The organism is Nostoc sp. ChiQUE02 (assembly GCF_034531305.2).
Classification (GTDB): Bacteria; Cyanobacteriota; Cyanobacteriia; order Cyanobacteriales; family Nostocaceae; genus Nostoc.
The window spans coordinates 57,672-115,342 of record NZ_JAVRBN020000019.1; the positions used below are offsets into that span (position 1 = coordinate 57,672).

At 42.5% G+C, this 57,671-nt stretch carries 43 protein-coding genes and 2 pseudogenes (1 of these 45 only partly in view); 23 read left to right on the forward strand and 22 right to left on the reverse strand.

Going from position 1 to position 57,671, the window contains the following annotated elements; translation table 11 throughout:
- Together RM347_RS20050 and RM347_RS20055 are read right to left on the reverse strand one after the other, a co-directional pair.
- A protein-coding gene (locus RM347_RS20050; protein WP_416211874.1) for a caspase, EACC1-associated type crosses the window boundary here: on the reverse strand, positions 1 to 1,960 show its 5' portion. 1,085 nt of this gene lie to the left of the window's left edge; 1,960 of the gene's 3,045 nt are visible here — the first part of the coding sequence; the start codon lies at positions 1,958 to 1,960; the stop codon falls past the left edge of the window.
- 281 nt (positions 1,961 to 2,241) lie between these two features.
- The gene (locus RM347_RS20055) at positions 2,242 to 2,379 is read right to left on the reverse strand and encodes a hypothetical protein (RefSeq protein ID WP_428850585.1); all 138 of its coding nucleotides are present in this window, start codon (positions 2,377 to 2,379) and stop codon (positions 2,242 to 2,244) included.
- 98 nt (positions 2,380 to 2,477) lie between these two features.
- Between RM347_RS20055 and purN the strand changes: the two genes are divergently transcribed.
- Entirely contained in the window at positions 2,478 to 3,149 is a 672-nt protein-coding gene (purN, locus tag RM347_RS20060; protein ID WP_322716940.1) for a phosphoribosylglycinamide formyltransferase, read from the forward strand.
- Positions 3,150 to 3,276: 127 nt separating this feature from the next.
- On the opposite strand, the gene RM347_RS20065 is transcribed toward purN, so the two are convergent.
- From RM347_RS20065 to RM347_RS20080, 4 genes are all read right to left on the reverse strand, one after another.
- A complete protein-coding gene (locus tag RM347_RS20065) occupies positions 3,277 to 5,859 on the reverse strand; it encodes a GAF domain-containing protein (RefSeq protein WP_322716941.1) in 2,583 nt (860 codons plus the stop codon).
- Positions 5,860 to 6,493: 634 nt separating this feature from the next.
- Positions 6,494 to 6,646, reverse strand: coding sequence for a hypothetical protein (locus RM347_RS20070; protein WP_322716942.1), 153 nt, complete (start codon positions 6,644 to 6,646; stop codon positions 6,494 to 6,496).
- A gap of 101 nt (positions 6,647 to 6,747) precedes the next feature.
- The gene (locus RM347_RS20075; RefSeq protein WP_322716943.1) at positions 6,748 to 7,536 is read right to left on the reverse strand and encodes an intradiol ring-cleavage dioxygenase; all 789 of its coding nucleotides are present in this window, start codon (positions 7,534 to 7,536) and stop codon (positions 6,748 to 6,750) included.
- Between the two features lie 262 nt (positions 7,537 to 7,798).
- Positions 7,799 to 8,185: a hypothetical protein gene (locus tag RM347_RS20080; RefSeq protein WP_322716944.1), complete on the reverse strand. Its 387-nt coding sequence runs from the start codon at positions 8,183 to 8,185 to the stop codon at positions 7,799 to 7,801.
- Between the two features lie 149 nt (positions 8,186 to 8,334).
- Here RM347_RS20080 and RM347_RS20085 point away from each other — a divergent pair, with 149 nt between their 5' ends.
- Together RM347_RS20085 and RM347_RS20090 are read left to right on the forward strand one after the other, a co-directional pair.
- Positions 8,335 to 9,018, forward strand: a complete 684-nt coding sequence (locus tag RM347_RS20085) for a response regulator transcription factor (protein ID WP_322716996.1) — start codon at positions 8,335 to 8,337, stop codon at positions 9,016 to 9,018.
- A complete protein-coding gene (locus RM347_RS20090) occupies positions 9,015 to 10,616 on the forward strand; it encodes an ATP-binding protein (protein ID WP_322716945.1) in 1,602 nt (533 codons plus the stop codon). The genes RM347_RS20085 and RM347_RS20090 overlap by 4 nt, the downstream gene beginning before the upstream one ends.
- Here the strand turns inward: RM347_RS20090 and priA are convergent.
- The gene (gene priA / locus RM347_RS20095; RefSeq protein ID WP_322716946.1) at positions 10,581 to 13,130 is read right to left on the reverse strand and encodes a primosomal protein N'; all 2,550 of its coding nucleotides are present in this window, start codon (positions 13,128 to 13,130) and stop codon (positions 10,581 to 10,583) included. The two genes, RM347_RS20090 and priA, sit on opposite strands and share 36 nt — an antisense overlap.
- 797 nt (positions 13,131 to 13,927) lie before the next feature.
- Here priA and RM347_RS20100 point away from each other — a divergent pair.
- From RM347_RS20100 to RM347_RS20115, 4 genes are all read left to right on the forward strand, one after another.
- A complete protein-coding gene (locus RM347_RS20100) occupies positions 13,928 to 15,100 on the forward strand; it encodes an RpoD/SigA family RNA polymerase sigma factor (protein WP_322716947.1) in 1,173 nt (390 codons plus the stop codon).
- A 162-nt stretch (positions 15,101 to 15,262) separates the two neighbouring features.
- Positions 15,263 to 15,757 (forward strand): GNAT family N-acetyltransferase, encoded by a 495-nt coding sequence (locus RM347_RS20105; protein WP_322716948.1) that lies wholly within the window; start codon positions 15,263 to 15,265, stop codon positions 15,755 to 15,757.
- Between the two features lie 307 nt (positions 15,758 to 16,064).
- Positions 16,065 to 16,400 (forward strand): cytochrome c6 PetJ, encoded by a 336-nt coding sequence (petJ, locus tag RM347_RS20110; RefSeq protein ID WP_322716949.1) that lies wholly within the window; start codon positions 16,065 to 16,067, stop codon positions 16,398 to 16,400.
- 176 nt (positions 16,401 to 16,576) lie between these two features.
- Positions 16,577 to 17,506 (forward strand): tetratricopeptide repeat protein, encoded by a 930-nt coding sequence (locus RM347_RS20115; protein WP_322716950.1) that lies wholly within the window; start codon positions 16,577 to 16,579, stop codon positions 17,504 to 17,506.
- Positions 17,507 to 17,517: 11 nt separating this feature from the next.
- Here RM347_RS20115 and RM347_RS20120 read toward each other — a convergent pair whose 3' ends face one another.
- The 4 genes and pseudogenes from RM347_RS20120 to RM347_RS20135 form a co-directional block, all read right to left on the reverse strand.
- The gene (locus RM347_RS20120) at positions 17,518 to 18,144 is read right to left on the reverse strand and encodes a Uma2 family endonuclease (RefSeq protein ID WP_322716951.1); all 627 of its coding nucleotides are present in this window, start codon (positions 18,142 to 18,144) and stop codon (positions 17,518 to 17,520) included.
- Positions 18,145 to 18,580: 436 nt separating this feature from the next.
- On the reverse strand, positions 18,581 to 20,707 hold the full coding sequence (glgX, locus tag RM347_RS20125; RefSeq protein ID WP_322716952.1) for a glycogen debranching protein GlgX: 2,127 nt from the start codon (positions 20,705 to 20,707) through the stop codon (positions 18,581 to 18,583).
- 361 nt (positions 20,708 to 21,068) lie between these two features.
- A pseudogene (locus tag RM347_RS20130) lies at positions 21,069 to 21,763 on the reverse strand (IS4 family transposase); the annotation flags it as partial.
- A 128-nt stretch (positions 21,764 to 21,891) separates the two neighbouring features.
- Positions 21,892 to 22,368: pseudogene (locus RM347_RS20135) on the reverse strand (IS4 family transposase); the annotation flags it as partial.
- 389 nt (positions 22,369 to 22,757) lie between these two features.
- Here RM347_RS20135 and RM347_RS20140 point away from each other — a divergent pair.
- Positions 22,758 to 24,851 (forward strand): TonB-dependent receptor plug domain-containing protein, encoded by a 2,094-nt coding sequence (locus tag RM347_RS20140; protein WP_322716953.1) that lies wholly within the window; start codon positions 22,758 to 22,760, stop codon positions 24,849 to 24,851.
- A gap of 202 nt (positions 24,852 to 25,053) precedes the next feature.
- Complete coding sequence (locus RM347_RS20145) at positions 25,054 to 25,350, forward strand: hypothetical protein (RefSeq protein ID WP_322716954.1); 297 nt, start codon at positions 25,054 to 25,056, stop codon at positions 25,348 to 25,350.
- Between the two features lie 317 nt (positions 25,351 to 25,667).
- On the opposite strand, the gene RM347_RS20150 is transcribed toward RM347_RS20145, so the two are convergent.
- The 5 genes from RM347_RS20150 to RM347_RS20170 all read right to left on the reverse strand — a co-directional run bounded on the left by RM347_RS20150 (position 25,668) and on the right by RM347_RS20170 (position 30,175).
- A complete protein-coding gene (locus RM347_RS20150; protein WP_322716955.1) occupies positions 25,668 to 25,868 on the reverse strand; it encodes a GNAT family N-acetyltransferase in 201 nt (66 codons plus the stop codon).
- 238 nt (positions 25,869 to 26,106) lie between these two features.
- Positions 26,107 to 26,667 carry an adenylyl-sulfate kinase gene (gene cysC, locus RM347_RS20155; protein WP_322716956.1) on the reverse strand — a complete coding sequence of 187 codons (561 nt, stop codon included), beginning with the start codon at positions 26,665 to 26,667 and terminating at the stop codon, positions 26,107 to 26,109.
- 65 nt (positions 26,668 to 26,732) lie between these two features.
- Entirely contained in the window at positions 26,733 to 27,635 is a 903-nt protein-coding gene (locus RM347_RS20160; RefSeq protein ID WP_322716957.1) for a sulfotransferase family protein, read from the reverse strand.
- 115 nt (positions 27,636 to 27,750) lie between these two features.
- Positions 27,751 to 29,544: a calcium-binding protein gene (locus RM347_RS20165; protein WP_322716958.1), complete on the reverse strand. Its 1,794-nt coding sequence runs from the start codon at positions 29,542 to 29,544 to the stop codon at positions 27,751 to 27,753.
- A 73-nt stretch (positions 29,545 to 29,617) separates the two neighbouring features.
- Positions 29,618 to 30,175 carry a hypothetical protein gene (locus RM347_RS20170; protein ID WP_322716959.1) on the reverse strand — a complete coding sequence of 186 codons (558 nt, stop codon included), beginning with the start codon at positions 30,173 to 30,175 and terminating at the stop codon, positions 29,618 to 29,620.
- Between the two features lie 677 nt (positions 30,176 to 30,852).
- Between RM347_RS20170 and RM347_RS20175 the strand changes: the two genes are divergently transcribed.
- Positions 30,853 to 31,242: a hypothetical protein gene (locus tag RM347_RS20175; protein WP_322716960.1), complete on the forward strand. Its 390-nt coding sequence runs from the start codon at positions 30,853 to 30,855 to the stop codon at positions 31,240 to 31,242.
- Between the two features lie 114 nt (positions 31,243 to 31,356).
- Here the strand turns inward: RM347_RS20175 and ptsP are convergent, their stop codons facing one another.
- Together ptsP and RM347_RS20185 are read right to left on the reverse strand one after the other, a co-directional pair.
- Positions 31,357 to 33,873 (reverse strand): phosphoenolpyruvate--protein phosphotransferase, encoded by a 2,517-nt coding sequence (ptsP, locus tag RM347_RS20180; protein WP_322716961.1) that lies wholly within the window; start codon positions 33,871 to 33,873, stop codon positions 31,357 to 31,359.
- A 62-nt stretch (positions 33,874 to 33,935) separates the two neighbouring features.
- Complete coding sequence (locus RM347_RS20185) at positions 33,936 to 35,132, reverse strand: hypothetical protein (protein WP_322716962.1); 1,197 nt, start codon at positions 35,130 to 35,132, stop codon at positions 33,936 to 33,938.
- A gap of 501 nt (positions 35,133 to 35,633) precedes the next feature.
- Here RM347_RS20185 and RM347_RS20190 point away from each other — a divergent pair.
- The 5 genes from RM347_RS20190 (at position 35,634) to RM347_RS20210 (ending at position 42,863) form a co-directional block, all read left to right on the forward strand.
- The gene (locus RM347_RS20190) at positions 35,634 to 36,395 is read left to right on the forward strand and encodes a PPC domain-containing protein (protein WP_322716963.1); all 762 of its coding nucleotides are present in this window, start codon (positions 35,634 to 35,636) and stop codon (positions 36,393 to 36,395) included.
- 205 nt (positions 36,396 to 36,600) lie between these two features.
- The gene (locus RM347_RS20195; RefSeq protein ID WP_322716964.1) at positions 36,601 to 37,341 is read left to right on the forward strand and encodes a PPC domain-containing protein; all 741 of its coding nucleotides are present in this window, start codon (positions 36,601 to 36,603) and stop codon (positions 37,339 to 37,341) included.
- An 813-nt stretch (positions 37,342 to 38,154) separates the two neighbouring features.
- Positions 38,155 to 38,916 (forward strand): PPC domain-containing protein, encoded by a 762-nt coding sequence (locus tag RM347_RS20200; RefSeq protein WP_322716965.1) that lies wholly within the window; start codon positions 38,155 to 38,157, stop codon positions 38,914 to 38,916.
- Between the two features lie 156 nt (positions 38,917 to 39,072).
- Positions 39,073 to 39,894 (forward strand): peptidylprolyl isomerase, encoded by an 822-nt coding sequence (locus tag RM347_RS20205; protein ID WP_322716966.1) that lies wholly within the window; start codon positions 39,073 to 39,075, stop codon positions 39,892 to 39,894.
- A 26-nt stretch (positions 39,895 to 39,920) separates the two neighbouring features.
- Positions 39,921 to 42,863 (forward strand): peptidase domain-containing ABC transporter, encoded by a 2,943-nt coding sequence (locus tag RM347_RS20210; protein WP_322716967.1) that lies wholly within the window; start codon positions 39,921 to 39,923, stop codon positions 42,861 to 42,863.
- Positions 42,864 to 42,891: 28 nt separating this feature from the next.
- Here RM347_RS20210 and RM347_RS20215 read toward each other — a convergent pair whose 3' ends face one another.
- On the reverse strand, positions 42,892 to 43,233 hold the full coding sequence (locus tag RM347_RS20215; protein ID WP_322716968.1) for a hypothetical protein: 342 nt from the start codon (positions 43,231 to 43,233) through the stop codon (positions 42,892 to 42,894).
- Positions 43,234 to 43,289: 56 nt separating this feature from the next.
- Here RM347_RS20215 and RM347_RS20220 point away from each other — a divergent pair, with 56 nt between their 5' ends.
- The 3 genes from RM347_RS20220 (at position 43,290) to RM347_RS20230 (ending at position 48,099) form a co-directional block, all read left to right on the forward strand.
- On the forward strand, positions 43,290 to 44,792 hold the full coding sequence (locus RM347_RS20220) for an HlyD family efflux transporter periplasmic adaptor subunit (RefSeq protein WP_322716969.1): 1,503 nt from the start codon (positions 43,290 to 43,292) through the stop codon (positions 44,790 to 44,792).
- 284 nt (positions 44,793 to 45,076) lie between these two features.
- Positions 45,077 to 46,519 carry an AAA-like domain-containing protein gene (locus tag RM347_RS20225; protein WP_322716970.1) on the forward strand — a complete coding sequence of 481 codons (1,443 nt, stop codon included), beginning with the start codon at positions 45,077 to 45,079 and terminating at the stop codon, positions 46,517 to 46,519.
- 5 nt (positions 46,520 to 46,524) lie between these two features.
- Positions 46,525 to 48,099, forward strand: a complete 1,575-nt coding sequence (locus RM347_RS20230; protein WP_322716971.1) for an AAA-like domain-containing protein — start codon at positions 46,525 to 46,527, stop codon at positions 48,097 to 48,099.
- A gap of 203 nt (positions 48,100 to 48,302) precedes the next feature.
- Here the strand turns inward: RM347_RS20230 and RM347_RS20235 are convergent, their stop codons facing one another.
- Positions 48,303 to 48,926 (reverse strand): 4Fe-4S single cluster domain-containing protein, encoded by a 624-nt coding sequence (locus tag RM347_RS20235; RefSeq protein ID WP_322716972.1) that lies wholly within the window; start codon positions 48,924 to 48,926, stop codon positions 48,303 to 48,305.
- Positions 48,927 to 49,119: 193 nt separating this feature from the next.
- Between RM347_RS20235 and RM347_RS20240 the strand changes: the two genes are divergently transcribed.
- From RM347_RS20240 to RM347_RS20250, 3 genes are all read left to right on the forward strand, one after another.
- Complete coding sequence (locus tag RM347_RS20240) at positions 49,120 to 50,313, forward strand: NAD(P)/FAD-dependent oxidoreductase (RefSeq protein WP_322716973.1); 1,194 nt, start codon at positions 49,120 to 49,122, stop codon at positions 50,311 to 50,313.
- Between the two features lie 208 nt (positions 50,314 to 50,521).
- A complete protein-coding gene (locus tag RM347_RS20245; protein WP_322716974.1) occupies positions 50,522 to 51,166 on the forward strand; it encodes an HAD-IA family hydrolase in 645 nt (214 codons plus the stop codon).
- A 165-nt stretch (positions 51,167 to 51,331) separates the two neighbouring features.
- A complete protein-coding gene (locus tag RM347_RS20250) occupies positions 51,332 to 52,069 on the forward strand; it encodes an SDR family oxidoreductase (RefSeq protein WP_322639641.1) in 738 nt (245 codons plus the stop codon).
- A 234-nt stretch (positions 52,070 to 52,303) separates the two neighbouring features.
- On the opposite strand, the gene RM347_RS20255 is transcribed toward RM347_RS20250, so the two are convergent.
- The gene (locus tag RM347_RS20255) at positions 52,304 to 52,735 is read right to left on the reverse strand and encodes a hypothetical protein (RefSeq protein WP_322716975.1); all 432 of its coding nucleotides are present in this window, start codon (positions 52,733 to 52,735) and stop codon (positions 52,304 to 52,306) included.
- Between the two features lie 941 nt (positions 52,736 to 53,676).
- On the opposite strand from RM347_RS20255, the gene RM347_RS20260 reads away from it, so the two are divergent.
- A complete protein-coding gene (locus tag RM347_RS20260; protein ID WP_322716976.1) occupies positions 53,677 to 53,781 on the forward strand; it encodes an element excision factor XisI family protein in 105 nt (34 codons plus the stop codon).
- Between the two features lie 88 nt (positions 53,782 to 53,869).
- Positions 53,870 to 54,016 carry a hypothetical protein gene (locus RM347_RS20265; protein ID WP_322716977.1) on the forward strand — a complete coding sequence of 49 codons (147 nt, stop codon included), beginning with the start codon at positions 53,870 to 53,872 and terminating at the stop codon, positions 54,014 to 54,016.
- Between the two features lie 296 nt (positions 54,017 to 54,312).
- Here RM347_RS20265 and RM347_RS20270 read toward each other — a convergent pair whose 3' ends face one another.
- Positions 54,313 to 57,453, reverse strand: coding sequence for a COR domain-containing protein (locus tag RM347_RS20270; RefSeq protein WP_322716978.1), 3,141 nt, complete (start codon positions 57,451 to 57,453; stop codon positions 54,313 to 54,315).
- Between the last annotated feature and the right edge of the window lie 218 nt (positions 57,454 to 57,671).

Here is a 57,671-nt window from a genome sequence, read left to right on the forward strand (position 1 = left end):
GTTGCTGTTTTCGGTTTTCTGCTTCTGAAGATTGTTGAATAATAATTGCTTCAAGTGAAGCTATTTCCGCATCATTTAGTTCTAAAATTCGTTGAAAGCGCTTAAGTTCTTCACGAGTAACATCACTGAGAGGATATTCAAACTGCATCGACTCTCTAAATACCTGCTCATACTGCTGAAGTTTTTGCTGATGTTCTTCGATCGCAGCAATAATTGGATTTTCAATTGCAGTCACATCCTCAGCAGTCAGATTCAATGCTTGATGACGTTGCGTTAGTTGAGAACGTTTGAAAGCACTGAGCGGATATTCTTGCTGAATAGCTTCTGTAAATTCTTGCTCGTATTGCCGCAAGTTTCCTTGATGGGTTTCAATCTCCGCATTAATCCGCCTCTCGATCGCTCCAACATCCCCTTCACTCAACCCCAACGTCTGCCAGGTTTGCTGCAACTGCTTTTGCATCAACTCATCTGGATAATGCTTACGTTGCGTTGCCTTCACAAACGCCTGCTCGTACTGCTGGAGTTTTTGATGATAGCCTTCAATCTGCGTTGTGATTTGCGCTTCGATTGGGGCAATATCTACATCCGTCAGTCCCAAGCGCTGCTGCTGTTGGCGTAAGTCATTGCGGGTTGCTTCACTGAGAGGATATTCCTGCTGCGTGGTAGTAAAAAACAGCCGTTGGTAGTCCTGGAGTTTTTGGTGATATACCTCCACCTCAGCCGTAATCTGAGATTCGATCGCCGCAGTATCTTCATTTGCCAGCTCTAATTGCTGCTGGGTTTGCCGTAAGCGATCGCGGCTTGCTGCACTCAGGGGAAACTCCTGTCGCAGTGCCGTTGTAAACGCTTGCTGATATGTTTGCAGGTTTTGCTGATGCGTCTTAAATCGTACAGTCACTTGTGCCTCAATCGGCATCGTGTCCTCATTCCGCAGCCCCAAAATTTGCTGGAGATTTTGCAGATCGTGGCGATCGCTATCGGTAATTGTCTCGTCTCGCTCCAGTAGGTCGGTGAATACCTGCTGATACTGCTGGAGTTTGTCGCGGAACTCATTGCGGTACGGTTCCAACACCTCATCTTCGACCGCCTTCGCCTCAGTTGTCTCCAATCCCAAGCGAGTCCTTAGTACATCCAATGTCCGACGACCAACAAAGGAAATTTCGCCTCGATGAATAAATCGTGCTACCTCTTTACGGTATCGCTGTCTGGGATCGCCCGGAGCCACCTTTGCCAGTCGAATTTTAAAGCCTTCTCGAATTGCATAAATTTCCGGCTTCATCGCCGGTTGAAGTTCTCGCACCTTCTGACTGGCGTATTCATGGAGTTCATCGATGGAGATGAACTCATCCTGATCGCGATCGGCTTCTCCCGACTTGATACCTTCAATCAAAAAGCGAGTGTAAATCGATAAATCTTGCCCCTCTTGCTCAAAGGAATATTGAGTCGAAGTAGAAGAAGTCAATACTGCTCGTCCTTCACCGCCTAACTGCTCCCGGATGTCAATCGTGCCGTCATCTTTGGCAGACATACCCTCAGCAAACGCGCCACTAAAGCAGCTATCTAGGATCACCACCTGCCGACGGGAGCGGCTTTCGCTCATGCGATCGTGAATAAAATTGGCAGACACCGACGTTGAGCGAATCAATTCACCCTGCTGCGTCTTACTAGTGTTGCGAGTTGCCAGATACAGCCTACCGCGATCGTCTTTGATGCCGTGTCCCGAAAAGTACAGCAACAGCAAATCATCTTTGTACCGTCCAGAGAATAGCGTTTCGATCGCCATTTCTACAACTTGTCGTTCAGGATTTTTTAGCAGGGTAATATCTGACGCGGCAAACCCGCCCATCTCTGGATGCAGCAGTACACCATACACTGCTTCCACATCTCTAACTGCACTGGGCAACGGGTTCAGCCCTGGCTCATACTCACTGACCCCAATCAGCAACGCTACCTTCGCCATTTAATTTACCTATGCTGCGATCAAATCCTATGCGGCTTTAATCTCTGTATTGTTTCCTTTATACCAAGTTTTAGAATATTATCTCTATCAACCGGACTAGATTATAAGCTAAATTTTTAGAGCAAAATTTAATCAAGCGTAGGCGTAGTCCGTCGTAGACATCGCAACATGGAAAGAGACACTGCTAAATTAAAGTATAAATCTTACCTATTTATGTAAGAAAAATCTAGGCAACTACTGTATCAGTATCCAACCGCGACTTAGTAGAGCATTTCATTAATTCATAGCAAATTAAATTTGGCAATACCCTGCAATGTTAATGTATCGGCTGACAATACCAATGCATCGGGAAACAATGCTAATACATCGGTTGACAATGCCAATGCATCGGGTAACAATGCCAATGCATCAAGTAACAATATTAATGCGTCCCTTTGCATTAAACAAGCTACGCTTTTACACAAAATTGTACGTATTATATATTTTTGGCATCTATAATTTTCCCTTTTAGCTGTTTATGACCCTCCGCCCTGATTCTACCCTGAGCTTGGTTTCTCCCAGTATTAGCGATGTTCGCCAACAAGTCGCCCCTTTAAAACTAGGAATTATGGCTTCTGGGAATGGCAGTAATTTTGATGTCGTTGCTCAAGCTATCCAAGATGGGCAGCTAAATGCCCAAATTCAAGTTTTAATTTACAATAACCCCTCGGCGAAAGCAGCCGTAAGAGCAGCTAATAGAGGTGTAGAAGCTGTTTTATTGAATCACCGCAACTATAAAAGCAGAGAAGAGTTTGATGAGAAAATTGTGCAGACATTACGACACTACGATGTGGAATGGGTGATTTTGGCAGGTTGGATGCGATTGTTAACATCAGTTTTCATTGATGCCTTTCCTGACAAAATAATTAATATCCATCCTAGTTTGTTACCTAGTTTCAAGGGAATCCATGCTGTAGAACAAGCCTTAGCATCTGGGGTAAAAATCACTGGTTGTACAGCGCATATAGCTTGTTTAGAAATGGACAGTGGCCCTATATTGATGCAAGCCGCAGTACCCGTATTGCCGGATGATACAGCAGAAACACTCCATGCCAGGATTCAAATTCAGGAACATCGAATTTTACCATTAGCGATCGCTCTGGCAGCTTCTTCGTCAAAAACTACACTAAGCCCAATACACTTGGATTAAAAGAGGACAAGGAGCAGGGGGCAGGGAGAAAAGGGGAAAAAGAACTTGCATCAAGCCTTTCACTTTCCCCCTGCTCCCTGCTCCCTGCCCCCTTGCTTCTTCCTGCTCCCTTGCCTCTTCCACAAAGCTATTCACGAGAGTCAGCTTCAGCAGCTTGATACGCTTGTAGGAGCCTAGCATGATCGAGAGTAAATCCTACTTGCATCGCTATCTGGGCAAATAAATCAATCTCAGGCTGTTCCCAATCACGGGGCCCAGAACACTGATGTGCAATTAACAAACCAAATAGCTGGTCATCTTTGATAATGGGTGCTACTAAGTTTGCTTTCACACCAAAGGATTCGAGCAAGCTAATGTGACAATCAGCCAAACCGGACTCGTAAATGTTGTTTGTTGCAACAACGCGGCCAGACTGGTACTTTTCTACATAGCCTTCAGTGAAACAGGGGTCGTAGATTTTAGAGCGCAAAACTTTGGGATAACCTGGAACCACTGATTCAGCAATTATAATTCCGAACCAATTAGCGTAAAAGCTATAAACCAGCACTCGGTCAATACTCAGTCCTTTGCGAACCTCTTCTACAGCGGTTTTGATTACATCCTCTTCGTTGAGCGATTGGCGAATGCTGTGGGTAATATCCACCAATAACTTACTCCGCATACTTTCAGCTTCGATTCGTTGCAGGAGTCTTGCATGGTCGAGAGCAAATCCCACTTGCATTGCTATCTGGCCAAATAAATCAATCTCAGACTGTTTCCAATCACGGGGTCTGGAGCACTGATGGGCAATTAATAAACCAAATAACTGTTCATCCTTAAGAATGGGGGCTACTAAATTTGCTTTGACAGCAAAGGATTCGAGTAAGCTGATGTGACAATCAGCCAAACCGGCTTCATAAATGTTATTTATTGCTAGAACGCGACCAGACTGATACTCTTCTACATAACCTTGGCCAAAACATGGGTCTTGGATTTCAGCTCGCAAAACTTTTGGGTAGGTGAGAACAACTGATTCGGCAATTATAGTTCCAGACCAATTAGCATTAAAGCTATAAACCATGACTCGGTCAGTACTCAGTACTTTACGAACCTCTTCTACAGTCGTTTTGAGGACATCCTCTTCGTTGAGCGATTGGCGAATGCTGCCGATAGTATCCGCTAGGAACTGACTTTGCACACCTTCAGCCTCAACTCGTTGCAGGAGCCTTGCATGGTCGAGAGCAAATCCCACTTGCACCGCTATCTGGGCGAATAAATCAATTTCAGGCTGTTGCCAATCACGGGATCTGGAGCATTGATGTGCAATTAACAAGCCAAACAGCTTCTCATCTTTGAGAATGGGGGCGACCAAATTTGCTTTGACAGCAAATGATTCGAGCAGGCTAATGTGACAATCAGCTAAACCAGCTTGGTAAATGTTGTTTGTGGCTACAACGCGACCAGACTGATACTTTTCTACATAACCTTGACCGAAACATAGGTCTTGGATTTCAGACCGCAAAACTTTGGGATAACCTGGAACGACTGATTCGGCAATTATAATTCCAGACCAATTAGCATTAAAGCTATAAACCAGCACTCGGTCAGTACTCAGTGTTTTGCGAACCTCTTCCACAGTGGTTTTCAAGACATCCTCTTCGTTGAGCGATTGGCGAATGCTGCGGGTAATTTCGATAAATACCTGAGCTTTATCTGCCTTGGTATCTACCTGTTCTAGAAGCTTGGCGTAGTCAAGGGCAAATCCTACTTGCATGGCTATCTGAGCGAACAAATCAATCTCAGACTGCTGCCAAACGCGAATTCTAGAACACTGATGTGCAATCAATAAACCGAATAGCTGTTTACCTTCGAGAATAGGTGCGACTAAATTAGATTTGACAGCAAATTGCTCCAGCAACTCAATATCACTATCACTGAGATCGGCTTTATGGATATTATCAATAGCACGGATAGAACCATTCTGGTATTTTTTTATATACTCTGCCTCGAACCCAGGCTCAGAGACTGTAACCCCTAATATTTTGGGCAAACCAGGCGCTACTGCTTCGGTGATAAAGGTTCCATTACAGTCGGAGTTGAAGCAAAAGACGGTTACGCGATCAATGCTTAAAGCTTTACGAATTTCTTCTGAGGTAGTTTTGAGAACATCTTCTTCATTGAATGATTCTCGAACCCATCGGGTAATTTTAATTAATAATTGGGAGTAATCAGCTTCGGTTTCTTTCTCCTTTACCAAAACTGAAAGCAGTTCTGTGAATAAGTTTATGTTTCTCTCTAACATCACTAATTCATCTTCATTAGCGATGAAAACTTGAGTAAACTCACTGTCTGGACGTAGCTTGTTTTTGATAAGATTAGAAGTTGCAGCAGCCTTGCTGACTCGACTAATAGCTCGATTCGTTACAAAAACAGCGATCGCACCTGCCAAAATTGCTATTACCCCCATACCTGTTAACAAGAGTGACAGTTGTCTCTGTAGAACAAGTTCAGTTGCTGTTGAACTTTTTACACTCTCTTGTCTGGCTTGCGGAATTTGTTTAGTAATTATATTAGCAATATTGTAGTAAGTAATTGTGCCAATTGCAACCACAGGAAGGACACTGATGCTTAGTGCCCAAACTATTGCTTTAGTCTTTAAACTCCATTTTTGTTGCCACAGTCTTTGTTGACGATTTCGTCTTGCTTGGTTTTGAGAAAAAGACTGACTCATAAATGAAACCTGGATTGTTGCAATTGAGAATCAAGTAAATAACCTCACAAACAAATTCTACACAAAAGTTATTAAATAAGGGCTGGCTTTCAGGAGTATCTTGAGGCACTTACCTTCTACGTCATACTCGATAACGCTTTTGTTACTTTTGACCTCAAAAAATTGGCTCTAATTAACGGGCTTGTTAGCAATCAAATGGCGCGCTTTGTTTGAATGTTTCATTTTCTCATCAGGAATTGCGATTTTCTGACAAGACAGCCAAACATTTTTTCTTTTTTAACGAGAGTTCTACAGACTTCTGACAGTTAGCCTTCCCCGTAAGAAGTAAGTTTGCTTATTTCGGAGATATATTAACGTGAGTTCAACAAACTTCTCCCTGCTTTGAACTAAAGTTTAAGTTTCTCTCCGATTTGGAAAGGGACGGTTTTGCGTAGTAAAACCTCTTAGAGGTCTTTTGATTGAGCTAATTAGACAGACACGACACTATATGAGTAGTCAAACTTATCTTATATTAACCTAACTATGCCTTCTAGCAGAAGGGCTGTGCGCTGAAGGCAAACGTTAGGCTGTTTGGGTTCTTAATAGAGACGTTACTTTAAGTTAGTTGACAAAATTTTGCATAATCGCGCACATCCTAACTTCCTGTTGCTGCTGATTTCTTTCCATTTCTGTCGCTGTTAACAGTGGCAACGAATCGTGGTTGCTCTTCACTGGGAGTTGGCGACTCGCCTCGTAATTCCTTGCGGCGCTGCGTCTTAGGAACTCCTCCCACCATACGGACAATCAACAGTTTTAGCTGCTTGCGGAGGTAGCATACAGATTTTGCTGTGGCGTGATGGGCTTGCAGTAACGATGTGGTAAAGCGATCGCACCTGAGTTAAGTTACGATTATTGCATACTTGAAACTTGAAGCCCAATATCAAAAGTTGCTGCGTAGCCAAGGCTTGTTTTAGTAAGCTTGAGCAACATTTGTTCGCCACCATCTTGAAAAATTCCGTCTCCAGCGTTCTTCAACTGGCGTTGTCCCTTGCTGGCGTATGGTGTTTGGGTGTGTACTCGATCTGTAATCGAGTCATCAAAGTATAGCTGCGACGTAAACTCATAACTCTGTGCTGATGACGTATCTGTGCGAACCTTAAAGTGGACATGGACAGTTCTGCCTTGATACCAACCAGGATAAATAGTTGTGAATTGGACAGTTCCATTCGCATCCGTGACTTGATAGCCGCGCAGGAACTTTTTGCCGACGGTACTAAAACCTGGATCTGTCACGTCTGAATAAACGCCTAGTGCATCACAGTGCCAAATATCCACGATCGCACCTGCGCGTAGTGTACAACCAGTATTGCCAATTTGCGAAACCCGCAGCGTTAGTTGCAGTGGTACACCATCTTTCACTGAACCGTCCGCGGGATCGGAGCGGATATCAGAGCGGTTGAGCTTTTCGTCCACGAAATAGGGCCCTTCGGTCTGCTCTGGAGTCACGACACACGCAGGTGATGTACCAGAGTTGGCTAAAGATGATGCTGGGATGGCTACACTCGATTGCGCCTGTGTGGATCTGGATTTTCTTGGTATGCATCCAACTACAATTATTGCAGTTCCGGCTGCCCTAAATAGAGCAAGTGCTTTTCTTCGACTCAAAATGCGACTTATTTGACAATCCTCTTTTTTCATGCTGTATTTCCCAGGTTTTTGTCATTCTCAAAGTCCTCCAATTTATCGGAGGATTTAGGAGGATCTAAAGTTTTGGATACTCTCAGCTACAACTTTTCAAACATCCTCTGAGGAAGAGGTTTTGTAGTAAAGACTTTATTACTTAGAAAATAAGGATTAAAGTCTTTACTACGAACTTGCTTATCTCTCAATTTCAACCTGACAGACTATTACTACGATTAATGGATAATTTAATTTTTTCCTTAATCTAAATAATGTTCAGCTATTTTGGTGCATTAGGGCGATCAACACCAGGAGGATGAGGTGGAACACCTAGTGCGTCGATCAACTGTTGTTCAGTTACACCCAGCTTTGCCGCCGCGGCTGCAAAATCAGGTCGAGGTGGACGCTGATTGCGATCGCCTGGATTTGGAGGATTAGCAGGGACTCCTAACGCTGCCTTTAACTGTGCTTCTGTAACTCCTAACTTGGCCGCTGCGGCTGCAAAATCAGGTCTGGGTGGACGAGGCTGTTCGTTTGATGGTTGGTTGGGCGGTTGTTGCGCCTGTGCAATTTGATTAGCGGCATTTGCTTGATTGAGTGAAATAAAACCAAACGTGCCAACCAAAACAGGAATTGCTGCTACCGCTAACACTCGACGAATATTCATAAAAATCAACCTTCAAAAGGTAGGGTGTTCATATTTCTAATTGAGCCACTTCAAAATTACAGCTTGCTTATTTTCTAAATTACAGTTTTGTAATTTGAACAAAAAATAATGAATTTAAAATAGAAGAATATATTAATTAATAAATGCTTGTGAACGTTCTATTTGTCGAAGATGAAGCGAAAATTGCTAACTTTGTCCGGGCAGGACTGAAGGAGCAGGGATTTGTCGTAGACTACTGTGATAATGGTGATGAAGGATATCTGCGGGCATTAGACAACGAATATGATGCGATCGTACTCGACATTATGGTGCCGGGAAAGGATGGACTATCGATTTTAAAACTTTTGCGGCGGCAAGGTCGGAATGCTCCGGTGATTTTGTTGACGGCTCGGAATGAACTAGACGATCGCTTGGAAGGGTTGAATTTGGGAGCAGATGATTATATCGCTAAACCGTTTTTTGTGGAAGAGTTAGCGGCTCGAATTCATGCCGTTGTGCGCCGGAGTGTAAGCGAACGCCAAAATCTGCTTTGCGTTAGGCCAATCAAACTCGATCGCATCACCAGGGAAGTCACTTGCGATCGCCAGGCAATAGAACTCACCAGCCGCGAGTTTAATCTTCTAGAATATCTCATGCGCTCTCCCGGACGGGTCTTTACTCGTACCCAAATCTTAGAACACGTTTGGGGCTACGACTTTAACCCCAACACCAACGTTGTGGATGTTTGTATCCAGCGAATTCGTAAAAAGATTGATCCCCTTGATGAAGTAGTCTGGATTGAAAGCATTCGAGGGGTTGGATACCGATTTCGCAAGCCAGATTCTAGCTCATGAAACTCCCTTCGTTTCGACTCCGGATTGCCCTGTTGTCTGCGGCTTTAGCTGGTAGCGCGTTAGTCGGATTTGGTGCAGTTTCCTGGTTTCAGATTTACAATGCTAAGATTAGCCGCCTGGATGCAGAACTATTAAATCACTTAATGCGGGCAACTCGTTCACCCGATCGCGAACGATGGCAGTTTTATGCAGACTCATTACCTTATGCCTTCGGCGGCGGCACAAATATAAAAACCCCCATTGCTTTGCTGGTACTTGACGCAAACGGCAACACACTTTACGAATCTAACTCTCTACCTGCCGATCTCAAGGTGAATGGTCTGCTGGTTCAACGTCTTCAGTCAACACCTCTACCACCTCCTCCTCCGAAAGAACCACCACCTTTACCTGACTTTTCACGGGATCTCGAAAACCTCTCCCCTAAGAGGGGAGAGGCTTTGAATTCTCCCCCTTCCCGCGTCGGGAAGGGGGCTGGAGGGTTAGGTTTCGTGTTAGATTTTCCAGATAACGTGAAAAGTCGTCCACCCCTGATTCGTCCACGCTCACCTCAATTTGTCACTGAGCAGACGGCAATAACAGCTTGGCGAATTGGAGCAACTAGATTTCCCAATGTTCAGGTTGCCATTGCCGTTAGCTTGCAAGCCGTGGATCAAGAAATGGCTATCATTCGCAATATCTTCCTGGTTTCCATTCCAGGAGCGCTTCTACTGGTTGCGGTGGGAGCATGGTTAGTTTCTGGTGGTGCTTTGCGTCCCATCCGGCAATTAACGGGTGTTATTCAACAGGTGACTGTCAAAGGGCTAGATCAGCGGATTCCGATTGGGACAACTGATGTTGAATTTGTCGAACTGATTCAGGTGTTTAACCTGATGCTGGAACGCTTGGAACGGAGTTTTACCCAAGCTTCCCGCTTTAGTGGTGATGCCGCTCATGAACTGAAAACCCCGCTGACTATTTTGCAAGGCGAACTGGAAAGAACACTGCAACAGGTTGATCCCGGAAGTGAAGTGCAACAGCGCTTAAGTAATCTGTTGGATGAGGTACGCCGCCTGAGTGGAATTATGCGAAAACTTTTGCTGCTATCTCTTGCAGATGCGGGAAAAATGAGCTTGTACCTGGTTGAGGTAGATATGTCTGAGTTGCTCATGGAGATGCTAGAAGATGTGGAAATGCTAGCTCCCCAGTTGACTGTGCAAACTGACTTCACTGATGGGTTGCGGGTACTGGGCGATCGCGATTTGCTGATTCAAGTTTTGCAAAATCTGTTCAGTAATGCCATCAAATACAATCTCGCCAACGGCTGGATAAAAATTCACGCTCATCAAACTCCCACAACTCTCCACATTACTATTGCCAATGCATCAAAAGATATTCCATTAAGCGACCGCAATCGCATTTTTGACCGCTTTTATCGCGGCGATCCTGCTCGAACCCGCAAGGTAGAAGGAATTGGATTAGGACTCAGCCTAGCCCGTGAAATTGCCCGTGCACATCATGGCGATCTCACCCTTGACTCAACACCTTCTGGTCAAACAGCATTTACCCTCACCTTACCAATGAAGTTACATAATATTGATGGGGTCTACATCAATAGTTAAGCTAACAGACGAAGGACAAAGCGATCGCACTTCTTGCCAATCTGGCAACTGTGGTAATGCATCGGGGTCAAATTTAATCAATATTTGCCAGCGATAACGATTAGCTACCCGTAAAATACTCGCTGGTGCTGGGCCTAATATCTCGAATTCTTCTTCTGTACTCAAGGCTGTGGCAATAATTTGCGCCGTATTTTGCACTTGAATAGGGTCGAGACTACTTAAGCGCAACAAAATTAACCGCCCATAAGGGGGATAATTGAGTGCTTGGCGTTGTTCTAACTCAGCTTCAGAGAAAGACTGATAATCGTGCGATCGCACTGCTGCAATTACCTGATGCTCTGTAGTATAAGTCTGCACAATCACCCTACCCGGATCTTCACCTCTACCAGCACGTCCAGCGACTTGAGTCAAGGTTTGAAATGCCCGTTCACTGGCACGATAATCTGATAAATTTAGCAATCCATCGGCAGCGACAACGCCCACAAGTGTCACCTGTGGTAAATCCAAACCTTTGGTAAGCATTTGCGTCCCCACTAATAAATCCGCTTCGCCGTTGGCAAACTTGGTAAGTAGAGTCCGGTGTGAGCCTTTGTTACGGGTGGTATCGCTATCAAAACGAATCAAGCGCAACTCTGGAAACTGTCGCGCTAATTCCTGCGTGACACGTTGAGTACCGCTACCGAAAAATTTTAGGTAAGGGGAACTACAATCAGGGCAGAATTTAGGATGCGATCGCGCATAATTACAGTAATGACACCGCAATAATTCCGGCGCTTTTTCTTCGGTGTGGTGATACGCCAACGACACATCACAGTGCGGACATTCCAGCACATATCCACAACTGCGGCAAGATACAAAAGTACTGTGTCCCCGGCGATGGATAAATAAAATTCCCTGCTGTTTTCTTTCTTGCAACTCTTGCAAAGCTGCTTGCAGCGATCTACTAAATATAGAACGATTTCCCTGCTGCAACTCTTGCCGCATATCAACTATTTCCACCGGCGGTAAAGGGCGAGAGTTGATGCGTTCAGGCAAACTTAAATAATATGCCCCCTGCTCCCTGCCCCCTGCCCCCTGCCCCCTGCCTCCTACCTCCTGCCTCCTCACGCTTACCCAACTCTCCAACGAAGGCGTAGCAGAACCCAACACCAAGGGACAATTTTCTAATTCTGCTCGCCACTGGGCAACGGTGCGGGCGTGGTAGGTGGGTATGGGAGAATCTTGTTTAAAGCTGCTGTCGTGTTCTTCATCTAAAATAATTAAACCCAAGTTGGGCAAAGGGGCGAAAACGGCGCTGCGAGTACCAATCACAACTTGGGGTTCTCCAGCAAGCATTTGTCGCCAAGTGTCGTAACGTTCACCGTCGGAGAGGGCGCTGTGATAGACGCTAACTTTATTGCCAAAACGGGCGCGAAAACGATCAGTTAGCTGGGGTGTGAGTCCAATTTCTGGGACTAAGACGAGGGCGGATTTTCCTTGGTTGAGGAGGGGTGCGATCGCTTGCAAATATACTTCGGTTTTTCCTGAACCTGTCACCCCATGCAACAAAACTTGAGTGAATCCATCTAGCCTCCGGATTGTTTCTAAAGCGCTAGCTTGGGCAGTAGTTAAGGATTTAGCGCTATCACCTACTAAAGCTGGCCCCTGTTCTGTTCGCAATACTTCCCGTTCTTCAACAACGATGTAACCCTTTTGTGCCAACGTCTTGAGAATAGAGGAACTAGCATTGCAAATTTGCAACAATTCATTTTGCCACAACTCCCCACCATGTCGCCGCAGCACTTCCAAAATTTCTCGTTGGCGAGTAGTTAAGTCGTCGTCGATTGTACCTATGAGCGTGACTGCTTTTTGCAACTTTGGTCGAGTTAGTCGTGGCGGTTCTAAGTAACTTTCTACTAAACCAAATCGTAATAACTCCCGAATTCCCCGATAAGCAGATTTGACTTTTTGTTGAAGGTAGACAAAACTATAGTCCCCCGCTGGCTGCCCTTGCAAAAGTTCCCAAACTTGCCGCGCAGTTGGAGTCAAAAAAGCCAAAGGATCGGCAGATGCCAGTAAATAACCACTCCCCCCTGCCCCTCTGCCTCCAACCAAGCGAATACGCCGCTGCGATCGCCCCAGCAATCCTGGTGGCAGCGCAACCCGGATTACTTGAATTAGGGGCGTATAGTAATATGCAGCTACTCGATTGAGTAATTCCCAATAAGCACTTGGGAAAAACCCAACGCTAACTATATCTTCTACTTCCCGAATTTTTTCTGGTGGTAAATCGACATTTGGTTGTACCAGTAACCGAATAGCGATCGCTCCTAATTGTTGTGCTCCAAATGGCACGCTCAATATATCCCCTGGTTTTATTTCTAACTGGGCTGGCAATCGATAGATAAATAGTCCTGTACTTCCTGGACAGTCTACCAGGACTTCAACCCACCGATTAAGAGTTGTACCTGACTGGTATGATTCACTAGCTTGGGCCACCACTAAAGGAGATAAATTTACGTCATTAATATACATACTTTCTGACTTTATAGTTAGATATTTTCCTCACATTGCTGGTCAAAATTAACCTAGCTAACTCAACTTTAATTTTTTGCTTTCTTAAATTTAAATGGTATTTCTCAATACTGTTATCCTTCATAATACTTGATAAGTTTCCTCTTATGTAATCTACTAGACAAATTCGTATCAACTATACATGCAATAAATATTTGGTACCCACTAACCAAATAAAAATATGTCGGCTCTTGCTGCAATAGTTACTCCATCTACTAAATAGGGAGTAGCCTTTTTCCGCCTATCGATAGATATTCAACCCTTTCTGCTTATGAGATGCTTTTATACAAATAAGAACATCCCGAAATTAAGCTGCCATTATAGTAATTTGTATTGTCTGGGTAACTATAAATCGGGAATGCATAACCCCAGCACCAGGTTTTCGATTTATCCAGTAACTTCCAACGCCGAAGACATTAAAAATATTTAGAAAAATATATGAAAGTTTAAGAAATTTGGATGGTTAACTGAGAATTTTATATTTGTTAAGGTTGAGAAAGTTTGAAGGGGGTTTGACATATTTGATAATTCGGAAAAAAATGAAGAATATATCTGTTGGGAGCCTGAGAACAAAGTTTTGTTGGGTGCTAAGTCCAGTTTCGTTATAGGTTGTATAGAACCGTAACCTATATGTGCTAGGTAGATGCCAATTTATTTCTGTGGAGAAATAAGCATCAGCCTGTGTTTCGCTATATAAAGGGGTGCATCATCCATTAGGGAAAACTACCAAGCCTCAAACGAGTAGCTGTAACTAAATTATGTACCAAACAAAGCAACAATCCCTAAAGGAAACTATGAATATTGTTGAATTGGGAAAAATGGAAATACTGGAGAATGCTGCTGATATCGAAGAACCATCACTTGATAGTTTAAATGCAGTAGCAGAAGAAGAATCTCCAATTGTAGTAGAAAATTTGGAATCAGATGAACGCGACGGAGATGAAATGGCCGCGGCTCGTCCTTCGGGATACAATAAAACCGAACATGATGATGCTGTTGGCGCGTTTTTTAAGGAAATGGCGCGTTATCCACTCCTAAAACCTGATGAAGAAGTAGAGTTAGCGCGGCGAGTCAGATTTCTAGAGGAAGTCAGAGAAATACAAGCTGCCTTAGAGTTAAAACTGGGACAAGAAGCCAGTAAAGTAGAAGTGGCTTCTGAGCTTGAAATGACGGAAAAGCAACTAGAAAGTCGCTTGTATCAAGGTAGAGTAGCGAAACGCAAAATGATTCGCTCGAACCTGAGATTGGTAGTATCTATTGCCAAGCGATATCTGAATCGGGGAGTGCCTTTTCTGGATTTAATTCAGGAAGGAGCAATGGGTTTAAATCGCGCTACAGAAAAGTTTGATCCCGATAAAGGATATAAGTTTTCTACTTACGCCTATTGGTGGATTAGACAAGCAATTACTAGAGCTATAGCTAACGATGCGCGGACAATTCGCCTACCTATTCATATTGTTGAAAAGCTTAACAAGCTAAAAAAAGCACAACGAGAACTCAAGCAAAAACTCTGTCGCAATCCGACTGAAGGTGAAATGGCAGAAGCTTTGGAAATTAGTGTGCAACAACTACGCCAGTTACAACAGTTACGCCGTCAAGCACTTTCTCTCAACCACCGTGTCGGTAAAGAAGAAGACACGGAATTGATGGATTTGCTAGAAGATGAAGATAACCTGTCTCCAGAAGCAAAAATGAATGAAAACATGATGCGTCAGGAGATTTGGGAAGTCTTGGGTGACGTTTTAACTCCACGGGAGAAAGATGTGATTTCTCTGCGCTATGGTTTGACAACCAGCGAACCCTGTACCTTAGAAGAAGTTGGCAATATGTTCAATCTTTCTCGTGAGCGAGTGCGTCAAATTCAAAGCAAAGCTATGCGGAAATTGCGGCGTCCTCACATAGCCAAACGCTTAAAAGGTTGGTTGATTTAATTACATTGATCAAGATAGAGATGGAATACCCGATCTAATTAACTTTGTAATTTGCAAAAACTGGGCGTTTTGTACCTTTTTTCGGCTTTTGTTTAGTCATTGCTCAAAAAAATTGCACAGTTGCCTATAGACTATGGACTATGAACTATAGACTATAGACTAATGACTTTGTGTAGCAATTTGATTGTGCGTTTTGCTGAACCAGCCGATTACAGCGTACTGTTTAAATTAATTGAGGGGCTTGCAGAGTATGAAAAATTATCTCACGCTATCACTGGTAATGCTCTGGCACTTAAGGAGCATTTATTTGGTTCACGGAGGTATGTAGAGGCAATATTAGCAGAATCTGCGGATCAAGCTGTTGGTTTTGCCCTATTTTTTCATAATTATTCAACATTTCTGACTAAGCCAGGAATTTATCTGGAAGATTTATTTGTTTTACCAGAATATCGCAGGCAAGGTATTGGTAAGGCTCTCCTTACTAAAGTAGCCCAGATAGCTGTAGAACGTGATTGTGGGCGGTTAGAGTGGAGTGTCTTGGATTGGAACGAGTCAGCCCAAGCATTTTACCGTAGTATGGGAGCATCTATATTAGATGATTGGCGGATTTGTCGCGTTACAGAAGATGCGCTTACTCAGTTAGGATCTGTCAAATAAAAACAAAGGATGAAGTATAAAGGATGAAGCGGGATAATTTTTATCTTTTATATTTCATTCTTAAAATAAATTTTTATTCTCATCATAGACATAGATTTTAAGCAGCTTGTCGCTAGACATCACTCTGTACTAACAACCTTAAATTTACAGTTATTTTCATGTAAATAGCTGTAAAATATCGAATATTCAAAATCCAAAAACTTGAAAGCGAAGTTTGACAGCTTGTCGTTTGACTATAGCAGCGCCTCAACTCACAATTATAGAGGATATTGCAGCGAATAAGCCGTTATTGCAGAGAGAACACGAAATGAAAAAAATGATTACAGTGATGCTGTTAGGCATAGCAATCTTCACTTTTGCCTTCAGTAGTCCAGCCTTGGCAGCAGATGCTGTTAGTGGAGCTAAAGTATTTAGTGCCAATTGTGCCTCTTGTCACGCAGGAGGTAAAAATCTGGTTCAAGCTCCGAAGAACCTGAAGAAGGACGCTTTAGAAAAGTATGGTATGTACTCAGCGGAAGCGATTATTGCCCAAGTTACAAAGGGTAAAAATGCCATGCCTGCCTTCGGCAGTCGTTTGAAACCTAACCAGATTGAAGATGTAGCTGCTTATGTGCTTTCCCAAGCAGATAAGGACTGGAAGTAGGCTAAAATCTAACTTCAAAAATTAACAACTTGCGGGGCTTTTTGTCCCGCTAATTTTGTTGCTTCTAAAATTGTCAGACAGGATGCTTATACCAATTTTGGATTTTGGATTAAGAGTCTTTACAAAAAGACTGTTTCCAGAACATCAAACAATACTACCTATCCTAATTTGGTATTATGAGTGATTTATGGCGATTATTTGTCAGTCTAATTATTGCTTTAACTTTCGTTTTTTTGACTCCATCCGCACATTCATTACCCATATCTATCACGCACACGCAAATTACAGCGAGTGATTTTTTGGGATTGGGTGTAGATAAAATGCGCCGAGGGAATTACCAGGAAGCAATAGAGAATTTCAACCAGGCGATTGAACTTGAGAAAGATTTTGCTGTCGCTTATAGCGATCGCTGTCTCGCTTATCTCCAATTACAAGATTACCATCAAGCTGTTACAGATTGTACGCAAGCCATAAATTTTGCACCGGATAACTTTGAGGCTTATCTGAATCGGGGTTTGGCACTCTACAGACAAGGGGATTATCCTGCTGCCATTGTCGATCATAATCGAGCCGTTACACTTAAACCCTATGATTTTCGAGCTTACTACAACCGAGGGCTAGCCCGTGCTGGCGAGGGGAAAGACTCGGAGGCAATTCTTGACTTTAATTTAGCCCTAACTCAAATTCCTCAAAGAAGCAGCTTACTGCTTGCAGATATCTATAATGACCGAGGTTTAGCGCATTTAGTCTTGCAAGATACCCAAGCAGCTATGCTCGACTTTAATCTAGCAATTCGTCTCAATGCTAACGATTATAGAGCCTACTTTAACCGAGCTTGTGCTTGCGGACGAAACGGAGATGACTTTGGTGCAGTGCGCGATTTTTCCCAAGTCATCAGACTTAACCCCAGTAATGCCCAGGCTTATGTTAATCGGGGAGTAGCTCACTATCGCTTAGGATATCATTTAGCTGCGATCGCTGATTTACAAAAAGCATCTGAGTACTATGGACAGCAAGGAAAAAAAGTTGCTTACGAAAAAACTCTAGATTTACTGAAAAATCTGCGAGAACAAATTTCGTCTGTAACGGAAATCGCCCTTTTCTAACAGTGTAATAACTATACAGGGTATCCACCAGCTTGAAAAATCTCTTCGGCGGTTAAATTTAATTCGGGGAAAAGAGGTGAGATAATGCGATCGCTACCTCGAAACTGACTTACTTGATATTCTCCCTCAATTAAAGTGTAGAGCGAGACAGTTGGTTGTTTGGGGTTGCCAATAAATCGCCTACCGCCTAAAGCAGCGTAGTCTACAATCCAATATTCTGGTATACCTACAGCTTCATAGTCAGCAGCTTTTTTTAAATAATCATCACGCCAATTGCTACTTACTACCTCAACTACTAAGGGTATTGATTCCGCTTGGCTTACAGTAGATTCTTTTTTCCACAGAGGTTCGTTTACTAAATTGGGGCGATTTAATATCAGCACATCTGGTGAGTAAGCCGATTCATTTTCAGGCGGTTTGACTAATGCTGTTTTGGGTATGAAGTAAGGGAGATTTAAACGAATACACTCTCTAGTAATTTCAAAGGCTAAAAATCCAACTACCTCTTCATGATCGCCTGTAGGTTGCGGCATCTCTACAATTACTCCATCATGCAATTCATAACGTTTTCCTGTGTTGTCAGGATATTTAGCAACGAATTCATCGAATGTAACTACTTTGCGTAAGGTTTGAATCATAAATTATTGTCTTCTATTGTGTTTGTGAAGCATTCATTTTTCTCTATGCTAACGTAATTCGTAATTACTACATATAGCGCTTCTCAGTTAAATTCAATACAAACTTAACCTCAGCCCCTTCGCTGCAAAGGAAAGGGAGTAAGCTTCAAAGCCTCTCTCCTAAAAGTATTATATGTAGGTTGGGTTGAGGAACGAAACCCAACATTAATCGGAGTGTTGGGTTTCGTTCCTCAACCCAACCTACAAATTTTTTTGCAACTAATCTTATTGTTGCAATTCCAGTTTTGTTAAAGGAGCCAAATAATCAATTATTTAAAGACATCAGTGATTTTTTGATTTAAATTCTTTATATTGCTGAAATCTTTGAAATATTTTAGCAACTTTATAGAAAAATATATTTTTCTATAAAGTTGAGTATCTTTTTCTTCTTGTACTGCTAGCTAATAAGGCGTAACACCATCAAAGAGCGATCTGTAACTGGTACAGTTTGAGAACCTGAAACTAATTTTCCTCGGTCTAAAAAGCGAGGTTCATTAGTGTCAATTACTATCTCCCATACCTTTTCTTTAAATTCATGGGGCAAAGCAAAGTCAATTAACTCATAGTGAGCGTTAAAAAATAACAGAAAACTTTCATCAATAATCCGCTCTCCACGATCGCCTGGAGTAGCAATTCCCTGCCCATTCAAAAAAATCTCCATTACTTTGGCATAACTAACTAGCCACTGCTTCTCAGTCATTTCACTGCCATCAGAATTAAACCAAGCAATATCATTAATGCCTAAACCGTGGATGGGGCGACCTTGAAACCACTTACGCCGTCGGAATACTGGATGCTGATGGCGAAAATTAATTAGTTCGCGTGTAAAGTCTAGTAAATCCGAGTTCGCTTTATGCAAATCCCAATGCCGCCAAGAAATTTCATTGTCTTGGCAGTAAACATTATTATTTCCCTTTTGACTACAGCCAATTTCATCCCCTTCTAATAGCATTGGGACACCTTGAGATAGCATTAGGGTTGCTAAAAAGTTTCGTCGTTGCCGTTCGCGCAAACGCATTACTTCTGGATCGTCGGTTTCACCTTCTGCACCACAATTCCAGGATCTATTATGGCTTTCACCATCTCTATTATCTTCCCCGTTTGCGTGGTTATGCTTTTCGTTGTAGCTGACCAAATCATTTAACGTGAAACCATCATGAGCAGTTATGAAATTAATACTTGCATTTGGGTTGCGCCCGTTTGTTTGATATAAGTCAGGGCTACCGGTAAAACAATAAGCAAATTGTCCTAAACTATCATCTACACCACGCCAAAAATCTCGTACTGTATCCCGATATCTTCCATTCCACTCAGACCAACGCAGTGGAAAGTTTCCGACTTGATAGCCGCCTTCTCCTAAGTCCCAAGGTTCAGCAATGAGCTTCACATCTGCCAAGATTGGGTCTTGATGAATAATATCAAAGAAAGCTGATAGGTTATCTACTTCATATAATTCCCGTGCCAGCGCCGAGGCCAAATCAAAGCGGAAGCCATCTACATGCATTTCTGTTACCCAATAGCGCAGGCTATCCATGATTAACTTCAGAACTTGAGCATGACGCACATTCAGAGAGTTACCACAGCCTGTAAAGTCCATGTAGTAGCGAGGATCGTCCTTTACCAAACGGTAATATACAGAATTATCAATACCTCGCAAAGATAGCGTTGGCCCGAAATGATTTCCTTCGCCAGTGTGGTTGTAAACCACATCTAAGATCACTTCAATTCCGGCAAAATGTAGTGCCTTGACCATTTGCTTGAATTCAGTGACTTGTTGTCCCACAGTTCCACTAGCACTGTAACTAGAATAGGGGGCAAAATAGTTGATGGAATCGTAGCCCCAGTAATTGCTTAATCCTTTATCTTCTAAATGTCCCGGATGAGATAGAAAATGATGTACTGGCATCAACTCAACTGCTGTAATTCCTAATTGCTGTAAGTGTTGAATTGCAGCTGGATGCGCCAACCCGGCATAAGTGCCACGCAACTCTTCTGGAATAGCTGGATGTAGTTTAGTAAAACCTTTGACGTGAGTTTCATAAATAACAGTTGTATGCCAAGGTGTATAAAGTAGTTTATCGCCTTCCCAATCAAAAGATTGATCGACAACAACACACTTGGGCATTATTTTGGCATCATCTAATTCAGAAAAAGCTAAGTCTTTTTCCTCAGCATTTAGAGAGTAGCCAAAGACAGATGGATCGTTACTAAACTCACCGTCAATGGCCTTGGCGTAGGGGTCAATCAATAATTTGTTGGGATTAAATCGATGACCTGCTTCCGGTGCCCACATCCCATGCACTCTAAATCCATACTTTTGACCTGGGCCCACTCCTGGTAAGTAACCATGCCAAACAAAATTGTTTTTTTCTGTCAAAGGTATACGAATTTCTTCGCCATCATTATCAAATAAACAAAGCTCTACCCCTGTTGCATTTTCCGAAAATAAAGCAAAGTTTGTCCCTTTCCCATCCCAAGTTGCGCCTAAAGGATATACGTTCCCTGGCCATAAAGCTACATACATAAGTTAATCTTGAATAATTAGTTTTTCGGTAAATAATTGACTTTGATTTTTTTGAATAATTAGTTAAGATTTGAAGTTACTAATAATTCGTTAAAATCATCAATATTACAATTTAACCTCTTAATAATGTTATCTGCTCTATCATTAGTAATAGAAATCTCTATTCCTTTAGTTTGAAAAATTTAACGCAGAGGGCAACGATATCTATAGTAGGATGCACTAACGCTACAAAGCAAGGGTTTTAAACCCTCACTGTTGCCTCAGCTTTCCACAGCGTAAGGCTCTTTACATGGCTTTAAATCATTCGGGGTCGAATTTTCTCCTGCCTCTTAGCCTTGTTCAAATGCGATCGCTCTGGAGTTTAACACATCTGAAGGGGCGACATGAAGCCTATAAAGCTGACTGTATAAGCTTCATAGCTCTCATCCCTTGTAAATAATTCTCTAGTTTATGGCGACTTAATCGCATTAAATCTTGAACTAAACTCCAACAATAACCAATGAAATTAACCCAGTTATGTGCATAAAGACCGATATAAAAGTTACTATGCCTTCTGTGATAACGTCCATATTCTTTGGGACGTGCCACATATTTTGCGATTCCTTTACTCTGAATGTTCTGACCTTGTAATGTAGCAATAGTATAAGCTAATGAGATGATTAAGACTAAAGCAATAAACCGCTTACCTTCCAAATTTGTCTCCTCTAAATTGTAGCCACCGCTTTTAAAATCTCTAAACATCTCTTCTATATCAAAGCGTTTTTGATATGCCTGAATAGCTGTTGTTTTACTATTCATGTTAGTTAAAATAAACCATCCTTCTTTTGCTTTGTGTTGACGGTAATTCTTTTTCCATTTGCAAGCCACATTAAATCCCTTCACTTGTTTAGTTTTTGTTACCGTCGCCTCTGACACAAAAAAAGATGTTCCTGGTTTTAAACCCAAATCTTTTATTTCACACCACAAATGATCTTTCAACTCAATAAAATCATTTTTCTTGAGTCTTAAACAAAACTCAAACCCTTGGTCATCAAGCCATTTAGCCAAGCTCACTGAGGGAGATCCAATAAATAAATCAGCCCAGCCGTATCAATAATATTTTTGGCAAAACCGAGAGATTTAGGCGCTTTCGCCCTCAAGGCGAAAGCGACGGCTGGGCTGATTTATTCTTGGCAAGTGCCTGAACAAAACTCCCTATCTCCTAATACCACCGTTTTATAGTTGTTAAATAAGGGGATAATCTTTGATAATGCCTTAGTTTGTTCTTCTAAGTTACTACTACCTAATTTCGCTAAAAGCTTCAAGTATATCGGAATAGCTCTTTTTTGATAAATTACACTAATCATTAGTAGATTTTTTCTTTTCCAATTAGTTCTATCAATTGCTAAATATATTCGCTGATTTCCGAGGAAAGTTTGAGCTAACCATTGTTCAATTATGGGAAACCACAATTCTTCTATATTCAATATTGGTAATGATAGAAACCTTTGTAACTTCTTCCGTCTTGAATGGGATTGAATGAATAATGGTAGAGACTCTGATATTTTCTCTAGTTTCACATCTTTGATATTTTGTACTACGTTAATCACCAGCGTCAGAAATATTAATTCGGACTGTGAAAGTAAACTTTGTAGATGCTTCTGGTATAATTCAGGTAACATTTTCAACAGATAGGTCTTATTGACAATACTGACCTATCTTTTTTTACCATAATTCGCTCAACTTAATACAGTACAAAGGCTTTCGGGTGCTTGTCCCCCCTTCAGTTAACACATAGTGAATTCAATACGGTTCGGTTAAGGTTTTTTGATGAAAATTTTAGATCACAAAGATGCTATAAATCATCACAAAGACGCGATAAATCGCCGTCTCTACAATATAGAGACGGCGATTCATCGCGTCTCTTGCCTTAACCGAACAGTATTGATAGTGAATTGACCAACAGTCTCATCTGAACTGGGGAAATATGACAGCGTGTCTTTTGACACGATTTTACTATTACAGCAACAATGCTACGTAGTGACTGTTTTTACTTGGTGTGAAAGAGAACGTGAAAAAGGATTTTTTGTTGCTAACAGTTGCTTTACCGAGTTTACTGATAGCGTTTCCTGCCTATGCTGCTGAGAGTGAAATTAAGCAGAGAAATACTGATAAATCAACCGAAGTCATTTCAGATATTCCGAGTTTGAGTGAAATCGAGCTACCTGTCACTAATGCCGAATTATTAACTCAACAATCTGCACCGAGTGAGGATAATCCAGAAACTCAGCCAGAAACAGAGCAAACTCCGAGCGATGATGCAGATATCTCCATAGAAGCGATCGCAGAACCAGACAACCTACCTCAATCTACCCCAACTTACGTAATTGATAAAGAAGAAATTCAAAAGCAGGGCGCTACAAGTTTAGCCGATATTTTGAAAAGAATGCCTGGTTTTGCGATCAATGATGTAGGTCATGGTGCAGATATTCATACAGGTACATATTACCGGGGAGCCTCAATTAATCAGTCTGTATTTCTGATTAATGGCAGACCAATTAACAATAATGTCAATACTTATCATGGTGGGACTGATTTAAATAGCATTCCTGTAGAGGCTATTGAACGAGTGGAATTATATAGCGGCACAGCCTCCGCATTGTATGGTTCCTCAGCTTTTGGGGGAGTTGTGAATATTATCACCAAAGAAGGTTATGGCAAACCTAAATTGAGTGCTAGTGCAGAATTTGGCTCGTTGAGTTTAAATAATCAGCAAGTAACTTATGCTGGTTCATCCAATAATGTCAAATATAACTTTAGCTTTGAAAGATTCTTTACAGATAACCGTTACCGCGTCCCTGTAGGTGCAGCAAATCGTGATGAACAGGGATTTTTATCGAATGCAGACACAGCTACAAGTACTTACTTTGGTAGCATTGGACTAGATTTAGATAAAAAAAATTCATTGAATTTAGATGTTACTGCACTCAGCAGTCGTCGTGGCTTAATTTATTTTGGTTTCCCTCTGCAAAGAGATAGATTAGACCACGATGGTTTAAATGTTGGCTTATCCTGGAAAACTCGGCTAGGTAATGGGGAAAGCTCTAACCTGACAACCTCAATTGGTTATAACCAAGATTATTTCAGCACTTATGGTCCTACAGGAGCATTTTACCGCACAGGAGCTTTAGATACCCAACAACTTACAGCCAGGGTAGATCATGAGTGGAAGGTTACTTCCAATAATAAATTGCGCTGGGGATTAGATTTGAAAAACACCGATTTAACTGGTGATGTTTTGAGTACAAATCCTAGTAGGATTGCTACTAATGAAACTGAAGATAGGAGTTTATTCAATACAGCTTTATTTGCTGTCAATACTTGGAATATTAGCGATAACTTTCTGATAGATTTAGGGCTAAGGCAAAGCTTTGACAGTCAGTTTGGAAATTATCTCAACCCTAGTGTTGGGTTACGTTATGCCGTCACACCAATAGTAGCAGTGCGTGGAAGTTGGGCAGGGGCACAACGCAATCCTGGGTTAGATCAGTTGTATGTTTATGATACAGTTCATGGTTGGGAACCTAATCCTGATTTAAGACCGGAAACTGGCTCTACTTGGAGTGCGGGAGTAGATGTCAATTTTTCTCAAAATCTGATTGGGCAGTTTACTTACTTTGGTAGTAGCATAGGCGATCGCTTGGGAGTTATCGCTGGAAGATGGGAAAACATTGGAGTAGTAGATACCAATGGTTTAGAGGCTGCATTGCAATTAAGAATTGCGGCTGGCTGGTCAACTTTCCTCAACTACACTTATACAGATGCTCAAATAAAAACAGGTTCAGAGAGAGGTTTGCAATTAGGCTTGATTCCCTACTCTGTACTGCAAACTGGCGTGGGTTATGAAAATGCGGGATGGCAGGCTAACTTGTATGTTACTTACAATAGTGGCGCTCGCAGATCCATCTTTGCTAATCCTGGTGACAAGGCTACAGATTTTGCACCATCTTTTGTGAATTTAGATTTGAGCGGTCGTGTACCTTTAACTAGCAATTTAGGATTAACAGTTTACTTAGAAAATTTACTCGGTGAGCAATATGAGCGAGTTAATCGCATATATAGCCCTGGATTCACTTTTCGTGTGGGTTTAAACGCCAGTTTTTAGGTGTTAAAATCTCTGCGTTCTCTGTGACTCTGCGGTTTAAAAGTTATTTATTGAACTACAGAGGTGCAGAGAACACAGAGACAAAGAGCAGCTTTTTGGTAAAGAGGAGGCACCGCGATATAACATCGTGCGTTAGGCTAAAGTCGTAACGCACCCTACTTAAAATTTACTTTTAATCTAAAATATAAAATTTAAAATTGTTATGAGAGCCAGAATTGAAAATCAAATACTTTTTATCCACCACGAAGATTTGCCAGAGTTTAAGAAGGGTGGTTCGGTGGTGCGGAACTCTTATTTCTGGGCGTTACGTTCAATTGCCGCTCATGCTTCGCGTTATCGTGATTGGGAATACGAACCGGAGGTTTGGCTAGCACTTTCAAGAATGCTTTTATCTTTTGCTGAATCTGGGTATTTGGGTCTTAGAGAAACCTTACTGGAGTTTCCTTTCTCTCAAGGGGAAATTCCTAGTTTGCTGCGAGATGTGTCTACTTTTGAGTAGGGTTGCTGCCGCGAGTAAGGGACGCGAAGCCTCAAAGTAGGCATTCCCAGTCGGAGGCTGGGAATCAGATAATCTCTCAAAGTTTTCTTGCTTACTAAAAACGTTTAATGGCAAGAGATACTCACCCAACAGTTGCAATCATAGATGAATATTGTGAAAATATGCGCGATGCAAATAAGTTTTCAGATGGGATATTGATACTTCATAAATACTACAAAAGCTTTTAATAAATTCTTTCGTAATTGAGACAAGCGGAACTTAGACTTGAGTGATACTGGTAATTCCTCATAGCTGACAGGGATAAAGCCTCTTTGAGCCTAAAAAATTTCTAATTGATGTTCTAAACATTTTAAATAAAGCGGTTGAATAGATTGAGCAATTAAATGCTGCATTAAAAAAGTCCCTAATCCTTGATTTCGGTAAGCTGGTACAACAAATAGACTACCAAGCTCTTGTGCAAATTTAAAGTTTCGTAACTGTCCGAAAGCGACTAAAAAGCTATCATGCTCAACAACCAAAAATTGCTGCTATTTTAGTTGAGAAGGGTCAAGTCTTCCTCTAATAATAAACAAAAGAATTAACCACATATCAACAGGTTTCGCTTTGCGAATAACGTACCCGTGTGGCAATAAGCTCTTATGTGTATTCTTCATATACTCATGTAATCATACTTATAATAAACCTTGATTAATTAGAGTATTATTTTAGATTATTAATCATCAAATTTTAATAGTTGAATCATATTTTCTTCATATATCATGATGAAATCTGCATTAGGTTTTTATAGAAATCGATCAATCTTTTTTGTTCTAAATAGTGAAGTACTTGGTTAACACATTGCTGTGGGGTGAATTTATCAGTCTGACAAATAATTTCTGGATTTAATGGTTCTTCATAAGGGTCAGAGATGCCAGTAAAATGTTTAACTTGTCCTACTTGTGCTTTGGTGTAAAGTCCTTTGACATCACGGAATTCACAAACTGCAAGTGGAGCATTTACATAAACTTCGACAAAATTAGTTGTTGTCTGTTTGAGTTGATCTCTAACTTCACGGTAGGGGCTGATTGCAGCAACGATCGCAATTATGCCATTGCGACTAAGTAATTCAGCTACAAAGCCAATACGACGCACATTTGTATCTCGGTCTTCTTTGCTAAAACCCAATCCTTGTGAAAGATGGGTGCGAACGACATCACCATCTAGCACTTCTAAGCGATAATTTCTCCTTTGCAGTTTTTGGGCTACACCGTGGGCGATTGTTGTTTTTCCAGCACCACTTAAGCCTGTCAGCCAGAGGATCATACCTTGTTGTTTCATGTTTTATTTAATATTTAACAACAGTCTTGAACCTTTAGTTATTAGCGATCGCCTCTAGGTTAAAATCATCTCAAGTTTGAAAAAACACCAGATGTATTTGCCATACTTCCGTTCTCCAGGGGGGGCGCTAGGGGAATCTGTGGCTGGGCGACAATCACATTGGCTAGACTACTGCTAGTGGGAGTTTCCCAGAAAGATAAACCCTCATATTGAGCGAATAAATCAGGGGGTAAAACGGTTGCACGAGGTTGAAACTCGACTTTTGAGCGGATGTGATGCAGTCCATTTGTATTCAGGCGGCGATCGAATTCGTTGGCTTCGTACTGCACATTGGTAAAATCATGCTCGAAGGGTTCTTCTCCCAAAAATTGATAAATCAGCGATAAAGTTTTATCGGGAGCTTGGCTTAATATGTCGTAGTCTACCAAGAGTAAAGATGCACTATATTCGCTATAGAAAGCTTCCTTGAGAGCGTTATAAGCAAACCCGACTAACCTTCCCGGCTGACTTAAAGCTTCGGTGCGCGTGTAAACGGTAGAACGTTCACCAGAATTATTGAATAAACGCGACACATCAAATGCATTTTTCCTGATTAGTCGTTCCACACTATCCATTATCCAAGCGACATTCCGCACGCAGCAAATCACTTTCGCGTCGGGAAATAGCTGGTGGATTAAAGGCAATTTGCTACACCATAAGCGATTGGTATCGAAGATAACTGCTTTGTCGGCTTGCGGCTGATAGAAAGTTGAAAAAATCGTTAAAGTTAAAGCTTGTTTTTGTTCAGGTGTAATAAAAACTGAAAACTCATTATTCTCACTCATGGCTTCCAGCATACTGATAACCAGACCCCCAACAGGACTGCTCATGTCGGCGTGAAATCGGGGATTTTGCCGCAGTAATGCTCCGAGTAAGGTGGAACCCGAACGGGGTAATCCAGAAATGAAGTGTAATTTCGGTTGCATCATTGGGTTTTGGTTAGTTACTAATTAAAAAACTACCAGATGGGGCATTGAGCATTGGGCATTAGTTATTTTTATCTTGCTCCCCCTGCTCCTTCCTCCCTGCCCCCTTGCCTCTTACTCAGGCGACAATCTGAAAATCGCTTGCATTTAGTGGAGGGTTGCCTTGAATGGTGGCAATTCGAGTGAACCTCAGCGACAAAGGATTGTCAGAGATGTAGTTCAAGCCTCCCGTCTCTAAGTTGTAAACAATATTGACTGCTCCGAGACTTCCAAGAAGGTTGCTCAGGGCATTGGTATTCTGGACTACTCGAAACTCACCACTTTGACTGAATCCATCGCCCACTGCACTATCAATGCCTGTGAAAGTGGTCTTGGATAAAACTATCTTGTCAGTACCTCGCACGAAATCGGTGATGGTATCTAGCCCCACTAATTCGGCGTTAGCTTGAGTGAACTGTTGTCCAGAATTGAAGGTAAAGCGATCGCTCCCAGCACCGCCAATCAGGGTATCATTACCAGCACCACCGTTGAGCGCGTCATTACCAAGTCCGCCGTAGAGGATGTCATTCCCAGCATTGCCGTTGAGGAAGTCGTTGCCCTTGGCTCCGAGTAAGATGTCGTTGCCACCGCCGCCGTTTACGGTGTCGTTACCAGCACGGCCATCAAAGGTTTCGTTGCTGCTGGTGCCATTGATTAGATCATTACCAGCCTTGGGTTCAGTCACCGTAGTGATGGTGCCAAATACGTTGTCGTTATTAGTGCTGCTCCCATTATCATTAGCGGCAGAATTCCCTGAGTAAGTTGGCAGCGTCCCTTCAGAGACAACAGTAGGCAAAGTGGTGGGCATTCCTTGGTTGTTGTCGTTGGTATTGGTAGTGCGCTTCATAATGAACAATGCCCCTCCCAAGCCTTGACCGTTACTTTCAGTAAGCACAGTATCTCCTCCGCCGCCGGTAGCTCTGTTGTTATTCAGATTGACGGAATTGAGGGTGAGGGTGCCACTACGTATAAAAATAGCACCTCCCATACCTGCACCACCATTGCTGGTTGTGGAAGTGCTTCCGCTGCCGCCAGCGCCGTAGCCACCGCTGCCGCCAGCGCCGTTTCCGCCAGCGCCGTAGCCACCAGGTCCGCCGCCGTTGCCGCCGCCACCGCCGCCGCCGAAGCCACCGTTGCCGCCCAAGATAGTGCCGAAGCCGCCACCGCCGCCGAAGCCACCGTTGCCGCCCAAGCCACCGTTGCCGTTGCTACTGGTGCGTAAGTTACCGCCGCCGCCACCGCCGAAGCCGCCGTTGCCGCCCAAGACAAAGCCGCTGGGGGCAACTCTAGTGGTGCCACCGTAGCCCCCGTAGTTCCCATTACCGCCATAGCCACCAGGCTGACCAGTGCTAGAAGCAAACAATCCCCCGCCGCCTTGGTTGTTCCCATTACCGAATAAACCGCCGCCGCCATTACTATTCCCAGTTATACTGCCGCCGTTGCCACCTTGCGCTCGGTTATTGCTAAAACTTACATCGCTCAAAGAGACATCCCCACCGTAGATGAACATCCCTCCTCCCATTCCCGCACCACCACCTCCTCCGGGGCCGCCATCCCCTCCTTTAGCGGTGCTGTTGGTAATGGTCAGGTCGTAGAAATCCACTTTTCCCGACTTGATGAAGAAGGGACGCAAATCTCCATTGTCCGTTTGCCCATTGTTGTTGGCATCGCCACTGACAGACTTCCCGTTGCCGATGACCACGATATCACTGTCGAGCAGGGTTTTCATCACCCCCGTAATTCTGGTGTTCGTTTTGAACTCGATAGCGTCAGCCCCTTCATTGCGGTTGGCTTGGAGGATAGCATAGCTGAGAGTGCCTACCGTGTCTCCGTTTCCGTTGTCGGTGCTTTGAGTGACTTGATATAGTGTCATAAATTTTACCTCTCGTTTTTTCTTTGTTTAACGATTCGACAAATGCCATTATTCCTGGCATTGAGCAATCCTCTTACTTTGTTGCTATAAGCAAATGCGATCGCACTTGCTTGTTGAGCGATCGCATTTGCTTGTTCGGCGATCGCATTTGCTTGTTCGGCGACAGCATTTGCTTGTTCGGCGACAGCATTTGCTTGTTCGGCGACAGCATTTGCTTGTTCGGCGATCGCATTTGCTTGTTCGGCGATCGCATTTGCTTGTTGAGCGATCGCATTTGCTTGTTCGGCGATCGCATTTGCTTGTTCGGCGATCGCATTTGCTTGTTCGGCGATCGCATTTGCTTGTTTAGCGATCGCATTTGCTTGTTTAGCGACAGCATTTGCTTGTTCGGCGACAGCATTTGCTTGTTCGGCGACAGCATTTGCTTGTTCGGCGACAGCATTTGCTTGTTGAGCGACAGCATTTGCTTGTTCGGCGACAGCATTTGCTTGTTCGGCGACAGCATTTGCTTGTTCGGCGACAGCATTTGCTTGTTCGGCGACTGCTTGAATCGCCCACGAAGAGTGATTTTGAAGCTTTGGCGGAGGGTCTCTGGCTTTACTCCTGAATTCTGACTTCTTTTTGGAGTCATTACGTACTCCTTTGGAGAACGCGTTTGTTGTCTTCCCCTTTGTTAGGAGAGGGGTACAAAGTGTTGGCGATAAGCGAATCTTAAGCCTTCTCCTTTGGAGAAGCTAGCGCAAACGGCTATCGCGTCTTGTAGAGAAGCAATCCCAAACCCTTGCGTTTTCTCAATGACTTGTGTAGTTTTATATTGACTATGTATTACGGATTAATTTACAGCTTATTAACAGTTTAATCAAGGGTTCTTACAAAACGTCCTACTAAACCCACTTTTCCCACTTTACTAAGTAAATATTGTTGTAGCTAAATATATAGTCATAGCGCTTACTAAGCAACTGAGCTATACATAAATCTTGTTTAAGCATTTAAGTATTTTGAGAAAGCAATCAGGCATTTTGATAAAGTAATCAGCAAATATACCTGACCATAAGAGAATGGTGAGACAAGGGGGAAGAATTACTGTAACTCTCAGTCCTTGTCCTCTTGTGCCCCTACGATAGATGTGGTTGCAATGCACGAAAAGTGCTGTAACTAATATTACATGACTAAAATAATGCTTGAACTCATCGGGCACTCAAATGAGGTTCAATCCGTCACGACTAGCCATCATGCCCAAACTTTGGCTGAAGTAAGGGTAGTTGTGAGAAGACAATTAAAATGCACGAGTTAATGGAAAAAAATAACATGAAAATAACGATTATTACTAAAACATTAATTACATCCATCGTTTTGTTAGCTTTATTTGCCCCAAGTCAAGCATCGGCTCAACTTATACCGCAACCTTGGGTTTCAGTCGGTGGAAAAGATGGTGATGTAACTTATGCTGTAGGCGCTAGAGCTTTAAATTTTGGGGTTGAGCTAGGAACTGGCCCTGATGGCGCTACGGGAGTAGATGTTTTAAAATTTATCAGTTTGCCTGTCATCTCACCTTATGTAGGAGTTGGACTTTATTCAGAGGATAAAGGTGTTGCAGTTTCCGGTGGTGTTCAGGTAGGTGCTACTGATAACGTTTTTGTTGGTGCTGGTTACAATTCTATTCGTGGCTTTAACGGGCAACTGGGAATCAGATTTTAACTAATTCGTAATTCGTAATTCGTAATTCGTAATTCGTAATTCGTGGTGATCTTGAATTAGTTGGGGTCTAAATCTATAACTAATTCAATTATGGATATCAATTACGAATTAATATTATGCAGGGGGAATAATTGAAGTTGAAATTATTTCTCTGACATGAACTGCGGAATCTTGTTGTAATGCTGATGCCACGATCGCTTCACTTTCAACTATACTTAATCGAGCGATCGCTTGTTTCACTCCAGGTATACTTTGAGGATTCACACTCAATTCATCCAGCCCTAAACCTAATAAAATTGGTGTTGCTATAGTATCTGCTGCCAATTCTCCACATAATCCTACCGAAATTCCTGCCGCATGGGCAGCTTGGATAGTTTGTTGCACCATTCGCAACACCGCTGGATGTAGGGCATCAACCAAATTTGCCACGCGGGGATTAGTGCGATCGCTAGCCATGACGTACTGACTCAGATCGTTAGTCCCTATACTAAAGAAGTCTACTTCAGCTGCTAACTGATCTGCGATCGCTACTGCTGATGGTACCTCGACCATAATTCCTACTTTCATCGCTGCATCAAAGGGAATACCAGCTTGATTTAATTCAGTCTGCACTTCACCCAAAATTGCTTTAGCTGCACGTACCTCTGTCACAGTAGCAATCATCGGCAACATGATCTTAATTTGGTGTCCTACACTGGCTCTCAAAATTGCCCGTAACTGAGTTTTGAACAAATCCACACGATCTAAACAAAAACGAATTCCCCGCCAACCTAAGAAAGGGTTAGCTTCTGGAAATCCTACTCTGAGATAAGGAAGTGGCTTATCACCACCGACATCTAAGGTACGAATAATTAGCGGACGATTATCTAAAACTTGGGCGATCGCCTGATACACTGCTAGTTGTTCTTCTTCAGTGGGGGCGCTTGTCCGGTCGAGATAGAGAAATTCGGTGCGGAGTAATCCCACGCCTTCTGCACCGTTAGCCACAGCAACTTGGACATCACTTATACTACCAATGTTGGCGAAGACACTAACTTGCCGACCATCAAGAGTAATTGCTGGCTGGTGTGCCGTAGCTCGTGCTTCCTGTTGGGCAGTTCGCCAAGCTTCCTGCTTTGCTGCCAGTAAATCCAGGATATGTGATTCTGGTTCTACCCAAGCTCTGCCACTTTCACCATCAAGTGCCATCAGTGTACCATCTGCCAAGTGCAACACTTGGGCATCTACTCCCAAAACTGCGGGAATACCTAATGTCCGGGCGATAATTGCGCTGTGGGAAGTGGCGCTACCAGAAGTAGTACAAATACCCAACACCTTAGTAGGATCTAATCCAGCAGTATCTGACGGGCTTAAATCAGTCGCCACCAAAATTGCAGGTTCCTCAAGATGCAAATTAGCAGAAGGATTCCCAGCTAGTAATCGCAGCACTCTTTGCCCGACATCCACAACATCCTCAACTCGCTCTTGCAGATAAGAATCTTCAAGTGTGCGGTAGGAAGTCGCTACTTCATCTACTACGGCTTGCCAAGCGGCTTCACCATTTATATGGTGTTCTAAGATGCGCTCTTTAGCCGCTTCCAACAGTACTGGATCTTCTAAAAATAATAGTTGGGCGTCAAAGATGGCGGCTTCAGCGTCACCAATTTGCAGAGATGCTTGTGAGAAAACCGCTTGAATTTCTTGTCGGGCGGTGTTAATTGCCGCCTGTAATCGTTGCCACTCTGCATCAACATCATCTACGTGGTATTGCGTAATAGCAATGTGGGTGGGTTGATAATGAACAACAGGTGCGATCGCTACTCCTGGAGAAGCTGCAATTCCTGAAAGTTCACCATGAATTGGTGGGGTAACTTCATGGTGAAATGCTGGTGGAGAATTTAAGACAACATGATCTTCACCAAAATTATTTGCGAATAATGCCTGTAATGCTGCCAGCGCTTCATCTGCATCTGAGCCAGTAGCAGTAATCAGTAGTTCGTGCCCTTGACGCACCCCTAAAGTTGTGACTTGGTTAATACTCTCACCCCTAACTAGCTGAGTATTCCTAGTTAAATTCTGCACCAGAATTTGGGATTGAAACCGGGCTGCGGTTGCCACAAACTGCGCTGCGGGACGAGCGTGTAATCCTAAGCGATTGCTCACAATCAGCCGGATTTCTCGCGTTGGTGATTCTATATTGGTTGTTGTTGGGGTGACAAGTGACAACGGCCTACTAACTACACCCAATTGAGTTGCTTTTGCTAGGAGTGCGCCGCGTGCTTCCGCCATAACTTGGTGAATATCTCTACCAGCAGCCGCCGCTACCACAGCAGCGATCGCGCCCTCAACTAGAGGTGCTTCACACAAATGAACTTTTTGCTGCTGTGCTTCTGGGAGAAACTCGATTGCCATTTCTGCACTCAGCAAAGCACTACCCAAATCCATTAACACCAAAACACCATCATCAGAAAAAACAGAAGCGATCGCTTCATAAACCTGGATGGGATCTGTACCCAATGGATTTTCAGGATCTTCAATACCTGCTGCAACAGCAATGGGAACTTGGCCCTGAACCATCTGCGCGGCGAGTTCCCGCACACCCAAAGCTAGTTGTTTACTGTGAGAAACGATAACAATTGCGATCGCGGCCACACCGTCAACCTTGTTGAGAGGTTTGCGTTTAGCTAGTTATCCATTTCATTTTTCCCATTCTGCTACAATTGCAACTGCCCGAAAACCTTCCGGTCTTTCCAGCTAGAAATGCGAACAAAATAGCCTTCTTTTACGGAAATACGTGGTGTCCACTCATAAACTCCATCGCTAGCAGTACGGGAAGAAATGTTTTGGATAAGTTTGCTTCCATCGTACAACTTAATCGAGACATCGCCGTCAAAATTATCCCGCCACAATATTAAATAAGGCTGATCCTTCTTTGGAAGTACTTTAACAACTGGCTGACTGATGGAGATTTTTGGTGCAACCTGATTTTTGCTTTTCTTACGGAATCCCAGATAATGAGGTAGGTGTCGGAAAGTTGGATTTTCTTGCAGATTAGACAGTTGGGGAACAATAATGTTTCCATTCTGCGAATTGAACAAATAAGTTGATCTGCCGCCGTCAACAGTAATAATATCGCCTTTGACTCCTAATTTACGTAATAAATCGGCTGCCTCATCCAGAGTTGCTTGGTTCACCGTCATAATCAACAAAAGCTCGTCACCCTTAACACCATCTTTGTTCAGAGTACCAATGACTTGATACTTATTCGCTTGGTTTTGCGCTAATACTTTCGCTGGATGATCGCTGTATCGGTAAGTAACGATCGCATTCTTCACTGCTTTTTGGTTAAGAGGCGCACCACTAACCTGGTCGTAATCGGTAATGTATGCCTGCTTATCATCCCAGACTAATGTCTTGAGGCGAATATTACTATAAAATTTATCTTTTGGTTCCTTGATTGGACCATAAGGGCTAGTGCCACCAGTGATCACTACACCATTGAGTTTAATGGGAAAGGATAATTGAGTACTAGATTGATATTGCTCAAAAAAAGAACAATTAATCATCGAAAAAACGTTGTTTTCGTAAAGTTTTTTATATTCGTCTGCAACTTCAGAAAACAACTTATTTTGGAAAAAAGGGCTGTAATGGCCACCTTCTCCTTTATAATACTTACCCTCATTTAGACCCATATTATCTACCTCTCCAGTAATTTGGTCTATGTGCATTTTGCGGAGATCAATAACTTGTAAATAGGCTTCGTTACCATTCGGTAATTGTTTTTTATATAAAGCTGCACCGTCTACAGTCTGGAGAGGCTGATAAGAAGATAGAGGGTTGAAAGTTTGGGCAATCCAAAAGCTGCTCAGAATCGGCAGCAAAAAAAGCAAGAAATTGATTAGAACATTCATCGTCGCTTGACCGCAATTGCACAAAAAGTGTCGTTACCACTTTAAGGCTAATAAGTTGCGTAGGCATAGCCCGTCGTAGACATCGCATCCACAAAATAAGAGTGAATGGGTTACTCCTGAATCCTAACTGGATGCCTAAGCCAGGAAGTCACCCTCCTGCCTCCTGAATTTGACCTCCAATCAGACTTTTTATGACTAAACAATACAAAGCACTTGGAATTGACTTTAACAAACACCTAACTATAGAAGTCTTTTTCATGCTGTATTTCTTGAAGAAACAGTTTAATTTAGATTCATGGTTAAACAACAGGTTCGGAACACGGCTTGCACAAAACCAAACAGCTAAGGCTCTATTGAAAATAATAAATAATATTTATTTTCATCAAACTATCAGCCACTAAATTCCAGTAAATCTCGAGTTAAATCGGAGTTTACATCTGTGCAAACCACAACTTAATCTGAACTTGACCAGTTCAAAATCAACACCTAAAGGACAAAAAAATGACACTTTACAATCTTGGTACACTCGGTAGCACTCCTGTAATCAGAAATAACTTTAATTTAAGTGCATCTGAACCCACAGATGTCTTTCAGTTCAAAATCACCAGTGGCAAAAATATCAACCTGTCTCTGACAGACATCAGCGCTGGTGATGATGCCGACATCCGGCTGTTTCGCGATGCTAACAATAACGGTGTACTAGACAACTTTGACCGAATTTCTGGACTCGTTTCCAATCGCGGAAGCAACCAAGATGATGCGATTAACTTTAAAACTAGCTCAGGTACTTTTTTTGCGGAAGTCTCTCGCTTTGCTCCAGGTAGCTCAGGCAGTGTTAGTTACGATTTAGCCTTGTCTGCAACTGCACCGGCTGGAACTTTACCGATTTCATCTAGTTCCAGCAACCTTCTACCTAAGGAATTTGTACTTGGTAACTTGTCAGGTGATGTCACTCGTTTAGGCAACGTCAATAACACTAACACTACTGATGTTTACAGCTTCTCTTTGGGAACCTTTGAGGGTGTCAACATTAAATTGAACGGATTAAGCACCGATGCTGATATCCGGCTGGTTCGAGACTTGAACAACAATCGCATCGTTGATGCAGGCGAGGTAATTGCAAGCTCTAATAATGCAGGTATTACTTCAGAACTGATTTCTAACATTAATCAATCTGGTGACTACTTCTTGCAGGTGACTGAATTCACTGGTGCAACTAACTACGTTGCGACTTTTGACCACTTCACTACTCCCTTTGCTTAAGTTTAGGCATTGGCAGTGATGAGTGGTACTTGAAAGTTTTGTACGGCAATGCTTTCAAGGGTATGCAAATGATGTAAGCGGCAGAGAATCATACCTGAACTTTGCCGCTTTTATTCCACACTCTAGACAATAAAAATACATCTTGACTGAACTAAAACTGATCTTGCTTTAACCAAATTATTATTTACACCGAAAAAACAAAAAAATGACTAATTTCAATCTTGGTACTCTCTCTAGCACTCCTTCTCACTTTTCTTTTGAAACACCAAGCCCTACTGATGTTTATCAGTTCCAACTCAGCAGTACCAGAAATGTCAACTTATCTCTTAACGAGATTAGCGCTGGTGATGATTCCGACCTGAGACTTTTTCGAGACGTTAACGGTAACGGTGTATTAGACGCCGCCGATCGCGCAAATGGATTGGTTGCAAGTTCGCTTAATATCAGCAACTTTGATGACTCGATTAATGTGAGAGCAGGCGCAGGTACTTATTTTGCTGAAGTCTCTCGCTTTTCTGGTTCTGGCACTGTGACTTACGATTTAGACTGGTCTGCAACGACACCCAATTCAACATTCGATTTCAGCAATCTTCTGCCCAAGGAATTTGAACTTGGTAACCTGTCAGGCGATGTCACCCGTACTGGTTCTATCAGTGACAAAAATACTGCTGATGTCTACCACTTCTCTTTAGGAAGCTTTGAGGGTGTCAACATCACATTGAGTGGACTGAGCAATGATGCAGATATCCGACTAATTCGGGATTTTAATCACAATGGCAGAGTTGAGGCAGGGGAGGAAATTGCCCGCTCTATTAAGGGCGGTATTACCTCAGATATCATTTCCAATATTAACGATGCTGGTGAATACTTCTTACAGGTCGATCAATTTAAAGGTAGCACTAACTACACTTTGAGTTTTGACCAGTTCACCACCCCCTTTGCTTAAGTTTAAGCATCGGAAGTGGTGAGTAGTGCTTGAAAGTATTGTACGGCAATGCTTTCAAGGGTATGCAAATGATGCAAGCGGCAGAGAGTTATACCTGAACTTTACCGCTTTATTGCATAAATTATAGCTGCACTTATCAAATATTTCAACAAAATCGACCTAAAATTTTTTCAGTTTACACCAGGGAAGAGATGTGAACACAGATGAAGGTCTGTAGAGTTCTTTCTATTGCCGGCCCATTTCACTTTAACCGATGCGATGGGGCTTGCCGATGAGGTGAAGGTGTAACAACTAGAAATATCCTATTAACTATAAGAAACCTCTGGTAACTCAGAGGTTTTTTTGTATCTATTTTTAAGGCAGGTCTATACAACAATTTTTTTGTGTGACTAAGGATTTGCCAAAACGATCGCCTGACACAAGCTTGTGCCTATTGCTTCACACATCCCTGATTTCATGAAACTCGTTCTCGATTAGGCGAATGGTGAATTATAAGACTTTTTATGACTAAACAATACAAAGCATCTGAAATATTACTTTCAAACCCCTAACTATAGAAGTCTTTTTCATGCTGTGTTTATTGAAGAAACAGCTTAATTTAGATTCATGGTTAAACAACAGGTTCGGAACACGGCGAGCACAAAACCAAACAGCTAAGGCTCTATTGAAAATAATAAGTTTTCTTTATTTTCATCAGAATCTAAGCCGCTACATTCCAGTAAATGTCCATTTAATCGGAAATTTACCTCTGTGCAAATCACAACTTAATCTGAACTTGACCAGATCACAATCAATATCTAAAGGACAAAAAAAATGGCACTTTTCAATCTTGGTACACTCGGTAGCACTCCTGTTGTTAAGAGTAACTTCACTTTAAGTACAACAGACCCAACAGATGTCTTTCAGTTCAAAATCACTAGTGGCAAAAACATCAACCTGTCTCTGACAGATATTAGCGCTGGCGATGATGCCGACATCCGATTGTTTCGAGATGCTAACAATAATGGTGTACTAGACAACTTTGACCGAATTTCTGGACTTGTTTCCAATCGAGGAAGCAACCAAGATGATGCGATTAACTTTAAAACTAGCTCAGGTACTTTTTTTGCTGAAGTCTCTCGCTTTGCTCCAGGTAGTTCAGGCACTGTCGGTTACGATTTAGCCTTGTCTGCGACTGCACCCTCTGGAACTTTTCCGCTTTCAGCTAGTTTCAGTAACCTTCTACCAAAGGAATTTGTACTTGGTAACTTATCAGGTGATGTCACACGTTTTGGTAACATCAGTAACACTAACACTGCTGATGTTTACAGCTTCTCTTTGGGAACTTTTGAGGGTGTCAACATTAAATTAGACGGATTAAGCACTGATGCTGACATTCGGCTGATTCGAGACTTTAACAATAATCGTATCGTTGATGCCGGAGAGGAAATTGCAAGCTCTACTAAGAGCGGTATTACTTCAGAACTGATTTCTAACATTAATCTATCTGGTGACTACTTTTTGCAAGTCACTGAATTCAGCGGCAACACTAATTACAAGGTGACTTTTGACCACTTCACTACCCCCTTTGCTTAAGTTTAGGCATTGGTAGTGATGAGTAGTACTTGAAAGTTTTGTACGGCAATGCTTTCAAGGGTATGTAAATTATGCAAGCGGTACAAATCCATACCTGAACTTTACCGCTTGCATTTCTAAATTTATCTCTGCACGGATCAAATATTTGCACAAACTATGAATAAAACATTACAACTAGGCGATATCTACGACGAGCGTAGCGGCAGTCTTCTCTTACCACCAGAAATTATTCCCTTTTTGGCTAGTTACAATCTGATACCGCAATTGTTATCTCAGAGGATTATCGAATTAGCGATGTCTACGACGGGCTACGCCAACGCACCAATTACCTGCACACAAGCCGAAACAACTCAGGCTCTAGAGCAATTTTATCAGCATTGGGATTTGACAACCGAGCAAAAAATCCAAGATTGGTGCTTACGTTACGGTTTGACTCAAGAACAATTAGAACTTTTTGCCACCCGAAAGCTCAGAGTAGAAAAGTTTAAGCAAATAACTTGGGGACATCAACTAGAATCTTACTTCCTTAAATACAAAAGGCATTTTGATAAAGTCATTTATTCTTTAATTCGGACTGATAGCAGAGGAACTGCTAACGAGCTATTCTTCCGAATTACAGAAGGAGAACAATCATTTTCTGAACTAGCACGTGAATATTCTCAAGGGCCAGAAGCTGATACAAATGGGATCGTCGGCCCAGTAGAACTTGGTACAATCACTCCCAATTTTGCTCAGTTACTTTGCACAAGTCAAGTGGGTATAGTTCAAGCACCCGTACTCTTTGGAGACTCATGGGTGATTGTCCGTGTGGAAAAGTTTATCAGCGCACAGTTGGACAATTTTATGCGCCAACGATTGCTACAAGAGAATTTTGAAACTTGGTTTCAACAGCAACTAAGTCAACTATCACCAGAAGAAAAAACCTGGATGGGAATCAACACTAAACCAGCACAGGTTCAAGAAGCGAACGCTGCCTAGAAATTATTAAAATCGGGTGCAAGAACATGACAAATACAATCGTTGATATTCAAGAATTTATTGCTGAACTGTTTCCTTTTAATTATCTGTCGTCAAATGTTTTAGAAAATTTGCTCAACAAAGTGCAATTTTTCCGCTACCGCATCGGGCAGGTAATAGTAGCAAGGGAAGCGATGCCCGATCAGATTAGCATTATCTACCAAGGACAAGCGCGTTTATTAGCCTACAATTCCCAAGGACAAAATCCGGCGACACTGAAGTTACTCTCATCAGGAGAGGTTTTGGGTTGGGTAAGTCATGTGCGGGGTATTGCTTGTGAAACTGCGATCGCTTCTACTGAAGTTATCACTATTAATCTACCTATTGCTGGTTTTCTAGCGTTACTCAAGCAGGAAGAGGCTTTTGTCCAAGCGTTGCAAAATGAAATCACTCTTTTAGAAGTGTATGAACTGCTCACCGAAGAACTCAGCCGTCGTGCAGATGGGAGCAAGAATGTAATTAAGCTTGCCCAGGCTGCAACTGAAGTTGCTATCATCCGAACAATCCCTGCACGCAAAGTCTTCCACCAGCAGTTAAATTCAGAATTTTTGTGGTTAGTCAGCAGTAATTTTGATGCTGAGTTCCCTGTGGGTAGTCGCTTAGAGTTAGATGAACTCAACCCCAAGCTGAAATTTAATACAAATATGCGCCTGGTGGGATTGCCCAAATCAATACTTGGAGAAAATCTCGCCCCTCCTATACTAAAAACACTTTTACCCGCAGAGATTCCCTACGCCTCAGAAATTACTGTCACAGAAGAACCAGCAGTTAAGGGTAAACAAAAGAAGTTTCCTTATATCAAAGGTAGAGGGCCGCTGGATGCAACACTAGCTTGCTTCCAAATGTTGAGCCAATACTTTAACATCTCCTGGCGCAAAGATACACTGCGGCGGGTGTTGACAAAGCAGCACGAACAGAAGGGCATTATATCTCTGCAATTTTGCGCCGCCGCCGCCGAGTTGATGGGGTTGACAACACAAATGGTGAAAGTTCCCGCCACCGCAGTCGGACGCTTGCAATTACCAGTCATGATTTCTTGGCAAGATAGTTTTGCCATCATCTACAAAAATAGCAATCAAGAGTTACTCATTGCCGTTCCAGAGATGGGGCTACTGCGCTACAAATTACGAGACTTTGCGGAAAACTGGGGGGCTGAAGGAGAAGTCCTGCTGCTACAAACCACCAAAAATACTCCCAAGGCGCGGTTTAGTTTGAGTTGGTTTGTACCTTCACTGCGGCGCTATCGCAAAGTACTAATTGAAGTACTAGTCGCTTCCATTGTTATCCAACTGTTTGGGTTGGTAAATCCTCTCGCCACACAGGTGATTATTGACAAAGTACTGGTTGGCAACAGTCCTGATACCCTGGAAGTTTTCGGCATCTTTTTGCTGGTAGTAGCAGTCATCGAAGCAATACTCACCAGTGTCCGCACTCATTTATTTACAGATACCAGCAACCGGATTGACCTCATCCTTGGTTCTGAGGTGATTAATCACCTGTTGCGTCTGCCATTATCTTATTTTGAACGCCGTCCTGTGGGGGAATTGGCAACGCGAATTCACGAGTTGGAAAACATCCGTTCTTTCTTGACTGGTACAGCTTTAACTGTGGTGATGGATGCTGTATTTTCAGTGGTCTACATCGTAGTAATGGCAATTTACAGCCCAGTGTTGACATTAGTTGCTTTGGCAACAGTACCGCTATTTGCCTTGCTCAACTTGATGGTATCACCTTTGATGCGGCGACAATTACAAGAGAAAGCTGAGTGCAATGCCGAAACGCAATCTTACCTAGTGGAAGTAATGGGGGGAATGCAGACAGTCAAGGCGCAAAATTTAGAAATGCGATCGCGTTGGCAATGGCAAGAACGCTATGCTCGTTACATTAGCGCAGGTTTCAAAACCGTCTCTACCCAAACTACCGCCAGTTCTGTTAGCAGTTTTCTCAACAAGTTTTCTAGTATGCTAGTGCTGTGGGTAGGAGCTTTTCTCGTCCTCAATCAACAACTCACTTTAGGACAACTCATCGCCTTTCGCATCCTGGCTGGTTATGTCACCAGTCCCTTGTTACGCCTGATGCAACTTTGGCAGAACTTCCAAGAAACCGCTCTATCTCTGCAACGCCTTGCTGATATTTTAGACACTCCCCAAGAAACAGAAATCGGCAACTGTCAAAATATCCTTATGCCCAGTATTCAAGGTAGTGTCAGGTTTGAAAATCTCAGCTTCAGTTTCCGCGAACATGGGCCGATGCAACTGTGCAATATTAACTTAGATTTTCCGACTGGCTCCTTTATCGGAATTGTTGGTCAAAGCGGTTCCGGTAAAAGCACACTGCTAAAATTATTACCTCGGCTTTACGAACCCAAGTCCGGCAAAATCTTGATTGATGGCTACGATATCAGTAAGGTGGAACTTTATTCCTTACGTCGTCAAATTGGGATGGTGCTACAAGATACCCTCCTGTTTGATGGGACAGTCCGTGAAAACATTGCCTTGGGATATCCTGATGCTAGCGATGAGGAAATTATTACCGCCGCCAAGGTAGCATTTGCCCACGACTTTATTATGTCTTTACCCAGTGGTTATAACACCCGTGTCGGCGAGAGAGGTTCAGGACTGTCTGGGGGACAACGCCAACGAGTAGCGATCGCTCGTACTGTTCTACAAAATCCGCAATTACTGATTCTCGATGAAGCTACAAGTGCCTTAGATTACAATGCCGAAGCCCAAGTTTGCCGGAACTTGGCGACAACTTTTCAAGGTAAGACAGTATTTTTCATTACTCACCGCCTCAGCACAATTCGCAATGCCGATGTCATTCTGATGATGGATCAAGGTGCTGTGGTAGAACAGGGAACTCATGAAGAATTGATGGCGCTCAAAGGTTATTACTACTGTTTGTATCAGCAACAAGAAGCGAAAGTTTAGTCATTTGTCATTAGTCATTTGTCATTTGTCATTTGTCAGCCGTAAATACTATTGTTTCAACTTTAAATAATGAAACTTCAAGCTTAAAACTCGATACTTCAGCCTTTAAACTCGGAAGTTGCACCTTTTTGCTTGAACGTTGAGCCTTTGAACTCGGAAGTTGAGCTTTTTTGCTTGAACGTTGAGCCTTTGAACTCGGAAGTTGAGCCTTTTTGCTTGAACGTTGAGCCTCTGAACTCGGAAGTTGCACCTTTTTGCTTGAACGTTGAGCCTTTGAACTCGGAAGTTGCACCTTTTTGCTCGAACGTTGAGCCTCTGAACTCGGAAATTGCACCTTAGCATTTCTAACTCTTGTACAGACGCGATTCATCGCGTCTCTCTGCACTCCTCAATGCCCAATGCCCCATTCCCCATTCCCCATTTATTATGAATATTCAATATAAATTCGATCAACCAGTACTTTTACAACAGACACCTACTTGGTCACGAGCGATCGCTTGGACTATTGTTGGAGTTAGCACCTTCACAGTAATCTGGGCCTCAGTCTTCCAAATTGATGAATCAATTCATGCTACTGGCAAGTTAGAACCACAGGGTGCAGTCAAAGAAATTCAGGCTCCGGTTCATGGTGTTGTCAACGAGATTCTAGTCAAAGATGGTCAGCGAGTCAAAAAAGGTGAAACACTCATTACTCTAGAAAAAACTACTTCTGAGGCGGAGTTAACTTCATTGAAACAAAGTCGCGCTGCTCAATTGCTTGCCAAACAGGCGCTAGAGCAAGAAAATGACTTCTATCGCCGTCAGCTTCAAGGGAGCATATCACTACAACAAGTGGCACAGCAAACTGCTCTGTTGAAAATTAAACCAGAATTAGCCTTTTTGACCAAGAGTCGAGCAGCCATTATTGCCGAAAACCAGTTGTACCGGACACAGTTAAATGGTGCGACTGCTGGAAATACTCTCACAAGAGAGCAACAGTTACGCTTGCGAAATCGCCAAATAGAATTAGAATCGCGTTTAGCCACAGCTAATTTAGAAACAGGACAGACGCAACAGCAATTTTTCCAGACTCAGGCGGAATTAACTAGCGCTAAAGAGTTGCTGACAATTAATCAACAAATTCTTCGCAGGTTTGAACCTCTAGCACAGCAGGGGGCGATTTCCCAGGTGCAATACTTGAAACAGCAGCAGGATGTCAGCACCAAACAAGCAGAAGTGATCCGATTGAATCGGGAACAGCAGCGATTACAATTAGCGATCGCACAATCAAATGAAAAACTTCGCAATACTGCGGCTGTGTCTCAAGAAGACTTACTAGCCAAAATTACAGATAACGACAAAAACATAGCCGGAATTGACAGCCAATTAACCAAGGTAATTGTAGATAATCAGAAACGCCTCTATGAAATTAACGGTCAGATTGGAGAGATTGATAGTAAGTTAACTCAGGCAGAACAAACCCTGAAATATCAGAAAATTACTGCACCAGTAGATGGAACCGTCTTTGAACTCAAAGCCAAAACAGCAGGATTTGTAGTTAATTCCAGCGAACCACTTTTGAAACTCGTTCCTAGTGATAACTTGGTTGCTAACGTATACATCACCAACCGCGACATCGGCTTTGTCAAAGAAGGGCAACCAGTGGATGTAAGAATTGATTCCTTTCCCTTCCAAGAGTATGGTGATATCAAAGGCGAACTAGTTGAGATTGGCTCTGATGCCCTACCTCCAGACCAAGTTTATAATTTCTGGCGTTTTTCCGCAAAAGTCCGCCTACATGGGCAGAAGTTACTGATTAATCAGCGTCAAATTCCATTGCAATCAGGGATGTCCATTGATGCTAATGTGAAATTACGTCAGCGCACCATTATGAGTATCTTCACTGATTTCTTAGTACAAAAGACTGAAAGCTTAAAGTCTCTGCGCTGAACAACAAGATTGGAAAACCTCTCCCCTAGAAGGGGAGAGGCTTTGAATTTTCTCCCTTCCCTATAAAATACAGCTTTTGAAATTAAAACTTTTGAGAGCATTGGCAGCAACGGATCACAAAAGAATCATAAACAGACGTAATAAGTTAGGCAGATTGTGGCATTTTTTATACCTGAGAACGGCAAATGAAATAAAGCTAACTGTTTAAATTTAAGTAAATAAGGAAAAAAATATGAAAAATTCCGCTAAAGTCTTATTTAAAACAAACTTTATTTTTTTTACAAATGAATATAGAAGAAGCGCTAGTAATTTTAGATACATTTCTTGAACATGGCTTAAGTGATGTTCAAGAAATAATATTTCGTCAAGCTTGGGAAGGGCAAACTTATCCAGATATCGCCGAAAGCTGTGGTTATGATGCCAATTATATAAAAGATGTTGGTTCTAAGTTATGGAAGTTACTTTCACAGGCTTTTGGGGAGGAGGTGACAAAAAGTAATTTTCGCTCAGTATTGAGACGGCGAAGCCTCCGGCAGGCTTTGCCTACGCAAAATAGCGTTTTGTCAGAAAAACTACAAACTGTACCAACAGTCTTGAGACAGTCTCAGCCAACAAGCAGAGTCAAAGATGGGATATCAGCGTCTTCTTTGGTGATTGAAAAGCAAGACGAGAGAAAAACCCCAGTCCTTAATCCCGATTTATTAGAGATTCCTGGTGGTTCAGTGCCGCTCAATTCCTTTTTTTATATAGAGCGTCCGCCAATTGAAGAACGCGCATATACAGAAATCAACAAACCTGGAAGCTTAATCAGAATCAAAGCCCCCAGCAAAATGGGAAAAACGTCCCTAATGCACAGAATTCTTACTCATGCTAAACAGACTGGGGTACACACCGTACAGATCGGTTTACAGAGAGCAGATAGTCAAGTTTTCACTAGCTTGGAAAAATTCTTACGCTGGTTTTGTGCTAACGTCAGTCGGCAGTTGAACCTAGAGATCAGACTCGATGATTATTGGGATGAAGATATTGGCAGCAAAGTTAGCTGCACATTGTATTTACAGGAGTATTTGCTAGAGAAAATCGACGCTCCGGTAGTTTTAGCTTTGGATGAAGTGAATCGAATTTTCGAGTATCCAGAAATCTCTAGGGATTTTCTCCCATTACTACGCTCTTGGTATGAGGATGCTTCCGAATTAGAAATCTGGCAAAAACTCCGATTAGTAGTAGTTCATGCCACTGAAGCTTATATCCCATTAGATATTAATCAATCCCCTTTCAATGTGGGACTACCGATTAAGTTACCAGAATTTAGTTTAGAGCAGATGCAAGAATTGGCGGTGCGTCATGGATTGGATTGGGCCAAGGGTGAGAAAGGATTGGAAAAGCTGGCTCCTCTACTAGCAATGATTGGTGGTCATCCCTATCTAGCTCGTCTGGCTCTTTATAACCTGGGACATCAAACAGTAACTCTAGAGCAGCTACTACAAGAAGCTCCCACAATTGCCGGCATCTATAGCAACTATTTACGGCATCATCTAGCCAATCTTCAAGAACATCCCGAATTAGCGATCGCACTCAAACGGGTAGTTACCTCTCCAACAAGTGTGCAATTAGAAGCGATCGCTGCCTATAAATTAGAAAGTATGGGTTTGGTAAAACTTGAAGGAAATCAGGCAATGCCTAGCTGTGAGTTATATCAGCTATATTTCCAAGAGCAATTAACCTAAACGCTATGAATAAATACGAATATCAAATTGGCGGTAGTCTCAAAGTCGATGCACCTAGCTATGTAGAACGGCAGGCTGACTTTGAACTTTACAATGCTCTCATCCAAGGTGAATTTTGTTATGTATTTAGCTCTCGACAGATGGGTAAATCTAGCTTGCGGTTACAAACGAGGCATCGATTAGAACAAGCAGGCTACAGTTGTGCTTCTATCGACATGACTCGGATCGGCAACGGCAATATTACTCCTGCTCAGTGGTATAAAGGCATAGTAGTTGACTTATTAAGAAGCTTTAATCTCTTTAGCAAAGTTAATATCAAAGCCTGGTGGTCGGAGCGTGAAGATTTACCTGCATTACAGCGATTGAGTCAGTTTGTCGAAGACATTTTGTTAGTTGAACTAAAAGCTGAAAAAATATTTATTTTTATTGATGAAATTGATAGTGTTTTAGGTTTGAATTTCCCTGTTGTCGATTTTTTTACTCTAATTCGTTCGTGCTACAATCAACGAGCAGAAAATCCAGAATATAACCGCCTAACTTGGGCGCTGTTTGGAGTAGCAACACCTTCAGATTTGATTGCCGATCGCAACTGTACCCCATTTAATATCGGTAAATCTATTGAACTACACGGCTTTAACTTATCGGAAGTTCAGCCATTAGCAGCAGGGTTAGAAAGTAAAGTAGCTAATCCGATGGCAGTTCTCAAAGATATTTTGGCTTGGACAAATGGTCAGCCATTTCTGACTCAAAAGCTCTGTCAGATAGTCGTGCAAGAAAGAAACTGTGGAAGCAAAGATGTTCAAGATCACAGAAGCTTAGAAGTTGATGAGCGTTATAAATTGGATAACCATTTACCCATTATTAATCAACATCTGATAAATTTTTACTACCAATTTCCCTTATTAATTTTAGAAAAACTAGTGCAAACCCATATTATTGAGAAATGGGAAGCAAAAGACGATCCAGAGCATTTGAAAACAATCCGCGATCGCTTGCTGAGAAATGAGCAGCGTGCTGGAGGTTTACTGGGAATGTACCAGCAAATTTTACAAGGGATTCAGATAGCTAGTGATGATGGAGAGGAGCAAATAGAACTGCTGTTGTCGGGGTTGGTGACCAAGTGCCAAGGCCAACTAATAGTGAAGAACCGGATTTATGAAGAGGTTTTCAACCAAACTTGGCTAGAAAAACAATTAGCAAAATTGCGACCTTACTCCCAAGCATTCAATGCTTGGGTCGCCTCAGGACATTGTGATAATTCCCGGCTATTGCGTGGAACAGCCTTACATGAAGCTCTAGCTTGGTCACAAGGCAAAAGTTTGAGTGATTTGGATTATCAGTTTTTAGCAGCTAGCCAAGAATTTGATCGGCGAGAAGTTGAGACATGGTTAGAAGCAGAACGAACTAAAGAAGTTAAAGCTCGACTAGTTCAAGAGCAAAAAGCAGCTAGATTTCAAAGATTATTTTTTCTAGGTGCATTTGGTTGGGCATTGATAGTTGTTTTAGGATTAGGGATGGTGACTTTCGAGTATAAAAAGCACTGCTCAGTGACCTCAAAGCAATTACTAGATCAACCTTGAACCGAACACAAAATTGTGCTGCATCCAAATTAACTCAGTAGTGCTGGGTGATTTTGCACTTTTGACTTGTCGGGTTTTGGGTAAAAGGGAAAGGGGAAAGAAAAAACCTTTAACTTTTAACCTTTACCCTTTAACCTTTTCCCCAAACCAAATTACAGTTTAAAATCCAAAACCCCAGCAGTATTGCCTCTGCCCCCGCACCTCTACGTTAGTTCCAGCCCACCTTGATAGCCAGTGACAATGCGGCTACCATCCTTGAGGACGTGGACTTCTATCTGGTCACTAGCCCAGGTAATCTGGTCTTGGAAAGCTGGATTGAACACATGAACGCGTTGATTACTAGAAGAAACTGGAGAGTTGGGAGAATTAATTGCCAGAGATTGTACAAAAGGCCCGTCAATCAAGATATCAAGTTGTTCTAACAATGCTTGGGAACCTGGTGGTGCGGATTGGGACTGTAGCTGCTTGAGAGTGAAACCAGTAAAAGACATTACATTTAAGCCAGCAGCTTTTACCTTCCGAGCTAAAGACGCTAGTGCAGTTGCTTGCCAAAAGGGTTCTCCACCAGAGAACGTTACACCCATATTGCGGGGATTACTGAGAATATTCTCGGCAAGCGTATCAACAGCAATCAATTGGTTAGCCTCAAATGACCAGGAGTTAGTATTAAAGCAGCCAGGACACTCACGAAGACAACCTTGTACCCAGATGACTGCACGACAACCAGGGCCATTAACTTCTGACTGATCAACGTAACCCATAATGTTGAGATAGCCAGGGGGAATTTCCATGAGTGCTAGCGATGGGTCAGTTGGCTTAATTTCCATCTCTTTAACTCCTTTTAGCCGTTGTCTGTTAACCGTTAACTATAGCGAATCTCCAGTTATATAACGGTGACTAATGACTCCTGATAAATGACTAATCCCTCAAAAACTTTATGGGATTTTGAAAAGTTCGCTTTAACTTACTAGACTGAAGTTAGTTGCCCAGCTAGCATTGACCGTCCCATAGATAGAATCGATGACTCAACAAACTTCTAGAATTTGTATCCTTGGCGGAGGCTTTGGTGGTCTCTACACAGCCTTGCGCTTAAGCCAGTTACCTTGGGAATCTACGCAAAAACCCGAAATTGTTCTGGTGGATCAAAGCGATCGCTTCCTATTCTCTCCTTTACTTTACGAATTACTCACTGGTGAACTGCAAACCTGGGAAATAGCCCCACCGTTTGAAGAACTTTTCCAAGGCACAGGGGTGCGTTTTTATCAAGGAGTTGTGTCTGGAATTGACATCGACCAGCAACAAGTAAATATACAAGAAGGGCCCGAAATCCCTTACGACCGATTAGTGCTGGCGTTAGGAGGTGAGACACCCCTAGATTTAGTACCTGGTGCGACAGCCTACGCCTACCCATTCCGCACAATCTCTCATGCCTATCGTCTGGAAGAACGCCTGCGATTTTTAGAAGAATCGGATGCTGATAAAATTCGGGTAGCGATCGTTGGGGCTGGCTACAGTGGTGTAGAGTTAGCCTGTAAGTTAGCCGATAGACTAGGGGAAAGAGGACGCTTTCGGCTCGTTGAAATTGCCGACCAAATTTTGCGAACTTCCCCAGAGTTTAACCGAGAAGCGGCAAAGAAAGCTTTAGATGCCCGTGGCGTGTTTCTTGATTTAGAAACCAAAGTGGAATCAATAGAGCAAAATAGCATTTCCCTAGAGTACAAAAACCAGTTAGACACGATTCCCGTAGATTTGGTAATTTGGACTGTGGGAACTAGGGTTGCGCCCGTAGTGAAATCTCTTCCCTTCAAGCAAAACCAGCGTGGTCAAATCAGCACTACATCCAACCTGCAAGTCTTTGATCATCCAGAAATCTTTGCCTTGGGAGATTTAGCAGACTGTCATGATGCTGAAGGACAGCAAGTCCCCGCTAGTGCATTAGCGGCTTTTCAACAAGCTGATTATACTGCTTGGAATATCTGGGCAAGTCTGACTAATCGACCCCTCCTTCCCTTCCGCTATCAACAGTTAGGAGAAATGATGGCACTAGGAATAAACAATGCCACTCTCACTAGTTTGGGAATTAAACTAGATGGGCCCTTGGCATACGTTGCTCGTCGGATTACCTATTTATATCGGCTGCCATCTTTAGATCATCAGCTTAAAGTTGGTTTTAATTGGCTAGTCCGTCCGATCATAGAAACACTTACTCGGTAACTTAAGGTTGGGCATTGGGAAGCCTGCGCCGTGGGCGGCTCTGCCGACTTGAGGCGACTGGCGTCATTGGGCGTTGGTAAAGAACCAACACATTTACGATAATTTGCTTGATTTTCGCCAACCTACTTAGCAAATGCTAGACTCTACCCACAGAAGCTCTTTAACAAGTCAAAATCTAAAATTCTACATTCAAAATTTTCAAACTTTGATGGAACAACCGAAAGTTATTTTTTTAGATGCTGTGGGTACACTCTTCGATGTCAAAGGTAGTGTGGGCGAAGTTTATAGTCAAATAGCCCAGGAATTTGGCGTTACAGTTTCAGCCGAAACATTGAATACAGCCTTCATCAAAAGTTTTAAAGCAGCGCCGCCGCCGATATTTCTAGATGCAGAAGTACAAGATATTCCCCAGCGCGAGTTTGATTGGTGGCGGATAATTGCGCTGAACACTTTTGAAGATGCGGGTGTTCTCAAGGAATTTTCTGACTTTTCGGCTTTCTTTAGCGAACTTTACATCCACTTTGGCACTGGTGAACCGTGGTTTGTCTATCCCGATGTTTTACCAGCTTTAATCAACTGGCGGCGGTTGGGAGTTACCTTGGGGGTGTTGTCCAATTTTGATTCTCGGATTTACTCAGTATTGCAAAGTTTGGGATTGAGAGAGTTTTTTACCTCTGTCACCATTTCTACCCAGGTACGTGCAGCTAAACCCGATCCTCAAATTTTTGCTATTGCCTTAGATAAACATAAATGTTCCCCAGAGGCAGCATGGCATATTGGCGATAGCATTGTGGAAGACTATCATGCAGCTAAAGCAGCTGGACTCAGAGGCGTTTGGATCAATCGTGGTTAATAAGGAGATACTTTAGCGATTTTTAACGGGACAGAACTCAAACGGTGTGATGATAGCAGTTTGGATTAGTGACGCTGCCGGGACAAAAACGTTGATCTAGCTACAAGCTAGTTGATATGGTTGCATAAAATAGCACCCAATATTTCATAATCCAGATTAATCAATATGTCTCTTATTCAAAACAAAGTGATAATCATCACTGGAGCCAGCAGTGGTTTAGGTGAGGCGACTGCAAAGCGACTTGCTGCTAGTGGAGCCAAACTGATGCTGGCCGCCCGCCGCGATGATCGGCTCAAAGATTTGGTTGCAGAGATCGCTAAATCAGGAGGGACTGCAACCTATCGAGTAACAGATGTAACAAATCGCTCAGAAGTAGAAGCCTTGGCGAAGGAAACTTTAAGTACATACAGCCGGATCGACGTGCTAATTAATAATGCCGGCTTGATGCCTCTCTCTCGCCTTGAGCAAGTAAAGGTGGAGGAGTGGGAGCGGATGATTGATGTTAACATCAAGGGCGTTCTGTATGGGATTGCTGCTGTGTTGCCGATTATGCGTCAGCAAAAGTCTGGTCACGTTATTAACCTATCGTCTGTCGCTGGACATAAGGTGTTTCCGGGATCAGCAGTCTACTGTGCTACCAAGTACGCAGTGCGAGCAATCTCTGAAGGGTTACGACTAGAGTCAAACGGCGAAATCCGTTCGACTAATATCTCACCAGGAGCCGTTGCCACTGAACTGACTACCACGATTACCGATAAAGACACAGCAGCAGGAATTGATCAACTCTATGCGATCGCCATTGATGCAGATGCGATCGCCCGGGCTATTGCATACGCCATTGAGCAACCCGATGATGTTGATGTGAACGAAATGATCATCCGTCCAACACGTCAAGAACTTTAGGTTTAGGTTCACAAAAGACATAAGACACGATTAAACCCAATACTTCTCGTTTTGTGCATTTTTAATCCGGAATCGGGTTTTGGGAAAAGGTTAAAGGGGAAGGGTTAAAGGTTTTTTCTTTCCCTTTTTCCCTTTCCCCCTTTCCCTTTTCCCGACTTATGCAAGAAGTCTATTGTTTGTGGCGATCGCTCGGCTAAAAAAGAGCCGGACGATCGCACCGATCAACTAATTTCCTTACTTTACCAACACCTTCGTGCCATCACCATTTGTTGTTGCTTTCTCTGTATTTGGTGTCATCACTACTGCGATCGTCGTTTTTGGCGCAGTCTTCCCCACGGATCGCTTACTACTCTTGCGTGGTTTACCCCCTGCCTGTATATACTGTAAACTGTTCTTACCGTAGTGCGTCGCCACACTCATTAACATTTTTTCCGAGTAGCTTCTCAAATCCTGCTCTAGCAATTCAATCTGCCCTACCGCTTCATCAATTGTGGAAAGCATTGTGTTGTAGCTCGATAGCTTCGTTTGCAAGGTTTGAATCCGCTTTTCATACTCCGCTAAATTTAAGCTATCGCTAAACTCAAGCGTTTCGCTAATCGATCTCATCCCCGATATTCGTAGCGTTGCTTTATCTAATACCAGAGAACTGCGTTTCAGTCGCGCCATGAATCCCTCTCTTGCAAAAACTTATATGAAAACTAGTACAGACTTGTGATTCCACTTTAGCTATTTGCCATTCTTCTCCCCCTGAGTAAAAACCACCAAAACTAAAGTGAAGTTTACGGTAAAATCTGATATTTATTCCCCAATTTCACTTGAAATCTTTAAAATTATTTGTATAAAAAATTTTATAAGAAGAATATCAAATATACTTAGAGACTTAGCAGTGCTACGTCTCTACAAGGTTTTGGGTTTTATATATGTACTTCATTTACCTGAAATGTGCTGTAACTAAACCGTATTGGTGTTGAAGTACCCAAATATCGTGTTGAAGTACCCAAATATCGTTTTGAAGTACCCAAATATCGTTTTGAAGTACCCAAATATCGTGTTGAAGTACCCAAATATCGTTTTGAAGTACCCAAATATCGTGTTGAAGTACTCAAATATCGTTTTGAAGTACCCAAATATCGTGTTGAAGTACCCAAATATCGTTTTGAAGTACCCAAATATCGTGTTGAAGTACCCAAATATCGTTTTGAAGTACCCAAATATCGTGTTGAAGTACTCAAATATCGTTTTGAAGTACTCAAATATCGTTTTGAAGTACTTCCATTGCTTTTATGAAAAGTGAAATCAAATTGACACTAATTAAAATTATTCACACGTTAATACGGGTATTCTTCAACTTTGTGATTTTCTATATGCTTTAGACCGCGTAGGCGTAGCCCGTCGTAGACATCGCAATTTTGTAATTGGGATAATAGCGAATGCCATACAGCATAGGTTTTTTCTGCATGGCGGTAAGCGTAGCTATGCCGTCAAGCTTATCGTGCTGAAGGTTTTGAGTCCGTCAAATTTTAGCTAAAATGTTCTAGTGCCGTGATTTATTAGCGATCGCTCGAGTTTCTCAACACAACCTAATAATATGGCAAAAGATTTGTATCATGAGCAAGTTAAACGCGTTAAAATTAGGTGTACCACATGAAGATATAGTTTTAGGTTTTCAACCTGCTAGAGTGCGCTCTGATACTGAGTTTGCTGTAGGTTAGGTTTAAATATTGATTGATGAGTAGCGATCGCTAGTTCAATTTTCATTAAGTCAAAGGTGGGTCAATACACTTCGGATAAGATTTTTTGATGAAAATTATAGATCACAAAGACGCGATAAATCGCCGTCTTTACAATAATAAGCCCTTTGTAGAGACGGCGATTTATCGCGTCTCCTGCCCTAACCGAACCCTATTGAAAGGCGGGTATCATTTCAACCTATGCGATCGCCCCTAGACTTAAAAAAATCTATTTAGGATATTTCCAGAAAATATTGTACCAATCGTGATTGTGCCCTTCTCCTTTGGAGACGCTAGCGCGAACGACAACTCTTGGAGACGCTACGCGTTAGCGGAGCTTTTGCTTTAGCGATACGCTCAGGGCACGGTGTTGGCTGAGCGAAGTCGAAGCCAAACCCTCTGGTATATTCTTTGCCAGAAATCACTTTAACAGGGGAAGCTTTAGTTCTATACCTAATTTGCTTCCTATTTCTATAACATTTAAGTTAAATTTGGTCAATGTTGAAATAGGTTCTATTTCATTGCCTTTTCGACTTCTTCGCAAATTTTCACCCAAGCTTGATTACGTTCTGGCTTATTTAGAGTGTCGAGGGGTTTATTTGGAGGGTGAGCAGCTTGGTATTCTTGGATGTCGGTTTTTGTGTATGAGCTTGCACTAATTGGAATCCAGAAAATGGTTAATCCCTCTTGTTCGGCTGCGCTGAGTAAAGGGGGGAGTTCATGTTTGTCGATGAAATCAGAGTTTATAAAGTCAGGGCTGACTAGCAGGATAGCAACCTTAGCCGTGGCTAATGCTTTTTCAATCTCGGCTTTCCATTTTGCGCCAGGTTTGATTTTGGTGTCATCCCAAACGATCAAACCTTCTGCACGAATATAGGGTTTTAGCTGTTTTTGCAGTTCTATTAACCATTCTGCATCTTCATGACTGTAGCTAACAAATATTTGGTTTCTGATGCTTTCTGACATAATTGGTTCCTTAATGGGGAATGATTCAATAATTTCTTTGTCTATTTGTTGTCTTTGTCGAGTTCTTATATCTTCATACCCATCAAGTAGTTGACGCAAATCGAGTTTTAATTTTAGTTTACCGATAGTGATTGTGCTTTCACCCATTGATTCGAGTCCGAGGAGTTCTTGGTAGTCGAGGGGTGGATGTTTGGGATAGTTGGGGACGGGAACCCATTCGGTGATTTCGAGATTGGGGAGACTTTTGTGGATTTTTTGGAAGACATCGCGGAGGATGCCGAGAAATAAGCGGCGGGTTTCTTGGCGTTTGCTAATAGTGATGAAGATTTTTTTGTCTTCGGGATCAGCTTTGATCCGAGCGATGTTGTAGATTTCGTTGTTTTCTTGATATTGCAGCATTACGCCACTGCGCCAATAGATTTGGTTATGAATTTTTTCGTGGGTAATGACGATAAAGCGGGAGATGATGCTTTCAGGGAGAACTTTGTAATGGTATTGAAATTCAAGGGTTTCGCCGCGGAGTTCTGTTTCGTCTGGTTGGTCTTTAGGCAGAAGTCCCGCAATCAGAAATTGTGGTGGTTTACAATCTAATTCAAAGCAAAGCTCAAATTCTTTCATCAGCCTGATCAGATAATCGTAACGCTCGGTGGGGTAACGCTTTTTATCGAGGATATCGGTGAGATCGGCGGGGGTGAAAATGCCTTTAGTTTTAGTTTTGAGGGTTTCATCGCTCAGAAGTGCGTAAATGCCTTCTGTAACCCAGTTGGGTTTGAGGACGTTGGTATCTTTGAGGATGGGATGCTCGCGGAAGTTGAGAACTAAACCGAGTCGATGGAGGAGATCAATGAGTTGATCTTGGTTTTGTTCTTCAAAAATCTTGTTTTCGTGGCAGATACCAATGTAGCGGTTGTAGCTGATGAAGTCTTGGGGCATGGATTCGAGTTGTTGTTTAACCTCAAACCATGTCAGGGGTAGAAGGTCGTAGACTTCTTTGAGTTTGGCGATTTGCTTCAAAATGGCGGTGCGAAGTTCATCAATGCCGATATTGTCTTGGCAGGAGGTTTCGATAATCGCTTGGATATTAGAATATTTCTCGCGTAATGCCTTGCGGTTGATGTCGAGGGGTTGTTCGTCTTTTTTGTTGCCAACGATAATCACGGGGGACTGTCCGCCGAAGCTTTCGATTAGTTTGAGCCAATATTCGATGCGGTTTTCTTCTTCGCTAGTGCGACAATTACAAACTAGGAGATAAAGGCTGCGCTTAGTCAGAAAAAACTGATGGGTGGCATGATAAATTTCCTGTCCGCCAAAGTCCCAAACATTGAGGCGGATGTCTTTACTATTGACCTGCACGTTCCAAGTTTCTACATTTAGTCCGTCGGTTTGAGATTGATTTTTATCATATTCATTGCTAATTAGTCGCTTGATGAGGGATGTTTTGCCGACGCTGCCTTGTCCGATGAGCAAGAGTTTGGCTTCGTTGAGTGGACGCACTTCACCGCTACGGAGTAATTGCAAGTAATTGAAAATATCTTCAACTGAACCAACATAATTAGAGGATCCTAAAATCTCTGGTGAAATAGGAAGCGGATTTTCCCGTAAATCTAGTGTTTCCAATTTCGACAAACTTTCGATCGCCTCTGGAATCTGGGTTATTTGGTTGTCACGGAGGTCAAGCTGCGTCAGATTGGTTAAATTCGCGATTGTCTCTGGAATCTGGGTTATTTTGTTGTAAACGAGGTAAAGCTCGGTCAGATTGGTTAAATTAGCAATCGCTTCTGGAATCTGGGTTATTTGGTTGATACTGAGGTAAAGCACCGTCAAATTGGTTAAATTAGCGATTGCCTCTGGAATCTTAGTAATTTGGTTTTTATAAAGGGCAAGCACCGTCAAATTGGTTAAATCAGCGATCGCCTCTGGAATCTTAGTAATTTGGTTGTTATGGAGGAGAAGCAGCGTCAGATTGGTTAAATTAGCGATCGCCTCTGGAACCTGGGTTATTTGGTTGCTACTGAGGTTAAGCAGCGTCAGATTGGTTAAATTAGCGATCGCCTCTGGAATCTGGGTTATTTGGTTGTCACTGAGGTCAAGCTGCGTCAGATTGGTTAATTTAGCGATCGCCTCTGGAATCTGGGTTATTTGGTTGTCACTGAGGTTAAGCAGCGTCAGATTGGTTAAATTAGCGATCGCCTCTGGAATCTGGGTTATTTGGTTGCCACTGAGGTCAAGCTGCGTCAGATTGGTTAATTTAGCGATCGCCTCTGGAATCTGGGTTATTTGGTTGCCACTGAGGTCAAGCTGCGTCAGATTGGTTAATTTAGCGATCGCCTTTGGTATTTCAGTTAGCTCTACTCGAATTAAGATAAGTTCCTCTAAATGTAATATTTGCGTTATCACATCGGGAATGCTCTCTAAAGGATTGCCACTAATATCCAACTTACGCAAATTAGGCAAACCCAATAGTTCGAGTGGAAGCGTTTTTAAATTGTTGCCTGAAACCTTTTCGAGAAAGCGGTTTCCTACGAATTCATAACCTTCAACCTTCTTTCCCAAAATCAAAGACTCAAGCTGCTGCAACTTCCCAATTTCCACAGGTAACTCAGTCAACTTCTGTCTTGACAAGTCTAACTCTCGCCAACCCTCAGCCACGGCACGATCTATCAGTTGCAATAACTCTTCCTGCGTCATAATTCCAAGGAGAAGGGTAAAAGGAAAGAAGATTGATGAAGATTATCTTAACTAATTAGGGAAAATGCTATGGGAATCCGGCTTGATTACTGAAATCACTTGCTTCGGTAGGCAATAAGCAATAGGATTTCAGAAGATTAAGAAGGTGTACCAAATTTTTTTCAAAAATCAAATATGAGTCCTATAGACCATGATTTTTTGGCGTTCTGTCAGTTCGC

Excerpts from the sequence above, each read along its gene's own strand:
- purN (WP_322716940.1), top strand. The coding sequence starts at position 2,478 with ATGACCCTCCGCCCTGATTCTACCCTGAGCTTGGTTTCTCCCAGTATT.
- RM347_RS20065 (WP_322716941.1), bottom strand. The coding sequence starts at position 5,859 with ATGAGTCAGTCTTTTTCTCAAAACCAAGCAAGACGAAATCGTCAACAA.
- RM347_RS20075 (WP_322716943.1), bottom strand. The coding sequence starts at position 7,536 with ATGAAAAAAGAGGATTGTCAAATAAGTCGCATTTTGAGTCGAAGAAAA.
- RM347_RS20080 (WP_322716944.1), bottom strand. The coding sequence starts at position 8,185 with ATGAATATTCGTCGAGTGTTAGCGGTAGCAGCAATTCCTGTTTTGGTT.
- RM347_RS20090 (WP_322716945.1), top strand. The coding sequence starts at position 9,015 with ATGAAACTCCCTTCGTTTCGACTCCGGATTGCCCTGTTGTCTGCGGCT.
- priA (WP_322716946.1), bottom strand. The coding sequence starts at position 13,130 with ATGTATATTAATGACGTAAATTTATCTCCTTTAGTGGTGGCCCAAGCT.
- RM347_RS20100 (WP_322716947.1), top strand. The coding sequence starts at position 13,928 with ATGTACCAAACAAAGCAACAATCCCTAAAGGAAACTATGAATATTGTT.
- RM347_RS20105 (WP_322716948.1), top strand. The coding sequence starts at position 15,263 with ATGACTTTGTGTAGCAATTTGATTGTGCGTTTTGCTGAACCAGCCGAT.
- petJ (WP_322716949.1), top strand. The coding sequence starts at position 16,065 with ATGAAAAAAATGATTACAGTGATGCTGTTAGGCATAGCAATCTTCACT.
- RM347_RS20115 (WP_322716950.1), top strand. The coding sequence starts at position 16,577 with ATGAGTGATTTATGGCGATTATTTGTCAGTCTAATTATTGCTTTAACT.
- RM347_RS20120 (WP_322716951.1), bottom strand. The coding sequence starts at position 18,144 with ATGATTCAAACCTTACGCAAAGTAGTTACATTCGATGAATTCGTTGCT.
- glgX (WP_322716952.1), bottom strand. The coding sequence starts at position 20,707 with ATGTATGTAGCTTTATGGCCAGGGAACGTATATCCTTTAGGCGCAACT.
- RM347_RS20145 (WP_322716954.1), top strand. The coding sequence starts at position 25,054 with ATGAGAGCCAGAATTGAAAATCAAATACTTTTTATCCACCACGAAGAT.
- cysC (WP_322716956.1), bottom strand. The coding sequence starts at position 26,667 with ATGAAACAACAAGGTATGATCCTCTGGCTGACAGGCTTAAGTGGTGCT.
- RM347_RS20160 (WP_322716957.1), bottom strand. The coding sequence starts at position 27,635 with ATGATGCAACCGAAATTACACTTCATTTCTGGATTACCCCGTTCGGGT.
- RM347_RS20165 (WP_322716958.1), bottom strand. The coding sequence starts at position 29,544 with ATGACACTATATCAAGTCACTCAAAGCACCGACAACGGAAACGGAGAC.
- RM347_RS20170 (WP_322716959.1), bottom strand. The coding sequence starts at position 30,175 with ATGACTCCAAAAAGAAGTCAGAATTCAGGAGTAAAGCCAGAGACCCTC.
- RM347_RS20175 (WP_322716960.1), top strand. The coding sequence starts at position 30,853 with ATGAAAATAACGATTATTACTAAAACATTAATTACATCCATCGTTTTG.
- RM347_RS20185 (WP_322716962.1), bottom strand. The coding sequence starts at position 35,132 with ATGAATGTTCTAATCAATTTCTTGCTTTTTTTGCTGCCGATTCTGAGC.
- RM347_RS20190 (WP_322716963.1), top strand. The coding sequence starts at position 35,634 with ATGACACTTTACAATCTTGGTACACTCGGTAGCACTCCTGTAATCAGA.
- RM347_RS20195 (WP_322716964.1), top strand. The coding sequence starts at position 36,601 with ATGACTAATTTCAATCTTGGTACTCTCTCTAGCACTCCTTCTCACTTT.
- RM347_RS20200 (WP_322716965.1), top strand. The coding sequence starts at position 38,155 with ATGGCACTTTTCAATCTTGGTACACTCGGTAGCACTCCTGTTGTTAAG.
- RM347_RS20205 (WP_322716966.1), top strand. The coding sequence starts at position 39,073 with ATGAATAAAACATTACAACTAGGCGATATCTACGACGAGCGTAGCGGC.
- RM347_RS20210 (WP_322716967.1), top strand. The coding sequence starts at position 39,921 with ATGACAAATACAATCGTTGATATTCAAGAATTTATTGCTGAACTGTTT.
- RM347_RS20215 (WP_322716968.1), bottom strand. The coding sequence starts at position 43,233 with ATGAATCGCGTCTGTACAAGAGTTAGAAATGCTAAGGTGCAATTTCCG.
- RM347_RS20220 (WP_322716969.1), top strand. The coding sequence starts at position 43,290 with ATGAATATTCAATATAAATTCGATCAACCAGTACTTTTACAACAGACA.
- RM347_RS20225 (WP_322716970.1), top strand. The coding sequence starts at position 45,077 with ATGAATATAGAAGAAGCGCTAGTAATTTTAGATACATTTCTTGAACAT.
- RM347_RS20230 (WP_322716971.1), top strand. The coding sequence starts at position 46,525 with ATGAATAAATACGAATATCAAATTGGCGGTAGTCTCAAAGTCGATGCA.
- RM347_RS20235 (WP_322716972.1), bottom strand. The coding sequence starts at position 48,926 with ATGGAAATTAAGCCAACTGACCCATCGCTAGCACTCATGGAAATTCCC.
- RM347_RS20240 (WP_322716973.1), top strand. The coding sequence starts at position 49,120 with ATGACTCAACAAACTTCTAGAATTTGTATCCTTGGCGGAGGCTTTGGT.
- RM347_RS20245 (WP_322716974.1), top strand. The coding sequence starts at position 50,522 with ATGGAACAACCGAAAGTTATTTTTTTAGATGCTGTGGGTACACTCTTC.
- RM347_RS20250 (WP_322639641.1), top strand. The coding sequence starts at position 51,332 with ATGTCTCTTATTCAAAACAAAGTGATAATCATCACTGGAGCCAGCAGT.
- RM347_RS20255 (WP_322716975.1), bottom strand. The coding sequence starts at position 52,735 with ATGGCGCGACTGAAACGCAGTTCTCTGGTATTAGATAAAGCAACGCTA.
- RM347_RS20260 (WP_322716976.1), top strand. The coding sequence starts at position 53,677 with ATGAGCAAGTTAAACGCGTTAAAATTAGGTGTACCACATGAAGATATA.
- RM347_RS20265 (WP_322716977.1), top strand. The coding sequence starts at position 53,870 with ATGAAAATTATAGATCACAAAGACGCGATAAATCGCCGTCTTTACAAT.
- RM347_RS20270 (WP_322716978.1), bottom strand. The coding sequence starts at position 57,453 with ATGACGCAGGAAGAGTTATTGCAACTGATAGATCGTGCCGTGGCTGAG.